The 57,671-nt window shown below is 37.1% G+C and carries 55 protein-coding genes and 1 pseudogene (1 of these 56 only partly in view); 30 read left to right on the top strand and 26 right to left on the bottom strand.

From position 1 onward, the window contains the following. Positions 1-511 carry the 3' portion of a hypothetical protein gene (locus ABMA79_RS03585; RefSeq protein WP_392856265.1) on the top strand. The gene continues 473 nt to the left of window position 1, outside the view, so 511 of the gene's 984 nt are visible here — the last part of the coding sequence; its start codon lies off the left edge, out of view; the stop codon is at positions 509-511. Between the two features lie 50 nt (positions 512-561). Here the strand turns inward: ABMA79_RS03585 and ABMA79_RS03580 are convergent, their stop codons facing one another. Beyond that, positions 562-1,893, bottom strand: a complete 1,332-nt coding sequence (locus ABMA79_RS03580) for a S8 family peptidase (RefSeq protein WP_393090349.1) — start codon at positions 1,891-1,893, stop codon at positions 562-564. A 223-nt stretch (positions 1,894-2,116) separates the two neighbouring features. Here ABMA79_RS03580 and hemC point away from each other — a divergent pair, with 223 nt between their 5' ends. The 6 genes from hemC to ABMA79_RS03550 all read left to right on the top strand — a co-directional run bounded on the left by hemC (position 2,117) and on the right by ABMA79_RS03550 (position 8,926). Then, the gene (gene hemC / locus ABMA79_RS03575; RefSeq protein ID WP_393090346.1) at positions 2,117-3,646 is read left to right on the top strand and encodes a hydroxymethylbilane synthase; all 1,530 of its coding nucleotides are present in this window, start codon (positions 2,117-2,119) and stop codon (positions 3,644-3,646) included. A 24-nt stretch (positions 3,647-3,670) separates the two neighbouring features. Continuing rightward, positions 3,671-4,942: a glutamate-1-semialdehyde 2,1-aminomutase gene (locus ABMA79_RS03570; protein ID WP_392856270.1), complete on the top strand. Its 1,272-nt coding sequence runs from the start codon at positions 3,671-3,673 to the stop codon at positions 4,940-4,942. A gap of 92 nt (positions 4,943-5,034) precedes the next feature. Beyond that, positions 5,035-5,847: a sensor histidine kinase gene (locus tag ABMA79_RS03565; RefSeq protein ID WP_393090343.1), complete on the top strand. Its 813-nt coding sequence runs from the start codon at positions 5,035-5,037 to the stop codon at positions 5,845-5,847. Continuing rightward, entirely contained in the window at positions 5,840-6,538 is a 699-nt protein-coding gene (locus ABMA79_RS03560; protein ID WP_392856274.1) for a response regulator transcription factor, read from the top strand. The genes ABMA79_RS03565 and ABMA79_RS03560 overlap by 8 nt, the downstream gene beginning before the upstream one ends. Positions 6,539-6,540: 2 nt before the next feature. Beyond that, positions 6,541-7,578 (top strand): uroporphyrinogen decarboxylase family protein, encoded by a 1,038-nt coding sequence (locus tag ABMA79_RS03555; RefSeq protein WP_392856276.1) that lies wholly within the window; start codon positions 6,541-6,543, stop codon positions 7,576-7,578. Positions 7,579-7,726: 148 nt separating this feature from the next. Continuing rightward, entirely contained in the window at positions 7,727-8,926 is a 1,200-nt protein-coding gene (locus tag ABMA79_RS03550) for a M20/M25/M40 family metallo-hydrolase (protein ID WP_392856278.1), read from the top strand. A gap of 55 nt (positions 8,927-8,981) precedes the next feature. Here the strand turns inward: ABMA79_RS03550 and ABMA79_RS03545 are convergent, their stop codons facing one another. Genes ABMA79_RS03545 through ABMA79_RS03530 form a run of 4 tightly spaced genes read right to left on the bottom strand, consistent with a single transcriptional unit; the run spans position 8,982 to position 12,179 of the window. After that, positions 8,982-9,758 (bottom strand): exodeoxyribonuclease III, encoded by a 777-nt coding sequence (locus ABMA79_RS03545; RefSeq protein ID WP_392856280.1) that lies wholly within the window; start codon positions 9,756-9,758, stop codon positions 8,982-8,984. A 2-nt stretch (positions 9,759-9,760) separates the two neighbouring features. Then, entirely contained in the window at positions 9,761-10,528 is a 768-nt protein-coding gene (locus ABMA79_RS03540; protein ID WP_392856281.1) for an enoyl-ACP reductase, read from the bottom strand. Between the two features lie 21 nt (positions 10,529-10,549). Beyond that, positions 10,550-11,227 carry a response regulator transcription factor gene (locus tag ABMA79_RS03535; protein ID WP_393090341.1) on the bottom strand — a complete coding sequence of 226 codons (678 nt, stop codon included), beginning with the start codon at positions 11,225-11,227 and terminating at the stop codon, positions 10,550-10,552. Between the two features lies 1 nt (position 11,228). Further along, positions 11,229-12,179, bottom strand: a complete 951-nt coding sequence (locus ABMA79_RS03530) for a sensor histidine kinase (RefSeq protein WP_392856283.1) — start codon at positions 12,177-12,179, stop codon at positions 11,229-11,231. A gap of 83 nt (positions 12,180-12,262) precedes the next feature. On the opposite strand from ABMA79_RS03530, the gene deoC reads away from it, so the two are divergent. The 3 genes from deoC to ABMA79_RS03515 all read left to right on the top strand — a co-directional run bounded on the left by deoC (position 12,263) and on the right by ABMA79_RS03515 (position 13,652). Then, the gene (deoC, locus tag ABMA79_RS03525; protein WP_393090338.1) at positions 12,263-12,931 is read left to right on the top strand and encodes a deoxyribose-phosphate aldolase; all 669 of its coding nucleotides are present in this window, start codon (positions 12,263-12,265) and stop codon (positions 12,929-12,931) included. A 73-nt stretch (positions 12,932-13,004) separates the two neighbouring features. After that, on the top strand, positions 13,005-13,292 hold the full coding sequence (locus ABMA79_RS03520) for a hypothetical protein (RefSeq protein WP_103216828.1): 288 nt from the start codon (positions 13,005-13,007) through the stop codon (positions 13,290-13,292). A gap of 90 nt (positions 13,293-13,382) precedes the next feature. After that, positions 13,383-13,652, top strand: coding sequence for a flagellar protein (locus ABMA79_RS03515; protein WP_392856286.1), 270 nt, complete (start codon positions 13,383-13,385; stop codon positions 13,650-13,652). Here ABMA79_RS03515 and ABMA79_RS03510 read toward each other — a convergent pair. Further along, complete coding sequence (locus ABMA79_RS03510; RefSeq protein ID WP_392990036.1) at positions 13,647-14,678, bottom strand: CpaF family protein; 1,032 nt, start codon at positions 14,676-14,678, stop codon at positions 13,647-13,649. The two genes, ABMA79_RS03515 and ABMA79_RS03510, sit on opposite strands and share 6 nt — an antisense overlap. Before the next feature lie 22 nt (positions 14,679-14,700). After that, positions 14,701-15,378 (bottom strand): hypothetical protein, encoded by a 678-nt coding sequence (locus ABMA79_RS03505; RefSeq protein ID WP_392856291.1) that lies wholly within the window; start codon positions 15,376-15,378, stop codon positions 14,701-14,703. A 73-nt stretch (positions 15,379-15,451) separates the two neighbouring features. Here ABMA79_RS03505 and ABMA79_RS03500 point away from each other — a divergent pair, with 73 nt between their 5' ends. The 4 genes from ABMA79_RS03500 to ABMA79_RS03485 all read left to right on the top strand — a co-directional run bounded on the left by ABMA79_RS03500 (position 15,452) and on the right by ABMA79_RS03485 (position 17,541). After that, entirely contained in the window at positions 15,452-15,952 is a 501-nt protein-coding gene (locus tag ABMA79_RS03500; protein WP_392856293.1) for a hypothetical protein, read from the top strand. Beyond that, positions 15,939-16,286, top strand: a complete 348-nt coding sequence (locus tag ABMA79_RS03495) for a hypothetical protein (protein WP_392856295.1) — start codon at positions 15,939-15,941, stop codon at positions 16,284-16,286. Before ABMA79_RS03500 ends, ABMA79_RS03495 begins: the two co-directional genes overlap by 14 nt. Positions 16,287-16,295: 9 nt before the next feature. Further along, positions 16,296-16,799 carry a YtfJ family protein gene (locus tag ABMA79_RS03490; protein WP_392856296.1) on the top strand — a complete coding sequence of 168 codons (504 nt, stop codon included), beginning with the start codon at positions 16,296-16,298 and terminating at the stop codon, positions 16,797-16,799. A gap of 133 nt (positions 16,800-16,932) precedes the next feature. Further along, entirely contained in the window at positions 16,933-17,541 is a 609-nt protein-coding gene (locus ABMA79_RS03485) for a transposase (RefSeq protein ID WP_393090335.1), read from the top strand. A gap of 28 nt (positions 17,542-17,569) precedes the next feature. Here the strand turns inward: ABMA79_RS03485 and ABMA79_RS03480 are convergent, their stop codons facing one another. Both ABMA79_RS03480 and ABMA79_RS03475 read right to left on the bottom strand, forming a co-directional pair. Beyond that, complete coding sequence (locus ABMA79_RS03480) at positions 17,570-19,240, bottom strand: CRTAC1 family protein (RefSeq protein WP_393090332.1); 1,671 nt, start codon at positions 19,238-19,240, stop codon at positions 17,570-17,572. A gap of 74 nt (positions 19,241-19,314) precedes the next feature. Next, the gene (locus ABMA79_RS03475) at positions 19,315-21,081 is read right to left on the bottom strand and encodes an acyl-CoA dehydrogenase family protein (RefSeq protein WP_392856301.1); all 1,767 of its coding nucleotides are present in this window, start codon (positions 21,079-21,081) and stop codon (positions 19,315-19,317) included. Positions 21,082-21,324: 243 nt separating this feature from the next. Between ABMA79_RS03475 and ABMA79_RS03470 the strand changes: the two genes are divergently transcribed. The 13 genes from ABMA79_RS03470 to ABMA79_RS03410 are packed head-to-tail and all read left to right on the top strand — an operon-like array spanning position 21,325 to position 36,357. Further along, the gene (locus tag ABMA79_RS03470) at positions 21,325-22,809 is read left to right on the top strand and encodes a hypothetical protein (RefSeq protein WP_393090330.1); all 1,485 of its coding nucleotides are present in this window, start codon (positions 21,325-21,327) and stop codon (positions 22,807-22,809) included. Between the two features lie 15 nt (positions 22,810-22,824). Beyond that, complete coding sequence (gene gspD / locus ABMA79_RS03465; RefSeq protein ID WP_393056158.1) at positions 22,825-25,194, top strand: type II secretion system secretin GspD; 2,370 nt, start codon at positions 22,825-22,827, stop codon at positions 25,192-25,194. Between the two features lie 20 nt (positions 25,195-25,214). Beyond that, on the top strand, positions 25,215-26,948 hold the full coding sequence (locus tag ABMA79_RS03460) for a GspE/PulE family protein (RefSeq protein WP_393090327.1): 1,734 nt from the start codon (positions 25,215-25,217) through the stop codon (positions 26,946-26,948). Between the two features lie 16 nt (positions 26,949-26,964). Continuing rightward, positions 26,965-28,173, top strand: a complete 1,209-nt coding sequence (gene gspF, locus ABMA79_RS03455) for a type II secretion system inner membrane protein GspF (RefSeq protein WP_392856309.1) — start codon at positions 26,965-26,967, stop codon at positions 28,171-28,173. Positions 28,174-28,220: 47 nt separating this feature from the next. Next, positions 28,221-28,676 (top strand): type II secretion system major pseudopilin GspG, encoded by a 456-nt coding sequence (gspG, locus tag ABMA79_RS03450; protein WP_392856311.1) that lies wholly within the window; start codon positions 28,221-28,223, stop codon positions 28,674-28,676. Between the two features lie 24 nt (positions 28,677-28,700). Next, a complete protein-coding gene (locus tag ABMA79_RS03445) occupies positions 28,701-29,366 on the top strand; it encodes a Tfp pilus assembly protein FimT/FimU (RefSeq protein ID WP_393090324.1) in 666 nt (221 codons plus the stop codon). Continuing rightward, positions 29,351-29,863, top strand: a complete 513-nt coding sequence (locus ABMA79_RS03440; RefSeq protein WP_392856314.1) for a prepilin-type N-terminal cleavage/methylation domain-containing protein — start codon at positions 29,351-29,353, stop codon at positions 29,861-29,863. Before ABMA79_RS03445 ends, ABMA79_RS03440 begins: the two co-directional genes overlap by 16 nt. 7 nt (positions 29,864-29,870) lie before the next feature. Further along, positions 29,871-30,785: a type II secretion system protein J gene (locus ABMA79_RS03435; protein WP_393090321.1), complete on the top strand. Its 915-nt coding sequence runs from the start codon at positions 29,871-29,873 to the stop codon at positions 30,783-30,785. Continuing rightward, positions 30,769-32,136, top strand: a complete 1,368-nt coding sequence (locus tag ABMA79_RS03430) for a hypothetical protein (RefSeq protein WP_393056165.1) — start codon at positions 30,769-30,771, stop codon at positions 32,134-32,136. Before ABMA79_RS03435 ends, ABMA79_RS03430 begins: the two co-directional genes overlap by 17 nt. A 60-nt stretch (positions 32,137-32,196) precedes the next feature. Next, positions 32,197-33,774 (top strand): pilus assembly protein PilM, encoded by a 1,578-nt coding sequence (pilM, locus tag ABMA79_RS03425; protein WP_392856321.1) that lies wholly within the window; start codon positions 32,197-32,199, stop codon positions 33,772-33,774. Then, entirely contained in the window at positions 33,774-34,391 is a 618-nt protein-coding gene (locus tag ABMA79_RS03420) for a hypothetical protein (protein WP_392856323.1), read from the top strand. Before pilM ends, ABMA79_RS03420 begins: the two co-directional genes overlap by 1 nt. Further along, complete coding sequence (gene gspN, locus ABMA79_RS03415) at positions 34,391-35,350, top strand: type II secretion system protein GspN (protein ID WP_392856325.1); 960 nt, start codon at positions 34,391-34,393, stop codon at positions 35,348-35,350. The genes ABMA79_RS03420 and gspN overlap by 1 nt, the downstream gene beginning before the upstream one ends. Before the next feature lie 35 nt (positions 35,351-35,385). Continuing rightward, entirely contained in the window at positions 35,386-36,357 is a 972-nt protein-coding gene (locus ABMA79_RS03410; protein ID WP_393056168.1) for a polyprenyl synthetase family protein, read from the top strand. On the opposite strand, the gene ABMA79_RS03405 is transcribed toward ABMA79_RS03410, so the two are convergent. The 4 genes from ABMA79_RS03405 to ABMA79_RS03390 all read right to left on the bottom strand — a co-directional run bounded on the left by ABMA79_RS03405 (position 36,316) and on the right by ABMA79_RS03390 (position 41,137). Continuing rightward, positions 36,316-36,750, bottom strand: a complete 435-nt coding sequence (locus ABMA79_RS03405) for a MerR family transcriptional regulator (protein ID WP_393090318.1) — start codon at positions 36,748-36,750, stop codon at positions 36,316-36,318. The genes ABMA79_RS03410 and ABMA79_RS03405 overlap by 42 nt on opposite strands. Then, positions 36,751-37,155: an integration host factor subunit alpha gene (locus ABMA79_RS03400; protein WP_392858006.1), complete on the bottom strand. Its 405-nt coding sequence runs from the start codon at positions 37,153-37,155 to the stop codon at positions 36,751-36,753. Positions 37,156-37,456: 301 nt separating this feature from the next. Continuing rightward, positions 37,457-38,923, bottom strand: coding sequence for a DNA gyrase subunit A (locus ABMA79_RS03395; RefSeq protein WP_393090315.1), 1,467 nt, complete (start codon positions 38,921-38,923; stop codon positions 37,457-37,459). 24 nt (positions 38,924-38,947) lie between these two features. Beyond that, complete coding sequence (locus tag ABMA79_RS03390) at positions 38,948-41,137, bottom strand: toprim domain-containing protein (protein WP_392856332.1); 2,190 nt, start codon at positions 41,135-41,137, stop codon at positions 38,948-38,950. A 121-nt stretch (positions 41,138-41,258) separates the two neighbouring features. Here ABMA79_RS03390 and ABMA79_RS03385 point away from each other — a divergent pair, with 121 nt between their 5' ends. Next, positions 41,259-41,819, top strand: coding sequence for a hypothetical protein (locus ABMA79_RS03385; protein ID WP_392856335.1), 561 nt, complete (start codon positions 41,259-41,261; stop codon positions 41,817-41,819). Here ABMA79_RS03385 and ABMA79_RS03380 read toward each other — a convergent pair. Further along, positions 41,793-43,550, bottom strand: coding sequence for a DEAD/DEAH box helicase family protein (locus tag ABMA79_RS03380; RefSeq protein ID WP_393090312.1), 1,758 nt, complete (start codon positions 43,548-43,550; stop codon positions 41,793-41,795). The genes ABMA79_RS03385 and ABMA79_RS03380 overlap by 27 nt on opposite strands. A gap of 207 nt (positions 43,551-43,757) precedes the next feature. On the opposite strand from ABMA79_RS03380, the gene ABMA79_RS03375 reads away from it, so the two are divergent. Continuing rightward, on the top strand, positions 43,758-44,363 hold the full coding sequence (locus tag ABMA79_RS03375) for an iron-containing redox enzyme family protein (protein WP_392856338.1): 606 nt from the start codon (positions 43,758-43,760) through the stop codon (positions 44,361-44,363). A 12-nt stretch (positions 44,364-44,375) separates the two neighbouring features. Then, positions 44,376-45,122, top strand: a complete 747-nt coding sequence (locus ABMA79_RS03370; RefSeq protein ID WP_393090309.1) for a hypothetical protein — start codon at positions 44,376-44,378, stop codon at positions 45,120-45,122. On the opposite strand, the gene ABMA79_RS03365 is transcribed toward ABMA79_RS03370, so the two are convergent. From ABMA79_RS03365 to ABMA79_RS03310, 12 genes and pseudogenes are all read right to left on the bottom strand, one after another. After that, on the bottom strand, positions 45,106-46,449 hold the full coding sequence (locus ABMA79_RS03365) for a sensor histidine kinase (RefSeq protein WP_393090307.1): 1,344 nt from the start codon (positions 46,447-46,449) through the stop codon (positions 45,106-45,108). The genes ABMA79_RS03370 and ABMA79_RS03365 overlap by 17 nt on opposite strands. 215 nt (positions 46,450-46,664) lie before the next feature. Then, positions 46,665-47,510: a hypothetical protein gene (locus tag ABMA79_RS03360; RefSeq protein ID WP_393090304.1), complete on the bottom strand. Its 846-nt coding sequence runs from the start codon at positions 47,508-47,510 to the stop codon at positions 46,665-46,667. 9 nt (positions 47,511-47,519) lie between these two features. Further along, on the bottom strand, positions 47,520-48,344 hold the full coding sequence (locus ABMA79_RS03355; RefSeq protein ID WP_393090302.1) for a ThiF family adenylyltransferase: 825 nt from the start codon (positions 48,342-48,344) through the stop codon (positions 47,520-47,522). Between the two features lie 139 nt (positions 48,345-48,483). Then, complete coding sequence (locus tag ABMA79_RS03350) at positions 48,484-49,893, bottom strand: sensor histidine kinase (protein WP_392856347.1); 1,410 nt, start codon at positions 49,891-49,893, stop codon at positions 48,484-48,486. A gap of 189 nt (positions 49,894-50,082) precedes the next feature. After that, a complete protein-coding gene (locus tag ABMA79_RS03345; RefSeq protein ID WP_393090299.1) occupies positions 50,083-50,937 on the bottom strand; it encodes a hypothetical protein in 855 nt (284 codons plus the stop codon). Positions 50,938-50,999: 62 nt separating this feature from the next. After that, a complete protein-coding gene (locus ABMA79_RS03340; protein WP_393090296.1) occupies positions 51,000-52,340 on the bottom strand; it encodes a sensor histidine kinase in 1,341 nt (446 codons plus the stop codon). Positions 52,341-52,691: 351 nt separating this feature from the next. Further along, the gene (nqrF, locus tag ABMA79_RS03335; RefSeq protein ID WP_392856352.1) at positions 52,692-53,918 is read right to left on the bottom strand and encodes an NADH:ubiquinone reductase (Na(+)-transporting) subunit F; all 1,227 of its coding nucleotides are present in this window, start codon (positions 53,916-53,918) and stop codon (positions 52,692-52,694) included. Between the two features lie 28 nt (positions 53,919-53,946). Continuing rightward, positions 53,947-54,558, bottom strand: a complete 612-nt coding sequence (gene nqrE, locus ABMA79_RS03330) for an NADH:ubiquinone reductase (Na(+)-transporting) subunit E (protein ID WP_021267064.1) — start codon at positions 54,556-54,558, stop codon at positions 53,947-53,949. A gap of 13 nt (positions 54,559-54,571) precedes the next feature. After that, positions 54,572-55,189, bottom strand: a complete 618-nt coding sequence (locus tag ABMA79_RS03325) for an NADH:ubiquinone reductase (Na(+)-transporting) subunit D (protein ID WP_392856353.1) — start codon at positions 55,187-55,189, stop codon at positions 54,572-54,574. Continuing rightward, positions 55,189-55,962 carry a Na(+)-translocating NADH-quinone reductase subunit C gene (locus ABMA79_RS03320; protein WP_392856354.1) on the bottom strand — a complete coding sequence of 258 codons (774 nt, stop codon included), beginning with the start codon at positions 55,960-55,962 and terminating at the stop codon, positions 55,189-55,191. Before ABMA79_RS03320 ends, ABMA79_RS03325 begins: the two co-directional genes overlap by 1 nt. 10 nt (positions 55,963-55,972) lie before the next feature. Then, positions 55,973-57,181, bottom strand: a complete 1,209-nt coding sequence (locus tag ABMA79_RS03315; protein WP_393090829.1) for an NADH:ubiquinone reductase (Na(+)-transporting) subunit B — start codon at positions 57,179-57,181, stop codon at positions 55,973-55,975. Beyond that, a pseudogene (locus ABMA79_RS03310) lies at positions 57,181-57,671 on the bottom strand (NADH:ubiquinone reductase (Na(+)-transporting) subunit A); the annotation flags it as partial. The gene ABMA79_RS03315 and the pseudogene ABMA79_RS03310, both read right to left, overlap by 1 nt.

Raw genomic sequence — 57,671 nt, 5'->3', positions numbered from 1 at the left:
CATCAATTACTCTATCGATCATAATAGTGGCCTTGATATCGTCACCAATGCGCAAATGCATCTTAGGACATTGGCCGATATTGCAAGCTGTGCCAGAACTTTAAAACTATTTACCAACGCAACGATTACGCAAGAAAGAGCCTTCTTTGAAATCATTTTAAACTCCCTAGAACATGGACAGTTAAAAATCGATAAGAATGAGCGACAAAAAGTAAAGGATAATGGTGACTATGAAAGTTACCTCGACATACTTTGCGATCGAAACAAAGAAGCGGTCATTGTAACTTATGAAAAGCTAGAGGATTCATACCGTATCTCTGTTATTGATGGTGGAGATGGTTTTAATTTTAAGAAATACCTAAGGCCTAACCTAAGTAACTCGATTAATGAGACAGAAAAAGGCATTGCAATAGCTAATAGTACGAAAGGAATAGAGTTAAATTATATTGGCCCTGGCAATATTGTTGAGATCAATATCCCACATCAAGAAAAATTTAAGCTTTGGCATTAGGACGAAATGATAAGAGATAAAAAAGGCCCTAGTTCTAGGGCCTCTATAAATTAAAGACTTTCTAAAGCAGAATAGAGGTCAACAACCCCACCTGTTAGGATGTCACCATCCATTGAGGACTTTGTTGTCACACTATTCATTAATACATTTTTTAATTCAACGGCAGTTAAATAAGGATGTCTTGAAAGAACTTCAGCAGCAACTCCTGTCGTATTAGGAGAGGCCATGGAAGTCCCTGACATATTTCCATAACGATTCCCTGGAGTCGTTGAATAAATAGAAGAACCTGGTGCTGCAACATCAACGTTTACAAAACCGTAATTTGAAAAATAAGAAAAGCGTCCATAGCGAGTTGAAGAAGCGACAACTAACATCCCCTCACTGTCATAAGAAGCAGGGTAAGTTAATTTTGTATCAATATTTTGAGAACTATTACCTGCACTCACAACAACCAGAGTGTTATAAGTTTTAGCGATATAGTCGATTGTCTCTTTTACTAATATTCCGCCTTCATTATGAGACTTACCAAAAGAGCAGTTAATTACTTTTGCTCCATTTCTTGCAGCATAGAGAAAACTTTCAGCGATATCAACATCTGTCTCATCACCATAGCTAGGAACTGAGCGAAGTCCCATGATGCGAACATTGGAAGCAACACCAGCAATACCAACTCCATTATTTTGAGTTGCTGCAATTGTTCCAGAAACGTGAGTTCCATGCGAATGGCCATCCATCATATCCCCTGTCGCATTTCCATCACTGTCACGCTCTAGAGTATTGATACCGTGAATATCATCAATATAACCATTGCCGTCATCATCAATTCCATTGCCTGGAATTTCATTTACGTTTGTCCACATAACATCTTTTAAGTCTTCGTGGTTGTAATCAACTCCAGTATCGACAACTGCAACGATCACTGGTTCGTTAGACGAGGCCAGTCCACTTTGTTCATAGGCTCTGTTAACACTCATTCCGTGCTTACTTGCATCTTTAAATGCCCATAGCTTTGAAAGTTTAGGATCATTTAAAACAGAGCTGTAAATCTCATCACCTTCCTCAACTGATTCTGATTCAATCGCTTCAACAGGTGTTGGAAGTGGCTCACGTTTTGAGAATGTATCAAACTGAGCATCTTGAATATCTTGGTGAGACCTTAATTTATCAAGAAGGGTTTCATCACCATTTGTGTAGAGAACATATGTAGTTTCAAAAAAGTAAACTGATTTTTTTATTCCGTTTATCGATGGTATTTCTTTACCATTCTTTAACTTTACAATAATTCGTTTTGGGTTGATGCTAAGAGACGATGCCTTAGCTGTGATATTTAGGAAAAAACCTAATAAAATTAGGACTGTCCCTATTAAGATCGATCGATTCATTTGCAATTCCTTTTGCTAATAAAATTTCAATGACTTAAGTGTATATATAAAAAAACGATATAGAAAATGTCTTTTTCTTACATTTTCACTCGGAGATGGGACCACTTCAGTTAAAAATCAAACAATAGACTCGTCGCGCATACTTGGTTTTAATGACAATTTCATGACAAAAAAGTAAGTTATCTAATGTATTTTACGTTCACACCATAAACAAGGATTTATTTTGAAATACATCATCGGAACACGTGGCTCTTTATTGGCCCTGACTCAATGTAATCAAGTAAAAGATCAACTCGAAGAACTAACTGGTGACGAGTTTGAATTAAAAGTAATTAAAACTCAAGGTGATCAAATTGTTGATAAGCCACTTTGGCAACTTGAGGGAAAAGATTTTTTTACAAAAGAATTAGATGCGGCCCTGCTTCAGGGAGAGATCGACTTAGTCGTACATTCATACAAGGACCTAGGAAGTGATAGGCCAGAAGGTATTAAGTTAGCTGCAATCTCAAAAAGAGCATACGCTTACGATATTCTTTTAATTAAAGAAGAAACGGTTAGTAAGCTTATGGCCAAAGAACTGACAGAATTTGTTGTTGGAACATCGTCTCCACGTCGAATTGTAAATATTGAAAGTTCTCTTTCTGAATTTCTACCTTACGGAGATAACGTAAAGGTATCGACTAAAATGCTTCGCGGAAACGTAAATTCACGTATTCAAAAGCTTAGAGAAGATAATTACGATGCCATTGTACTTGCTATGCCAGGTATTGAAAGACTTGCCATCACAGAGAGTTCAAGAAAAGAGCTAGAAGTACTACTGGCAGGAATGACTTATGCAGTTCTTCCGCATAGCCAATTTCCAGCAGCAGCTTCTCAAGGAGCTCTTGGAATCGAATGCCTAGAGAATCGTGATGACAATGGGGCGCTAGAAGAAAAGCTTCAAAAACTTCAAGATAAAGATACTGTAAGTGAAGTAAGCCGTGAGCGTAAAGCATTTGCAAGCTACGGAGGTGGTTGTCACCTAGCAGTTGGTATCAACGTTACGAAAAAGGGCGACTACTATATTCATACTCACAAAGGAAAAGTTGACGACAAGGTCATCTATGAAAGACACCTTGAAGGAAGCTTTCCATCACCTGCTTCAAAAGCGAAAGCCTTTATTGGTCTTCCACACGCAGACCACAGAGAACAAGAATATATCTATTGTGAGTTAATTCACAAAGAAGCGCTAAAGAATGCACGCGTGCCAAATAACGACATTCTTCTTTCTGCACGCTATGGTGTAAGCCTTCTAAAGAATCACGGAAAATCTGTTTATACAGCAGGTACTTCTACTTGGAAGCTCTTGGCACAAAACGGCCAGTGGGTTCATGGATCATGTGACGGACTTGGTGAAGATGTACTAGATAAGATTCGTGATTCAAAGGCCATTGAAGTACTGAATGGGCCAAAAGAAGAGCTAACTATTTTAACTCATAAAGACTCTTACTCTGACTATGGCCAAGTATTTGAATCATACGAAAAAAGCGACAAAGAAGTACGTGAGAACTTTTTCGATGAGCTTAGACAGTGCGATGTATTCTTTTGGACAAGCTACTCTCAGTACAAAACTTATATTGAACACCTACCAGAGCTTAAAGATAAGTTTCATGCATGTGGACTTGGTAAGACATTTGAACAACTTTCAAAAGAAGATATCACAGTACGTCCATTTGCCAGCATGGAAGAGTTTAAAATTTGGCTAAAAAAATAAGATTATTAAATTAAAGGAATATATATGAGTAATATGCACACAGAAATTTTTGAAAAGAGTAAGAAGATGGTTCCAGGTGGAGTTCACTCACCTGTTCGTTCATTCAAAGGAATGACTTCAACTCCTAAATTCTTTAAGAGCGCTAAGGGTGCTTACTTTACTGACATTGAAGGTAAAGATTATATCGACTTTTGCATGAGCTTTGGGCCACTTGTTCTTGGTCACCAAAACGATACTGTAAAAGAAAAACTAACTGAGGCCCTAGGTCGTGGTTGGAGCTACGGAGCATGTGAGCCATACTCGGTAGATTTAGCAGAATACTTACTTTCACGTCTATCACACGTTGATCAAATTAGATTTGTAAACTCAGGAACAGAAGCAGTTATGACAGCTCTTCGTCTTGCTCGTGGTGTGACTGGAAAGAATAAAATTATCAAGTTCAATGGTTGTTACCACGGACACGTTGATGCCATGTTAATTAAAGCAGGTTCAGGTCTTGCAGGAGCAGCTGAATCTTCTTCACTTGGTGTTCCTAAAGGTGTCGCTGATGACACACTTATTCTAGAGCTTGAAGACCTAGACGGTGTAAAGAAGTGTTTTGAAGATCACAAAGGTGAGATCGCAGCAATTATCATCGAGCCTCTACCAGCTAATAATGGTCTCCTTATTCAAGACCAAGCATTCCTTGAAGGCTTAAGAGAAATCACAAAAGCAAACGATGCTCTTTTAATTTTTGACGAGGTTATCTCTGGTTTCCGTGTTGCATTTGGTGGTATGGCAGAGCTTACAGGAATCACACCTGATATCGTAACTTACGGTAAGGTAATTGGAGGCGGTCTTCCGGTTGGTGCAATTGCCGCTAAGAAAGAAATCATGGAACACCTTGCTCCAGTTGGTGGTGTTTATCAAGCTGGTACACTAAGTGCAAACCCACTTGCGATGGTTGGTGGACTTGAAACACTTAAGCAGATGACAAAAGAAAGCTACAAAGAGCTTGAAGATAACACTCTTAGAATTGTGAATATCTTTAAGAAGTGGCTTGCAGAATATAATGATGGCCAATTTTCGAATTACAATATCATTCACCACTCTTCTCTATTCTGGATCGTTCCAGGAGATAAGATTAAGTCAGTTGGAAATATTCCAGGTAATATCGGTGAAGACTTTGTTCCATTATTTGAATTACTTCTTGAAAAAGGAATCTACCTATCTCCAAATGCATATGAAGTAGGATTTGGTTCACTTGCACATAATGAAGAAGTTGCTAAGGATTTAGAGAACAGACTTTGGAACTAAAGAAATCTTCTTCTCCATTCTTTCTGATCTCGACAATAACGACGGGATTAATCGGGCTCTTTGGCCTGTGGTGGCTCTTTTTAATTTTTAAAATGAGTGATCGCTTGGCAAAACTAAATAGTACAGAGGGCCCAGATATTGGCTCACTTATAAAATGGGAAGGAATTACATTCTTAGTTCTGATACTCATTCTAGTGAGTTCACACACTCTCCTCTTTATTAGAGATCAGAGAAAAAATCGCTCAATTGCAGCTTTCTTTGCTGGTCTTACTCATGAACTCAAGACCCCACTGGCAAGTATCAAGCTTCAATCAGAAGTGATTAAAGATGAAGTTGAAAAAGACTCTAATCAAAGACTACAGAGACTTACGACTCGTCTAATTGACGACACGATTCGCCTTGAGAATCAAATGGATAAAATCCTGCAACTTTCTCGAATTGAGCGTGGCGGGAATTTAAACTCGACAGATATTGAAATTAATCACTTCCTTGAAAAAATCATTCAAGGTGGCTACCAAGATAAGTTACAGGTTACGATAAATAAAGACGCCGAAAATATAAGCCTACAAGCAGATGAGTTTGCTTTAAGTATTATTTTTAAGAACCTTTTAGAAAATACAATTTCCCATACAGATTCAAATGAAGTGGAGATTCACATTAGCACAAAAGGCGAAGCCGTTCATATCAGATACCACGATCGTGGCAGCTTCAGTGGAGATGTCAAAAAGCTTGGAAAACTTTTCTACAAGCATCAATCGACGAAAGGTTCTGGGATTGGCCTCTACCTATCCAAGAAGCTTATTGAAACGATGAAAGGACATTTTGATATTACTTTAGATAAAGGCCTTATCTTCAATATTCAGTTACCAATGTCTGAACAAAGTGACGGAGGAAAGGATGAGTAATTTTGGTAAAATTCTTGTCGTTGAAGATGATAACAATCTTGGTGATACTCTAAGTGAGTACTTAGGCGATATTGGCCATGAATGCCGATTAGCAAAGAATGTTAAAGATGCTCGCTATTATTTTGAGGACTTTAAACCAAATATTATCCTAATGGATATTGGGCTTCCTGATGGAAATGGGATTGATCTTGCTAAAGACTTTAGAAAGATTAGAAAAGATTTTATTCTCCTTTTCCTATCTGCCCTAAATGACCCTCAAACAAAAGTTGAAGGATTTGAAGCAGGTGGTGAAGACTATATTACAAAGCCATTTGCTCTTAAAGAGCTAACGATTAGGCTTGATCGACTCTTAAGCTTTAAGACTAATATTGACTCACTGGAAGAAGAGATTCTAATTGGTGATTTGAAGATTTGGCCAAAGCGTTTTGAAGTGCAAGATGGCGATGGAAAGATTCTAAACCTGACACAAAAAGAATGCGCCATTTTAGAGATCTTACTTAAGAAGAAGAATGAAGCAGTAGAAAGAGATTTTATTATTGATGAGGTATGGGGTGAGGATAAATTTCCATCACAACGTACTGTAGATAACTATATTGTTAAACTTAGAAAATGGGCCGAAAGCGACTCTAAGAACTCACTAGAGATCCAAAGTGTTCGTGGAATTGGCTACAAGCTTATTATAAAGGAATAAAAATGGGATTATTTAACGATCGCAAAAATGAAAATGGAAAAGAATTTGTACCTGTATGGTTCATGAGACAAGCTGGGCGCTACCATGACCACTACCAAGGTATGAAGAAAGAAAATACATTCATGGAGCTTTGTAAGAAGCCTGAGCTTGCCTGTGAAGTAACAATGGGGCCAATCAATGATTTTAAATTTGATGCTGCTATTCTTTTCTCAGATCTACTTTTCCCACTAGAACAAATGGGAATGGGTCTAGAGTACGCACCAGGACCAAAGCTTGAAATGAAGCTTGAAACAGTTGCAGATGTAAAGGGCCTTAAATTTCTAGACTCAGCAGAGAATTTCTATAAGTTCCAAGGTGAAGCATGTACTCTACTAAAAGATGCTCTTCCAAGTAACAAAACTCTTCTAGGATTTGTTGGAGCTCCATTTACTCTATATACATATGCTGTTGAAGGTTCACACGCTGGAGCACTTTATAGCTCAAAAATTGGACTATACGATGGACGTTGGGATGCATTTGTTGACCTACTTATCCCTGAGCTACTTGGAGAAATGAGAGCACAGGCAGTTGGTGGTGCAGACGCAATGTGTCTTTTTGATACAGCCGCTGGAGAACTTAACTTTGAAGATTACACACAAAAAGTTCTTCCTGTTCTAAAGAAAGTAACAGCTGAATTCAAAAAAGAATTCCCAAATAAAAAAGTAATCTACTACTCAAAAATGACTCACCTGAGATACCTACAAGCTATCGAAGATGACAATATTGATGTTCTAGGAATTGATTGGCGTCATGACCTTGGTCATGTTTTAAATACTCTAGGAAATGACTACTATATTCAGGGGAACCTTGAGCCAGCATACCTAGGACTTCCTTGGGAGACTCTAGAGAAGAAATGGATGGATCTATACGAGTCAGTACAAAATGCCAATGCACCGATGAATAAATGGATTTGCGGACTTGGCCACGGTTGTCTTCAGTGGATCGACCAAGAAAATGTACGCAAGAGTGTCGAGTTAATTCAAACAAGATTCCAATATTAATTATTTGGGCGCAAAGCGCCCAAACTCCCTTCCTATAAGCCTTCTCCACCATCTATGTAAGAAGATAATAGAATCTATCTCTATTTTAATTAACTGATTGCCCCTAAAATAATTTAGTTACAGTTATATAATAACCAAGGAAGGTTAGATGAAAATTACACGCAAGATTTGTTTTCAGTTACTAGCAGGACTCTCACTACTAACATTTAACTCTTATGCATTTGAGCACAACTACATTGTGACAGGAAAGGACTTATTCCAATCGACACAAAGTCTACACTCAAATCTACAAATCGATATTATCAAGGTTGAAAAAGACCTTGTTATTGCAAAAACAAAAATAATGAGCGAGCAGGCCGAAATCTCTCACCTTGCTCACGAAGAGCACCAAAGATGTGGTGGTTTCTTTGCATTCCAAACAAAAGAAGAAGCACTTCAATTTGTTAAAGAGCAAAAAGAAAACTCTAACATTAATGCATTCTTAGCTGATTATACAATCAATCAAGAAGACCTTGTTAGATCGGCCATTGCAAATACAAAAGAAAGCTCAATTAGAAGTGTTATTGAGAAGCTTTCAAGTTTCAATAATAGATACTACAAGTCTCAAACGGGTGTTGACTCTCAACAGTGGCTTAAAGACCATTGGACAAGCCTAACATCACACCGTTCTGATATCAGTGTTGATTTCTTCAACCACTCTTCATATCCACAGCCATCAGTTATCGCGACAATCAAAGGAAAGTCTGACGATGTTATCGTAATCGGTGGTCATGGTGACTCAATCGCAGGTTGGTGGGGACGCACAAACGCTCACGCACCAGGTGCCGATGATAACGCTTCAGGTGTAGCAACTGTTACAGAAGTACTAAAGACTCTTGCTCAAAGTGGATACCAACCAGAAAAGACAATTATGTTCATGTCTTATGCAGCTGAAGAAGTTGGCCTTCTTGGTTCAAAAGAGATTGCACAAACTTTTAAAAGACAAGGTAAGAACGTTGTTGGTGTTATGCAACTTGATATGACAAACTTCAACGGTTCAAATGATGACATCACAATCATTACTGATTATACAAATGAAGCACAAAACAATTTCCTAGGTTCTTTATTAGATAAGTATCTTCCAGAATTATCTTGGGGACGTGATACTTGTGGTTACGCTTGTTCAGATCATGCTTCATGGACTGCTCAAGGCTTCCCTGCTTCAACACCATTTGAAACTCGCAAACGTGAAATGAATGGAAAAATCCACTCTTCTCGTGACACTCTAGATAATATGGGTGGAACTGCTGATCACGCTCTGAAGTTTGCGAAACTTGCACTAGCATTCACAATCGAACTTGATAGATAGGATATCTCTCGACTTTGATCAGATAAAAAAAGCCAGCTTAATGCTGGCTTTTTTATTACTTAAATTCAATTGAAAGTGGACAGTGATCACTACCCATCACATCCGGCTGATGCCAGCAGTTCTTTACTCGAGAAACGAAATCATCCGTTGACCAGAAGTAATCAATACGCCAGCCAACATTTCTTGCTCGACAGTCTCCACGATAAGTCCACCAAGTGTAGTGGCCATTTTCTTCTGGAGAAGTGAATTCGCGGAAGAGATCAGTAAAGCCTTGGGCCTTAAACTCATCCATCCATTCACGCTCTAAAGGTAAGAACCCCGTTGTCTTCTTATTTGTCTTTGGATTTGCAAGATCATTTTCAGTGTGAGCAGTGTTATAGTCACCACAAATCACGACCTCTTTCTTTGTCTTCTTCTTAAGTGCTAAGGCCTTATCAGCAACCGCACGACAGAAGTCCATTTTATATGGAACACGTCCGTGATCTCTTTGCCCATTAGGGAAGTAGCAATTAAAAAGAATATAATCGTCAAATTCAGAAATAATCGTTCGTCCTTCACAGTCAAACTCTTCAATCCCAAGTCCAATCGTGTGCTTAACATTAACACCCTTTCGAACCCAAGTTGCTACTCCTGAATACCCTTTTCTCTCGGCCGGTGCGATAAGCACTTCGTGATGATCAGGGTTATTTAAGCGATCACTTAATTGTTCAGGTAATGCCTTTGTTTCCTGTAGGCAGATTACATCTGAATTATCTTCTAAATACCAATCGTAAAAACCTTTCTTTTCGCAGGCCCTAAGACCTGCGACGTTCCAACTAGAAATTTTAGCCAAAACTAAGCTCCTAAGATCGAAATACCAGAGTCAACGTAAAGCACTTGTCCAGTTACACCATTTGCAAGGCGTGAACCTAAGAACACAGCTGCTCCACCAACATCTTCTTGAGTTACGTTACGACGAAGTGGCGACTTCTCTTCAACATCATTTAAGAAACCTTTAAGCCCTGGAACACCAGAAGCTGCAAGAGTTCTAATAGGACCTGCAGAAATACAGTTTACACGAATTCCCTCTGGACCTAGATCGTCAGCGAGGTATCTCATTGTTGATTCTAAAGATGCCTTAGCAACACCCATTACATTGTATCCGTTAAGAACCTTTACTGATCCATGATAAGTAAGAGCGATTACAGAACAGTCTTTTGCCATAAGTGGCTTAAGCACATTACATACACCTAGTAGAGAGTATGCTGAAATATCTTGTGCCATCTTGAAACCTTCACGGCTTGTTTTATGGAAACGATCCTTAAGATCTGTTTTATCTGCGAATGCTAGAGAGTGAACAATAACATCAACTTCACCCCATTTCTCTTTTACGATCTCTGCCATTTGAGTCATGTGATCTTCATTTTGAACATCTAATTCAAATGTAAACTCTCCACCAATCTCTTCACTTAGTGGTTCAACTCTTTTTTGAAGAGCTTCGTTTAGGTATGAAAATGCAAGACGTGCACCTTGTTCTTTCATTTGCTTTGAAATTCCCCATGCAATTGATTTGTCATTTGCAAGGCCTAGGACTAGAACTTTCTTTCCTTCTAAAATTCCCATTTATTACTCCATTTTCTTTTATTATTTAATAAATTTGTAGCCGACAGAGCGGATACTAATTATGTGTTTTGGTTCTTTTGGGTTTTCTTCAAAGTATTTTCTAAAACGTACGATGAAGTTGTCAATGGTACGAGTATTTGAATCCTTTTTGTAGCCTAATAATTCAAGTAACTCACCGCGCGTCACCACTTCACCCTCATTTTGAGTTAAAAGTGTCAAAATCTTCACTTCCTGCTCTGTGAGAGTATACTCCTCCCCTTGTGAGCTGGCCTTAAAGTCCGAAAAGTTAATTTCATTCGCACCAAATTGATAAACGGACACTTCCTTCTTCGTCCAACTTGAGCGCTTTAAAAGACGCTTTACGCGCAAAATGAACTCATCCAGATTAAAGGGTTTTGATAGGTAATCATCTGTTCCCAAATTAAAGCAGCGCACTTTTGACTTTGAGCTATCCTTAGCAGAAAGGACAAGAATAGGTGTTTTCTCATTAATCTCACGAATTTGTACGAGAATATCCTCACCACTTAAAACAGGTAACATAAGATCAAGAACAACGAGATCAAAATCTTGCTCCCGATAAAAGTTAATCCCCAGGTCTCCGCGACTTGCATGAATGACTTCGTAACCTTCGAGTTCAAGATTTAAGATAATTCCTTTTGCAATATTTTGCTCATCTTCAATAAGTAAAATACGACTCATACTAACTAACCTTATTTTTAAATAATAGTTTTAAAGTTGTTCCATGGCCTACGCCTTCACTATCTGCACTAATGCGGCCACCGTGTATTCTCATAATCTGCATCGCCATATAAAGGCCAACGCCACTTCCCTTTGAAGACTTACCTGCTTGATAGAATTTTTTAAAGATATTCTTGATATCCTTATCATCAATCCCATCCCCATTATCGACAAAGAATAACTCACTAAAGCGTTTGCCTTTTTGGAAGATAATCTCCATTGTCTTAACTTCTTTGCTATTGTAGCGAATGGCATTTGTCAGAATATTCATTAAAAGAATATCAAATAGCTTGCGATCAAACTCGATTGACTCCTCATCATCGAGATGGACAAAAGAAACTTCTAGTTCCGAGAAATTATGACGATTACGATGAACAAACTCTTCAATTGTTTGGCGAATATTAATCTGCCTTAGATCTGGCTCAACCTTCTTTTCTTCAAGTCGTCCTAATTGGAGGATTTGCTCAATATTATCTCCCAATCGCTCAGTATCATGCCTCATGATATCCAGGTATTCTAACTGCTTTTCTCTTTCAAAATTGTGGCGCTTTAGCGTATCGATAAAGATAGAGATCGAAGCAACGGGAGTCTTTAGCTCGTGGGTAAAGCCATTAATAAAGTTCTGCTGCATACGATAGAGCTGGCGAAGCTTCTGGTAGTAATAGAAAACCATACTGAAGCCCACGATTATCAATGACACAAGGATCGATAAAATGAGAATCATAACCCATGTCTCAGTCTGCTGAAACTGAACAAGAGGGATATTAGATTTCTTCACAAAGTCCGTTAACTTTGCGTTTACCTCTAAATAAGAAGAAATATAGAGATATAAAGAAATCCCTAAGGCCACTAAACTCGATATAAAGATAAAGAGTGGATGGATAAAAAATGGTCCGCGTTTAATAAGTGCCATATTGCAAATATTAGCAATTATTGGCACTATAAGTTAAGGAAATAATCTCAATAATATACCAAAGAATTTAAATCGAGGAATTTATGCAAGACATCGCTCAATTTATTGACCACACTTTACTAAAGCCTGAAGCAAGTAGCCTACAAATTAAGAAGCTATGCCAAGAAGCAAATGAGTACGGCTTTAAATCAGTATGCATAAATCCTAGCAATATCCTTGAAGCAAAGAAACACATTGATCCAAGTAAGTCTCTAATTTGTACAGTGATTGGATTCCCTCTTGGGGCCATGACAACGGAGACAAAAGTTTTTGAAACAAAAGATGCCATTGAAAAAGGTGCTGATGAAATCGACATGGTTTTAAATATTGGAAGATTAAAAGAAGGCAATCTTGAATATGTTGAGCAAGATATTGCAGCAGTCGTTAAGGCCGCCAACGGAAAAGTTGTAAAAGTTATTTTTGAGACATGTCTTTTAAATGAAAAAGAAATTCGTTTAGCGGCCAAAGCATCCATAAGTGCTGGAGCTAGCTTCATTAAAACTTCCACTGGATTTTCAAGCGAAGGGGCCAATCCTGAAGTGGTTTCAATAATGATTGATGAGGCTCAAGGAAAGTGCGAAGTCAAGGCCTCTGGCGGTGTTAGAAGCCTAGAGGACGCACGTAAATATCTAGAAATGGGTGTAAAAAGACTGGGAACAAGTTCTGGCGTCGCGATCATGGAAGGTGAAAAAAATATCACAACTTCTTACTAATGTGTAAGTTTGCATCTTAGTGTGCTATTGATAGAACGTGGATGAGAGAGAGGGACTCGCACAAGGAGTTTTCATGAAGTCTATTTTGCTATCAGCAACTGTTACTTTAGTTTCAATCAAGGCGTACGCCAGCCTGCCATGTGAGCAGCTCGACCAAAATCTCGCTTATGAAAATACTCGTGAATTCATAAGCATCAAAAAGAAAATCACAGAAAATTCTCAAGTAAATGATGACATTCGAAATCGAATTAAATCACTTATTAAGAACACAAGAAATTACTACTTCAAATCAGGGTGTCAAAACCTAAGACATCAACAGCTCGGTATTTTATTAGAGCTTAATGAGCTGAAGAAGTTATAAGATTTTCTTTACCCTTGCCTACCTACTATTGCGTCCAGCAAAGTGCCACAATGACTTGAGAGTCATTTGGGCCAAGGCCAGGAAGGTTATATGGAGAGAGTCACACACCAATTAACAATTTCAAAACATGCAAAGAAGAGACTGCTAGAGCGCCAAATTCACTTTAGCGAAATTGATTACTCTCGCTTAAATGAAGCTGCTCATAAATTGAAGTTAAAAGGTTCAAAAGAGTCCTTAGTTATCACTGACGAAGCCGCCTTTATTCTGGATATCGACCGCTACTGTCTGATTACGGCAGTAAATAAAGATGAACTTAGTGATAATATCTTTACTAAGATTGATGCAACAATGATCTTATAGACTATTCCAGTAATTAGTTGGAAGCTCACCTTTTTTCGCTAATTCATTTGCAAGACTTGGTACCGCTCCACCAAAAACGAGTTCACCGTTTTCGATTTCAAGAACAGAAGTCGTAAGAATATTATTTCCTTCCATACTATTCACTTCCATCACCTGAGTGACCTTTCTTCGGCCATCATCCGTTCTTCCAAGCTGAATAATAAAATCAACAGCAGTTGAAATATATTTTCTTACAACATGGTATGGAAGATCAAAACCGGCCATTAAAAATAATGCTTCAACTCTTTGTAAACACTCCACTGGAGAATTAGCATGAATCGAAGTCATGCTTCCATCGTGTCCAGTATTCATGGCCTGAATCATATCAAAAACTTCGGCCCCTCTTACCTCTCCGATAAAGATTCGATCGGGCCTCATTCGAAGAGTATTCTTAACAAGCTGACTCATTGAGAGCCCTTCTTTTCCACTCGTTAGGCCGGCCTCAAGCCTTACACAATTTGTATTACCCACGACAAGCTCTAGCGTATCTTCAATTGTGATAATTCTTTCGTCTGGAGATACTTCCTTTAGAAGCATATTCATAAAAGTTGTTTTCCCAGAACCTGTACCACCAGAAATGAGAATATTCTTTTTGGCCTTAATAAGTGACTTAAAGAAAGGAACGTATTTTTCACTAATACCAAATAGCTGAGAATGCTTATCTAATTCGAAATTATTAGAAAGGTATTTTCTAATTGTAATTGAAGTACCTTGAGAAGCGTATGGTTCACTAATAATATTAATACGTGAGCCATCGGGAAGTCTCCCATCTAAGATTGGGTTTTCATTGGAAAACTTCTTCTTATTAAATAGTGCGACTTCATTTGAAAATTCAAGAATATCTTTCTTATTAAGAGGAACATTAAGTCCAATAAACTCTCCGCCTCTTTCAACAAAAACATTCTTTGATCCGTTTATCACGATTTCAGAAATTCCCTTCTTCGTCGAAAGGTCTTCTAACATTTTCCACACACTATTTTCTGCCATATACTTCCTTCTTCACACTAACTTAAACTGTTTTTGACGCAATCAAGTCAGTGTCTCCAATACTTAAGGCGTAATTGATTATATTTTTTTGTAATTGATATTTTTGATCAGTGCTTAACATTGACTCAATTGTATCAAAACTCTGTTTCGCTCTAATTAATCCAAAAAGCTTTTCTTCACCTAAGTATTTTAAAAAGTGAACAAGCATTAGTATCAAGATATCAATACGAATATTTCTATTTTTTGATTGAGCTAATAATTGATCAATTCTACGATCAGGGAAATAAGGGTGGTCCTCAATATTTTCAAGATCAGATTCATAACAAGAAACTTTGAGGTACATCCCAAGTGAAATTAAACGAGAGTAGCCACTTACCGTTTTATCGCGAAATCGTGATTCAATTTTTTTAATATCCTCAACCTCTTCTGTCACAACAGCATGAGGGTGATTACTATTATAGAGAAAGTTCATATAGTAGGCCAAGAGACGATCACGAATTCCATGCCAACCATACTTCTTCACAAGAGAAGTTAAATCAGTCTCCTCCCCGCCATTTAAAATACGATAAAGAATCCTGGCCATCGCAGGTGATTCAAAGAGATATCTTTGTAAATCGACAGATGTGTTACTAGAGCTTGAAACATCACTCAAAAGTAACTGACAAAATCTCTCGGGAAGTTCTACATAATCTAATTCCATAAAACTATGATAAATGAGATTTAGGTGAGATTCCAGCTTTATATTAATAAGCTGCTGCTGTTATAATAGATCTATGAAAACACCCATTTTAGAAGAATTTAAACTCAAGGCCATTGATAAAGAAGAAATTAAATTGGCGATGAAAACTTACCGTGTTGGTCATCAGCCACTTTATCTAGATGCATCGAAACTCCAAAGAGATCGACTCATTAAATTACTGGGACTCTTATCTAATGTTTTAGAGGAAGAAAATCTTTCTCCAAAGTTTCCTTACCCTTTCTACATCATCTCAGATATCGAAGATATTTGGACTCGTTTTCCTATTTTTAAGTCACTTGAGGATCTTCCCAAGTACTACCAATTTGAAGCGGCCAGGCCTACAAACAAGGAACAGAAGATATTGGACTTCATTGATATCTCAGCTTCTAATATAAGAAATGAAGATGTACAGTTATGTCTTGATGAATTCGGACGCACGATCTCTTCACAAAGAATCATTAAAGCACTTGCCAAAGAAGGTGCAAAACTTGAAAAATTAATTTCAATCATGGAAGACGAAAATGTCAGAAGATAACGGTAATGACGAGCTTAAAAAAATTGATCAACATATAAAGAAGGTTCTAGGAGATGAGTTTGCCCCACCTCCTAAGAAGCAGTCTGCCGGCAGTGAAGAACATAAGCTGACAAATTTTCTCGATATTGAAAAGAATCGCATCAAGCAGCTAAAAGACTTCTTTCAAACGAGAGTGCCAAATGTTATTGAATTAAACCAATTTGATGAACTGATGCAAGAGCTAGTTGAGTATAATGACCAACTTCGTGCAAAAGTGTTAAAGAAGACAGTTCAAAAAGACTCTAAATTTAGTCTAAACTTAAAACAAATATTTAATAAAACTTTTATCGAATAGGAGAAGTGAATGAAGAAGATTTTTATGATGGCACTATTATGTGTATCGACTTTAGCAATGAAGCCTGCAACAGTTGAAATCTCAGGTGAAAATGGTGGTCGCCTAAATGGGAAGGCCTGGTCTTCATCAGAACTAAAAGATAAAGTTCACGTTCTATTCTACGTTGACCCTGACGAGAAAGACTTAAATAATCATGCCTCAGAGGCCCTGGCACGTGAAAAGTTTGACCTTACAAAGTATGCTTCTGTTGCAGTTATTAATATGGACGCAACTTGGCTTCCAAACTCAATTCTTGAGGGTGCTCTAGAAGACAAGCAAAAGAAATATCCTAATACTCTTTATGTAAAAGACCTTGAAAAAGTAATCGTTAAAAAGTGGAAAGGAATCGTTAAAGATGATGACTCGAATATCCTAGTTTTCAATAAGAAAGGTAGCCTTGTTTACAAGATCAATGGAAAAGCAAGCGATGCCCAAGTGAAAGAAATGATCTCAATTATTAAAAAGAATATGTAGGTGCCATGCACCTTTGGTTTCGCACCTGCTAACAAGCGGGTGCATACTCTCCCCTGTTTTCACATACGAAATATTCAACAAAATAATCCCTTTTTTTATTTTATTCATTCTTAAACTCAGTTATCAGTGCTGAATGCCAAGAAAACCAATCATTAGAACAAATCTTTGTCCATACCACATTTATATCAGAACAAATAATAAAGAATGGTTTGACATTCCCATGCCTACCGTTTGGAGCTATTGTTTAAAGTCAATTAAGTATGCACAAAATTACCACCCAGTAGAGATACAAGCATTTGTCTTAATGACAAACCACTATCACCTCTTAATTTGGACACCAAATTGTGATATCGATCGCTTTATGTTCTTTATGAATTCACACCTAAGTAAGCTGATTAGAAGAGAAACAGGTCGAATAAATCGTATCTTTGGAGATCGCTATAAGTGGTCAATTGTTAAGGACCAAAAGTATTATCAAACTGTATTACGCTATATTTATCAAAACCCCAATCGCAAAGGGATTACACAACTGTGTCAGGATTATGAATTTTCGACTCTATCTTATGTTATTAATAACGAAGATTTAGGATTTAAATTAAAAGAACCAATAATTGGTGATCCTATAACTTTCCTAGAGTGGGTAAACCAAGAAGACGAAAAATTTTCATCAAATAAAATTAGAGATGGTTTAACAAGGCCTGAATTTAAAATTAAGAATAATAGAACTTCCCGGCGTATTTAGCAGGTGCGAAACCAAAGGAGCATGGCACCTACTCTTTTATGATTGTCGTTGAGTTCATCAAGACAGGATAAGTTTTTCTAAGCTTCTTCCCATTTTCTAATAAATAAGGCCATTCAACGACAACTTCATTAACCTTCTCATCTCCAAGACCAATGTGAATATAAGATGAATTTTGAGGTTGGAATTGGCCAAAAGATGGATAGTGCTGGCGAGTAAGAGTATTGCCCTTATCAGTATCTGCGATTACCTTCGCACCATAGGCTTCTTTATTAGACTTTTTCCCAATGAGCTTAAGCTTGATAAAGTTCTTTTGCGGAAGCTGATTTTCGAATAAGTAAACTCTTGGCGTAATTCTAAAATCACGAGTATTCGTTTGAATCGTTAGAATATCCATTCTTCCGTCATCGTTAAAGTCTAGGACGACAGTAGAGCTTGGATTGACAATATCAATTCCAAGATCTGGCGCACGGTTAACTAACTCATGATCATTTTCCTGTACAAATGAGACAAGTCTTGAGTGAGGAGGAAAGCCAGAGTTATCAACGATTAAATCAATAAGTCCATCGTTATTTAAGTCACTCCAAAGTCCTCTCATGTCACCTTGGTTCCAATTGGCCTTCGCCTCATCGTTTGTATATTCAGTACGAATGAATGATATCTTTTTAACACCTTTGTTCGTCAAAATACTTGAACGGTCACGAGAAGCTAGATCAAGAGAGTGAGAGATTTCTCCCATGGCGATATCGTAGTAGCCATCATTATTATAATCACCGCAAATTGCAAAAGTAGAGTTTCCGCCGTTATAGCGGCCACCACTAGTGATTGTATCCATGCTGTAACCAGAACTCTGGCCAGCATCAGTGTAGACAATATTTTTCCCACGTTTTGTTGAAAGCCAAAGCTTATTTGGATGGCCTGCAGAGTTACTCGTTAAGATATCAGGAATGCCGTCATTATTGATATCACAAATACTTGAAGAAAAAGTGGGTGCAATATTTATATATGTGCTACCACGTTGATCAAGCTCAGTTGTAAGCGCCCCTGAGATTTCAAAGACCTTGCCCTTCTTATAAGTAAAGAGGCGATTCTCAATTGCCTCCCCTTCTTTATTACGATCAAACCAATTAGCGACAAAGAAGTCTAAGAGTCCGTCATTATCGTAATCAAAGAGGTTAACGTTTGAAATAGGAGCAATGAAGTCAAAGCTTGTCTCACCAAATTTCCTGAAGACGATACCATTATTGCGGGAAGGGCTTCCCTTATATGAAACAAGTGGTTTTTTTGTTAAGGCCGACTTCTGGTTATGAATCCCAGTAACAACATCGACGATTCCATCCTTATCAAGGTCTGCAAACTGTAAGAATGTCACCTGAACATCATCTTCAAAGTAGATATTCTTTGCTTTAACAAAACCTTCATCTGTGGCCAAATAAAACTGAGGCACAGAATAATTTCCATTTAAGAAAACAAGGTCTTCTCTTCCATCGCCGTTGATATCATAGACGTAAACACGCGATGCCTTAATACCACTTAGTCCAAGCTTTTTCGTCACATCGACAAATTTCGAAGATGACTTTGTTGGCCCATAATTGAGCTTTACTTGTTTAGCTTTTGATTTCTTTTCTTTCTTTTTAAAAACCTTACTAGAACAAGAAGTTACGAGTATGGCCGAAGAAAGTAGCAGGAGAGAATATTTCATATCAATATTCTAATAGGCCCCAGCATTTTTTACTAGGGCCTAAGAGATTATTTTTTAAATTGTCTTGAAAATAATTAGAAGTTGATGATATCTAGGCCGTAACCATCATTTGCACAAACTTGATCAGAAGTTTCTTTAACAACTTTATCATCATGTGAAGTCATTGCCTTAAGATTTGTTACAACAACAGCTCTTGCATCTTTTAGTGCGACACGAGCAAGGTTAAGAGCATAGTCTTTCTTGTCTTGTTCGATCTTGTCACTATTAAGGATTGAAGTTGTACGAGAAATTACAGCAAGCATTACGTAAAGGTTCATCGCCATTTCAGCAATTCTCTTTTGTGGAAGCTCATTTCCAATAATATTCTTACCATACTTCATTAGTGTATTTTCAACTTGAATCGCAAATTGACCAAGAAGAGAGTTAAACTTCCCTGCTTCTTTATCAAGCTTAGCATGATGCTTAGTGATTAGACGTTGCCCAATCATCTTTGATAGACGACCTTTTGCGAAGTTTGTTAAAACACCGACTGACTTAATCGGATCTTGAAGAGCTTTAGAAACGTCTGCCGCCTTACCAAGAGCTTTCATGCTTTCAGACGGGTTTCTGATACCAGAAAGAGCAAGGAAAATTCTTAGAATTTCGTTTGTTCCTTCAAAGATCATATTAATACGAGAGTCTCTCATAATTCTTTCGTATGGATACTCTTTCATATAACCATTACCGGCCGCAATCTGCATCCCTTGGTCAACAACTTCCCAAAGAGACTCAGAACCATAAATTTTACAAACAGCAGTTTCTAGGTAGTAGTCGTTTAGACCTTTACACATATTACCAGTTGTCATGTAAACAATTGATTCTGTTGCATAGATTCTTGCTGCCATTAGAGCAAGCTTATCTTGAATAAGACCAAATTCAGCAATTGGCGCACCAAATTGTTTACGTCCTTTAGCGTGCTCAGTTGCAAGCTTAAGAATTGTCTTCATTCCACCAACACATCCTGCACCAAGTGAAAGACGTCCAGAGTTAAGAACGTTCATGGCAATCTTGAAACCTTTTCCAAGCTCACCAAGAATATTTTCTTTAGGAACAATTACTTTATCAAAGTAAACCGCACGTGTTTCTGATGCACGGATTCCCATTTTGTTTTCTTTTTCACCAAATGAAAGACCTTCCATTCCCTTTTCAATAACAAAACAAGAGATCTTCTCTTTTGTTTCACCATCTACTTCGTGATCTGTCTTACAAAATACTGAGTAAAATTCAGCTGTACCAGCATTTGTGATCCAAAGCTTCTGTCCAGTGATTGTATAAGTACCGTCACCATTATCAACGGCCTTTGTCTTAATCGAATATGCATCAGAACCTGATCCTGGCTCAGTTAAACAAAATGCTGCTAACTTTTCACCTGAAGCAAGTTGTGGAAGCCACTTTGCCTTCTGCTCTTCAGTTCCTTCATTAAGTAGTGCACGGTAACCAATCGACTGGTGAGCACCAATCATTGTCGCAACGGCACCATCAAAAGAAGCAACTTCTGCAAAAACGCGACTATAAAGAGTATAGTCAAGGCCAAGACCACCTAGGTCTTCATGAACACCCATCCCAAAAAGCCCAAGCTCAGCTAGACCTTGCATTACTTCTGGTGGGATCACACCTTCATGATCCATTTTCTCACCGTCTAAAGTCCCCTCACAGAACTTATTTACAGCGTTCACCATCTCGCGCCCAAAGTCTTGCTGCTCATCAGTAAAACCAGGGTATGGAAATACATTGTCTTCTTTAACTTCACCAAAGAATAGATCTCCAACAATGGAGTCCATCATTTGCTTTTCTTCACTCATCATTAAGTCCTTTTTTAAATCCATCTATGTGGGTAGAAATTTGATTGACTAGAATTCCCTGACATTTTAGCACGACATACGTCAAATAATCAAAGCAAACACTTACTAAAGTTTGTCCGACAAAAACACTCGGTCACAAATAAAGAAAATTCTTACCGAATATATCAATGGTTGATGCTTTGGGTAAACAACCTTAAAATACTATAAGGTATTAAAATATAAAAACTTTCAAGAAGAAACTTAATGACGAAAAAGAAAGGATTCTTTTCAAAAATTAAATCGAAGTTATCCAAGGAACAGGATGACAGTGAATTTATTGAGCATGAAGAAACTCTTCACGATGGCGAAGAGTATGAGGAAGAGTACGAAGGCGACGAAGGCGAAGTCTACGAAGAAGATGTCGACATCCCTCTTCCACCCCCTCCAACTGCTCAACTAGATAATCATCAAGAGGAAGATCAAGACGAACATCAAGAAGATGACAACGTGTTGGAAGACCCAACTCTAGAAGTCTACATTGATGACCTTGAGGCACACTCTGAAGAAGACGCAGGCTTCTTATCAAAGCTAAAGAGTAAGCTCTCTAATAAATCAAAAGATGACACTGAAGATGAAGACTCTGAGGAATTTTCAGATGATGAAGAAGACGAGCTAGAGGCTGAATCAGGCAATAAGTACAATGTCATGCAACGTATGCTTGATAAGATTAAATCTAAAACTGAAGACTTTGATTTATCAAAAGTTGGCGCTGGAAAAAGAGGAAAAGGCCACCAATCAGGTGCCCAATACTTCCTGCCTAACCTTCTAAGTAATGAGTCTCGTCCAAAGATTCATCACTACTTCTTAATTCTCTTAACTTGTGCCTTCTTATATCAGATTGGAAAGTTTGCCGCTCTTTTTCTAAGTGGAAAAGATAGCAGTGCAAAATTTCAAACAAACTTTAGTCGCCCTACTACATACGACCACAATCCATCGATTGCTAATATTAGAAATTACAACCCTTTCAATATTCAAGAAGATGAGAATGAAAAAGCTGAAACAAAAGTTAAGCGTCCAAAGAATGTTGTTAAGGTTTGTCTTTCGGCCGATCAAGAATCAAGACTTGGCTTTAAGCTGCTAAATACGATCGTTCTACAAAATACAAAGAAGTCAGTTGCTAGTGTTTCTAACCGTGGAAAAGTTGAAAATGTTCGTGTTGGTGGAAAGATTAATAATATTGCAGAAATTGGAAGTATCACTCGCCAAAAAGTTATCTTTAAAAACTTAAGAACTGGTGAATGTGAATTCATTGCAAATGTTGACGAGAAAGCGAAACGCTTTGCACGCAAGGCCAATACAAAGATTCTTCCTCCAAGTAGAGCGAAAGAAGTTATGCCGGAATTCAATAAAGATATTAAAGTTGAAGGAAATAACTTTAAAATCAAGAAAGAACTTCGTGACTCTCTTCTAAGTAATATTGGAGACGTTCTTACGCAGGCCAAGGCCATTACAATTAAGAATCCAGATGGATCACTTTGCTTCAAAATGACTGAAGTTAAACCTGGTTCAATCTATTCATACTTAAATGTTCAAAATGATGACATAATTTGTGAAATTAACGGCGCAAAAATCGAGAATATGAATCAAATTATGGGAATGTTTGGAAAAATTAAGTCTACGGACTATTACGAACTCGGTATTAAGAGAAACGGAGTTCAGCAAAGCTACAACTACAATTTTGTCGAATAATTATAGGGATCATGGATGAAGAAACTATTTTTAAATCTCTCAGCACTATCTTTACTATGTCTGGCCGCAGATCCGGCGCAGGCCCAGTTTAGACAATTTAAATCAAAAACGAAGGTTAATCGTGATGCGACTCCTTCCGCTGCCAACCTACTCAATAGTGGGAATGCAGAGTCAGGAAGTGATGCATTTGGTAGAACAGCGACTCAACCAAAGAAGTCTGACGATGCTTACGTTAACTTAAACCCAGAAACTGCTTTTGGGCCAGAGATTGTCACAAGCTTTGATTTTGAAGACACTTCCCTACAAGACCTGACAAAGCATATGCAAAAGCTTACAGGGCTTAACCTTATTATCGACAAGGACCTCAAAGGAAAGATTTCAATTTCAGCACCAACTCCAATTACAGTTGGTGATGCATGGAAAGCTTATTTAGCAGCGCTTAATATGAATGGTTTAACAATGGTTAAATCTGGTGCTTTCTACAAGATTGTACAAGCAAGAGATATTCGCTACATCCCTACAAAGATCTACACAGGTAACTATGTTCCAGAAACAGAAAATTACCTAATGAAGATTATTGCTCTTAAGAATATTGATTCAACAGAAGTTTCTCGTTCATTTAGACCTTTCATGTCTCGTTACGGGCGTATTATTGAAATCAAGCAAACAAATACAATTATCATTCAGGATACTGGTTCTAACATCAATCGTTTAATGAGTTTAATTAAATTCATCGATGTTCCTGGACACGAAGAAACTCTTCAAATTATTCCTGTTAAAAATACTTCCGCTTCTGAAATTGCTAAGCTTCTAGATAAGATTCTAAAAGATGATACATCAAAGAAGACTTCTTCAAGAAGAAGTTCAGATGGAGGTGGGCAAATTATTTCTAAGCTTACTGCTGAGCCACGTACGAACTCTATTATTGCCATGGCCAATTCAAGTGGGGCAAAGAGACTTAAAGAGCTTATTAATAAGCTTGATGTTGAGTTAGTTGCTTCAAATAACGAACAAATCCACGTTTACTACCTTTATCACGGTGATGCAGAAGATATGTCAAAGACATTATCTGAGCTAGTTAGTGGATCAAAGTCGAGATCATCATCGAGCACGAGAAGGACTTCTCGTTTTTCTAGAACTTCAAATGATGACAATAATGAACTATTCAATGCAGAAGTAAGAATTACTGCAGATAAATCAAATAACGCTCTTGTTGTTACGGCCTCACCTACTGACTGGCTTACACTTGAAAAAGTTATTAAGAAGCTAGACCAACCAAAAGACCAAGTATTTATCGAAGGTCTTGTGATGGAAACAAATATCTCAAAGTCTCGTGACCTTGGTGTTTCTATTGTTGGGGCCTACGGTTCTGGTGCAGCTGATAGAGCTGGTTCAATTAACGGAACTTCAGGTTCAATCCTTACTCAGCTAATTTCTGGAACATGGACATCAATTGGTGGTCTATTTGCAGGTGTTGGTCTTGGTAACGAAATTGAAACAGAGATTAATGGTCAAACTGTTAAGATCGACTCTGTTAATGCTCTAATTTCAGCAATTGCAAGTAATGGGGATACAAACGTTCTCTCAACTCCACAACTACTCGTTCAAGATAATACTGAAGGTATATTTGAAGTTGGTGAAAAGATCCCTGTACCGAAGGAAACTCAAGCATCAAATGGTTCGACAACGACATCACTTGAGACACAAAACGTTACGTTAAAAATGAAGATAACTCCTCAAATTAACAAGGTAACGAGATATATCAAACTAAAAATTGACCAAAACTTTGAAGATTTCTCAAGTAGAGCACTCCCATCTGGTGTACAAGCAGTAGGTGTTGGTACTGTTGTAAGAAGTGCCGTAACAACTGTAACTGTTCGTGACCGCGACACAATTGCAATGGGTGGTATGATGAGAGATAAGACAACTGATTCAGTAAGTAAGGTTCCCCTACTTGGTGATATCCCAGTTCTTGGTTGGCTATTTAAGAACACGACGACTCAAACAGAAAAACTTAATATGCTAATGTTCTTAACACCAAAGATTCTTGATAACTATCAAGAAGACGTTGCAAGTACTGTTAAAGAGAGCTTAAACCGTCGTGCTTCTCACCTTAAAGAGTTCCATGGTGAAAAAGATCCATTTAAGTCAACAGCTAAGGGTCTTTATAATAAAGCTCAAAAACAAGAGCAAGGTCCTCTTTATGATGAGCAACGTAATAAGTATTACAAGCAACAAAATCAGGATAGCGTAATGAACGAATCAGTAATTGAGCCAAGCTACAATGACGTCGTTCAAAAAGTAAACGCTAAGAAATCTGCAACGAAGAAGGCCCCTGCTGTAAAAGTAAAGTCTGCAAATAAAGAAGTTGTGATTAAGAAGTAATTTAAAAAGGCTTGATGTTAATGAGAAACCAAATGCTAGAAACATTTGAACACGGTAAAGAAAAGATTGGTGAGCTTTTAATTAAGCACACCTCTCTTACACGTGAGCAATTAGATGAGGCGCTAGAGATTCAACAAGAATCTGGCATGCTTATCGGTGAAATCTTACTTAAGAAGAACTATATTCACCCTCACGATATTACAAAAGTAATTTGTCACCAAATTGAAATTCCATATGAGTCTGAAATTGACGTGGACTCAATTGACCCGGAACTTATTACAAATATTCCAATCAATTATGCAAAGACTCAGGAGCTTATTCCAGTGATGGAAACTCCCCGCTTTGTTTCAGTGATTATCACTGACCCTTTCAATTTTGATGCTATTAACGATTTAAGAGAGATCTTTAAAAAAGATATTCATATCTCTGTTGCCCAGCCTCTAAAAGTTAATGATGCCATTAACCGTGTTTACGAGAAGGCCAATAAGAATATGGTTCAGTCTCTTGAAGATGAATTCGATGAGTCTCTTGATCTCGATGGGCCAATTGATATCTTAGATGCAGGAGCTGATGAGGCCCCTGTTATTCGCTTCGTAAACTCAATTATCTTTAGAGCAGTAAAAGAGCGCGCGACCGATATTCACATCGAGCCTTATGAAAAAGAGTCGATTTATCGTTTTCGTATTAACCGAGTTATGACGGAAGTTTTAAGACAGCCTCTTAAGACTCACTCAGCTGTTGCCTCACGTATTAAGGTTATGGCAAAGCTAGATATTGCAGAAAAACGTCTTCCACAAGATGGGCGTATTCCTATTAAGATGGCCGGTAAGGATATTGATATTCGTCTTTCGACGGTACCTGTTCAAAATGGTGAGCGTATCGTTATGAGGATTCTTGAAAAAGATAATAATATCCTTCAGCTAGACCACCTTGGTTTCCATGGAAAGGTTCTTGATGATCTCGATGCCCTCTCGCAAAGAAAAGATGGAATTGTTTATGTATCAGGTCCAACTGGTCACGGTAAGTCGACAACTCTATTTGCAATGTTAAGTCGAATTAATACACCAGATAGAATGATTATTACAGTTGAAGATCCGGTGGAATATGAAGTACCAGGAATTTCACAGATTCAGGTAAATCATAAGATTGAACTTTCATTTGCCAAAGCACTTCGTGCCATTCTTCGTCAAAACCCTGATGTTATCATGGTTGGGGAAACAAGGGACTACGAAACTGCAGAAATGGCAATTCAGGCCTCAATTACAGGTCACTTTGTTCTCTCGACAATTCACACCAATGACGCTTCATCTGTACCGAACCGTCTGATTGATATGGGTGTTCAGCCATTCATGATTGCCTCTTCTCTTTCAGGTGCACTAGCGCAAAGACTTATTCGAACTCTTTGTAAAGAGTGTAAGAGGCCAAAAGATATTACAGATTTCGATCTCGAAGTTTTAGGGATTGATAAGATACCAGAAGGTTCAACAGTATACGAATCAGCAGGTTGTCCAAGTTGTGACAATAAAGGCTACTCGGGGATGACTGTTGTTGCAGAACTTCTAATGATAAACGATGAAATTCGCTCGCTGATTATTAACTCTGCCCCATCTGGACAAATTAAAAAAGTTGCCCAGAAGTACGGAATGAAAACTCTTAGAGACGATGCTATTGAAAAGGTTCTTATGGGAATTACTTCAATTGCAGAAATGAACCGTGCTATTAATATTGAAGGCGAAGACGAAAGTCAGGAATAACAAAGAGTAAAAAGAAATGGCCATATTTGATTACAAAGGTATTGATCGCACCGGAACTGAAAAGAAAGGTAATATCACAGCAGAGAACGAACAGGCAGCAAAGGCCAAGATTCGTGCTCAAGGTATTATGCTTACAGCGATTAAAGAACATAAGTCTTCTAGCAAGACTTCTTTTGAACTAAATTTCGGTAGTACCGTTTCAATCAACGATCTCTCTCTTATGACAAGACAGCTGGCCACTCTTGTCAAAGCAAGGATTCAAATTGTCGAGGCCTTTAACGCCCTCATTGAACAGTGTGAGAACCCGAAGCTTAAAGTTGTCCTTTCAGAGATACGCCAAAAAGTTAATGAAGGTAGCTCCCTTGCATCAGCATTCTCTGACTACCCTAAAATCTTTGATCATATCTATGTCAACATGGTTGAAGCTGGTGAACAGTCAGGAACATTAGACATCGTTCTTCTTCGTCTTGCAGAATTCACAGAAGCGCAAGTTAAGTTAAAAAATAAAGTAAAAGGTGCCATGATGTATCCAATCATCATGCTTCTTGTTGGTGCCCTTGTTATGGGTGTCATTCTTGTCCTGGTAATTCCAAAGATTACAAAAATCTTTGTTTCCATGAAAAAAGAATTACCACTACCGACAAAAATTTCAATTTGGTTATCTGGTTTTTTACAACAATATTGGTGGGCCGTAATTATTGGAGCTTTCGGGCTTTACTGGCTATTTAATCGCTATATTAATACTAAGAATGGTCGTGCTAAGTGGGACTACGTTACTCTGAAACTTCCAGTCTTTGGTTCACTTATCACAATGGTGAACGTATCGCGCTTTGCCTCAACTCTAGCAACACTTTTAAATTCAGGTGTTCCAATTCTTGCTTCCATGAAAATTGTGAAAAACCTAATTGGCAACGTTCATATGCAAGATGCCATTGAAAGTGCTCGTGTTAATATATCGGAAGGTTCTTCCATGGCGGCGCCCCTTGCACAATCAGGATACTTCCCTATCATGGTTACCCATATGATTAGTTTAGGTGAGAAATCAGGTGAACTAGAACCAATGCTTAACATCATTGCAGAAAACTACGAAGATCAGGTAGAATCTAAATTGAGTGGGTTAACATCTGTTCTCGAACCTATTATGATGGTCGGTATGGGTGGAGCTGTTGCCTTCATTGTTATGTCAGTTGTCGTACCGATGATGGAACTAAACTCAATCAACTAAGCTTTTTTAGAGGATATAAAGAAAGAAGACATTTAAGGAGATTTTAAATGAAGAACAATTTTTTTAAGCGCCAAGTAATGAAGAGTCAGGCCGGGATGACATTAATTGAAATCCTAATTGCCCTTACTCTAATTTCATTAATGGGGACATTTATTGCAGGTAAGGTTTTCGACTCACTAGAAGAAGGTCGTGTAAAATCAGCAAACATTCAAATGAAGTCACTAGAGTCACTTCTTAAAGACTTTAGAAGAAAATGTAACTTCTACCCAACGACAGAGATGGGATTAGATTCACTTATCTCAAAGCCGTCTGGAGGACGCGAGTGTAAGAACTATCCACCAAATGGATTTATCGATGCAGATGAAATTCCATTAGATCCATGGGATATGGAGTATGTTTATACTTCAGATGGAAAGACTTACAATATCATGTCTTATGGTAATGATAACGAAGAAGGCGGAGAAGGTTTCGCTGCTGATATCTACCTAAGAGATAAGAAGTAATTTAAATTAAAAGTCAGGGAAGTTATGCATAAGGCACATGGACAATCAGGTTTTACATTAATTGAAATTCTGGTATCTATGGCCTTAGCCTCCCTACTTCTCTACATGGTTGCAGGATCAACCTTTTCCTCTCGCCGCAACCTCGATGACACGATTGAAAATATAGAACGTATTATTCGCTTCTCAAGTGATGAAGCTAGTCTAACAAATAAGTTCTTACGAGTTGGTTTTGATATTGAAGATATCGACCAAAAACTTTCCCTAGAAATGGCCCAAAGTAATGACTTTGTTATCGATATGGACTCGACAAAGAATTATGATGACCTGACAGCGGAAGAACAAAAAGAAGCAAATAAGCAAGGAAGATTTATGCCACTTCCAGACTTTGATGCGAACGAGTTTCGTCCAACTGGTGGAGTTCGTATTGTTGCCATAGGCAGCACCCTGACACAAAAATTACACACAACTGGCAAACCATATGTCTACTTTTACCCCACAGGTGAGAAAGATTCTGTTATAATTATTCTTGCAACTGAAGATGAAATGGTCGCACTATCAACTGAGCCCTATACTCAAGTAATCAATCGTGAATACGTGGGCCTGGAAGATGTGAACTTTTCTAGTGACGACTATATTGAAAAACTAACAACTAAAGCAGAAGAACTTTATAACGAATGGTTAAGCAATTAAAAAATAATTCAGGTTTTACCCTCATTGAGGTTCTTATTGCGCTCGCAATATTCGCAGTCTTTATCACTTCATACATTACTGCCCAAGGCTTAAATATTACTGACTCAATGGAAATGCGCACAGAGATTACTCTACGTGAGTATGGCATTGAGAAAATGAATGAAATCTTAGCCTATCCACCAGAGCTAAAAGATAGCATCACGCTCAAGCCAGAGTCTGGAAAATTTGAAAGCAATGACAATATTAGCTATAGCGTCGAATGGAAGAATTTTACTGTTCCAGATTTTGAAAAGATCTCAGGGTCTGAAACACCTGACGATGGTGATGATAGTAATAATGCTATTCAAAAGCAGATTTTTGGTGTTGTAAAAAAGAATCTTGAAAAGCTTCTTTGGCAAGTTAGTGTCACAGTTAAAGATGATACAACTGATGAAACATATACAATTAGTACATGGTTATCAAATGATAAGTACAAGGTGCAGATAAACGGACTCTAGGTTTTTAATGGAAAGCATTGAAAAAAATCATATTCACAAAAATGAAGATGGCTTTACATTAATTGAAGTTCTCATCGCTATTGCTATACTCTCTGTTCTTATGACGGCCATCTACACAATTGTCGATAGTAGTGTAAATACGAATGATCGTGTCACAAAAGAAGATCGTGAAAGACTTCAGTTAGAAATTGGTATGATGCGAATAGAAAGGGATATCGAATTAATCAACTCTCCCCTTTACTATGAATCATCTAAGGCCGATGACAATAAGGCCTTTGCTAAGGCGTATAACACATCACAGTCCCAATCTCAGTCAAGATCAAGACTTGGTGGTTCAAGTCAACAGCAGCAACAACAGCAGCAATCAAAAAAATATGTCATGACGACTCATCTTTATAAGAATAAGAATTTTGATAACCTTTCAGCTGGTAATGTTCCTATTCCAATTCTTTTAAATGAAGAAAAAGGCTCTCTTGTTTTTCTATCATCTGCCAACCGCAGGCTTGTAAAAAACATGAAGCAGTCTAATTTAATGTGGGTACGTTACCGTGTTGTGACTACTTCGACAGAGGGCCAAGACGAAGAAGAAAAGAATACAGAGGCTCCTTACTCACTTACCAGAACAGTCATCCCTGTTGATATTTACAATAAAGAACTCGACTGGGGTAAGGCCAAAGAATATCCAGTGATTGAAAATCTTAGAGATTTCTCCTTTGAGTTCTACAGCCCTGAAAAAGAAAAATTTGTTTCATCTCTTAGAGAGTTAAATAAGCTAAGAAATACCCCACGCCTAATTCGTATGAATATTGATTATGTTTCGAAAAATGGTGATGAGCTTCAACTTAACCGAACAATACGTGTTATGTGGCCAGAATTTAATTCTAGCGAAGACTTAAAGGAAAAGTATGACTTTAAAAAATAAGAAGACAATACTTAGAAATGAGTCAGGAATTGCCATTATCATGGTAACGACCGCTGTTGCTATTTTAACAGTACTACTTGCACAGTTCACTTACGAAACAAAACTTAATAAGATTAGAATTCAAGGACAAGTTGATAAAGTACAAGCGAAACTAAACGCTGAAGCAGGACTTCACTACGCTCTTTCTGTGCTAAAAGTTTACCGCGAAGCATGGAATAAACTTGAAGATAATACTTCTCTTCAATCGACTATTTCAAAAAGTGATATTGAAGCGATTGCCACTCAGCCTTTTATTGTTCCTATTCCAGTATCAACAGAGCTCAATGCACTACAAAAGAATGCCATTGCAGAATTTGAAAAAGAATCTCTCATTCAAGGGTCAATTTCAGTGAGCCTAAAGCCAATCACAGGCTTTCTCAATCCAAATACATTAAGAGTTATTAAGCCTGTCAACGGAAGCTCTTCTCAGTCATCTTCAAGTCAAAGTGGTCAAGATGGTTCAACAATTACGCCACACCAATTTATGGAGAAAACGTTTACAGATATGCTTGAGAGAACTTTTAGAAATGAGATTGAAAATAATGAAGACTTTGCCCTTCACTATTCAAACTTAGACCCAAAGCTACTTGTTAAAGAATTAAAATACTATGTTTCAGGTAAAGAAGATTACGATGAACCTGAAAAGGCCGATATCGAAAGAACTTACCAAAACCTTGGTGTGGAAGCAAAGCATGCGGCCTTTGAAACTGCTGATGAACTCTACTCTCTTGCTGGTTGGGATGATGAAATCGTGAACTTAATCAAGGATCGAATTTCTATTCACAATGTCTCGGTAATTAATGTAAACGAAATTACAATTAATCAGCTTAAAGTTCTTTTTCCAGAGATGTCAGACGTTGCCCTTGAAGAGTTCTTTAAATACCGCGACGGTGATGAAGAAAATGGAACTTCACCAAGTTCATTTAAAAGTGATAAGGATTTTAAAGAGCTAATCACAAATCGAATTGGTGCAGTTGAATCTTCTGACTTTGATAAGAGAATCAAGGAATTTGCCGATGCCGATATCATTATTGGAACAGGTGGAAAGTTATTTAAACTAGAATCAATTGGTAGCTATGCTGATACGATCTATAAGTTGACTGCTTTTATCGACTTACCAATTAAGCCCCAAGCTCCATCGACGACATCCCAAGGCCAGAGTGGACAGCAGGCCGGCGGCTCCCAAAATCCAGATGAAGATGATGACGGTGGTAACGGACAACAACAGTCGGGATCTGCTTCTCAAGGACAAAAGCCCACAGGAAAGAGCTATCTCTTACGCCCAAGGGTTGTTGAAATTCGCACTTATTAATGGCAAATTTTTCATTCAAAAAAAAACAGCAAAGTTATTGAAATTTGGTAAAATAAATTTATGAGTATTTTAGTAATAGACTGTGGTGCCTACAGTATTAAATTTGTTGAAGGCCGAGTACACAAAAAAAGATTCATTATTGATGATATTGAAGAAGTTCTACTCGAGGATGTTCGTGGCCCTAGTGACCAAGAAGTCTCTGTACACGAGCTTCAACAAAGAATCATCTCTGGTTTTCTAAAAGACCAACACTATAACGGTCGAATTATTACTCAATTACCTAACGAGTTTTTAACGAATCGCTACCTTGATCTTCCAGCAAAGAGTAAGAAGGATGCGGAACTAATGATCCCTTTCCAACTGGAAGAAGATCTACCATTTAATATTGCTGATACTCACTATATTGTTAATCTTTATAAGAAAATTAATAGCCAATTTTCTGCTATTGTTCAAATTGCAGAAAAGAGTGTTTTTGCAACTTATCGAAACTTTCTACAGGCCTATCATACTGTACCTTCAAACTTAACTTCGGAACTTAGTATTTACCAAAGCTTTGTCGAAGAAAAGAAGTTAGAATCAAATGTTTGTATTCTAGATATCGGTCATCAAACAACGAAGGCCTATTTAGTTTATAACGGTATTATCTATACTCACCATATTTCATATGTCGCTGGTGCGGCCATTGATGAGGCAATTTCTAAAACTTATAATATCGGTCCGGCCGAAGCTAGAATTTTCAAACACGAAAATAGCTTCTTCTTAACAAAGTCACAACTGGACAGCGTAACAAAAGAGCAACAAGACTTTGCTCTGATGATGCACCATACTTTTAAAGACCTACTCTCTCAAATTGATCGCTGGTTATTAGGTCATCGAGTTAAAACTGGTCAAAGCATTGAACATATCTACTTAACAGGTGGCTGTGCCAATATTAAGAATATCGATAATTATATTACAGAAAGACTACATGTTAGTGTTTCACAATTTATGACTCCAGGTCTTGAGAGAATGGTTTCTCCTCAGGAGTACAACTCTCTTACACTCGCCTACACAATGGGTGCTTCAAATACATATAGAGAGCCTGCAAAAAACTTTTTCACAAAAGAGTTTGCATCGGCATTAAAAGATGGAATTAAGTTAGAAAATACAATTTTTACTTTCTATCGTCTTGCTCTTGTCTGCCTAATTCTTTGTGCTGGTTTTTTAGTAGAATCACTTTATTTCGTAAACCGCGACATTAAGTCCACAGATAGAGAGATTAAAAAGCTTATCAAATCAAGTGATCTTAATATTACAAAAAAACAGGAAAGATATCTTAGAAAATCACCTGATAAATTAACAAAGATCATTAAACAAAAAAATAAAGCAATCGAAGTTGATTTAAAAGTATTAGCAGGTGTGCCGAAGTCGAGTGCTCTTGCAAATCTACATACTGTTACAAGTGCAATTAAAAGAAATGAAGAAGTTTCTCTGACAAAATACAAAGGTGATCTTAACTCTGGTTTTGCACAATTCCAAAGTAAGAGTGATCGCGATACAAAGCAATTACTTAAAGTTCTTAAAGGCCTTAATGTAAACGACGCTAATATTGACGACTCAAATAAAGATAAGATTACAATTAGCTTTAAAGGTAAATAATGACACAGAAAAGCGTATTTAAAGAAATTGATGTCGCTATCGATAAGCAAATTGAAGAAGCTAGAAACTCTGGTGTTTTTCAATCATTTGCTGATCAACTCCGCTCTTTTTCAGAAACAGAGCAGAAAATTATTAATCAGGCCCTTTCTGGTCTTGTCATTATTATTCCAATTATCGCTCTTATTGGTGTTTTTATCTTTAGAACCATCAAAGTAAATGATCTAAATACAAGAAAAGAATTAGAGCAAACAATCATTAGCTTTAAAGAAGGTAATATTAAGCTTAAGGCCCAAGAAGGCCCTATCGTAATCAATGAAGCAATTTATGAAAAATCTGATTTTATCAGTAAATTAAATAACGCAACTTCAAGGCTTAATATTAAAGGAAATCAACTTAATGTTGACGGCTTTCAAAAAGAAAACCTTGGTGGTTCAATTAACCGCATTGAAACAAGTATCATGATTGAGAAGTTCACAAATAAGGCGTTTGTTGGCCTCTTAAATGAACTTCATCGCAAGTTTAAGATCATCATCACAGAGATCGACCTAGAAAAAACAGCAGATGGAAAATTCGTTTCAGGAAAGTTCCTTGTTGAATTTTACGCAAAGGTTAATTAATGCAGGAAAATTTAGGTAATCAAAAGAATAATATGAGTGAAGCAGCAGAACAAACAGATGTTTATAAGATCAATAAGAAGACAATCTTTCTAATTTCTATTTTCGCCTTCTTGTCATTGTTTTTTGGTTTTATCTTTAACTTCTCTGTCGAAGACAAGATTATGAATCTCGTTTACGATGGCCTACGAAAGAATCGTAGCTGCCCTATCTACTATCAAAGTGCTAGTTTAAGCTACTTTTTGCCAGGGATTAATTTAAAAGAGATTGATATTTCATCTCGCTGTTTAAACTCACGCTCTGGACTTTTAGTTTCAGAAGCAGATATTTCTCTAGGACTTCCAAGTATTGCTCCAATGGGACTTACTTTCAATACTGAAATTAATAAGATCGCAGGACTTGATAATCAAATCAACGTTAAATCAATTCATAATTTTTCAACTCAATACGTGAAGGTTGAAAATACAGTTATTAGCTTTGATGCTCTTGCTCCACTAATGAATAACTTTAAACTTGATGGAACAATCAATCTAAATGCTCTTGTTAGCACAGACCTTAAGGCCATTAAAGACCTTGATATCTATCTAACGTCGAAAGACTTTACGATTCCAACACAAGTTATCCAAAGCTTTGAGCTACCTACTCTTGCAATTAATAATCTTTCTTTCAAGGCCCACTCTGAAGACGGCGGAGCAGTTGAAATTCAAGAGCTTATTATTGGGGACAGTAACTCACCTATTCGTGCCAATGCCAGTGGTACTATCACTCTTGATAAAAGAAATATCAGAAACTCTCGTCTAGATATCGAAGCACAGGTAAAGTTCACGCCAGAGTTTATTGAAAGTTTCGCTATTATCAATCTTCTTCTAGGCAATGGTACTCCTGATGAGCAAGGTTTCTATCACATGAAAATTGATGGTACTCTTGGACGTCCAAACACACCGAAAATGATTAAGCGCTAGTTGACTAAAGGCCAACTTTAAAGCATCTTAATTCAATGCAAAATCAATCTGTATTAGAGCTTAAAGAAGCAAGGCAGCAAATTGAAGCTGACCTAAAATTATTTATCGATCAGAATAATTATCAAAATTTCTTTAGTGAGATTTATGATTATTCCCTCTTACCAGCTGGAAAGTTATTTCGCCCTATGCTCGCTTATGCAACAGCTAAAGACTTTGGTATAGACTTTAGTGATGAGAGGCTTAGAAAGTCAGTTAAGAGCTTCTCATGTGCATTAGAAATTCATCATACATATACACTAATTCACGATGATATGCCTTGTATGGATGACGATGAATATCGCCGTGGACGACTTTCAACTCATGCAAAGTTTGGCCAATGGCAAGCACTCCTTGCAGGAGATGCACTTCAATCTCTTAGCTTTAATTTAATTAATAAGATTAACGTAAAGAATAAATATGAGATTCTAAATTATGCTCATTGGTGCTTAGGAGCAAAAGGTCTCATCCTTGGGCAAGCCTTAGATCTTGGTCACCACATGACAGAGAGCTTTAAGAATCTAATCCTCACTCATAAATTAAAAACTGCACGTCTTATCCAACTTTCAATTGTTGGCCCTTATCTTTTCAACGATGATGCAAATTTAGAGACGGCCAAAGCACTACACCGCTTAGGTCACCATATGGGAATTGCCTTTCAACTTCTTGATGATCTTTGTGAACTTGAAGATGAAGTATTAAGTGAGCACGAAGAGGCCATTAACCCATGGAAAACAAGAGGACAGGATTGTTTTGCAGAACTACAATCTAATCTTGAATATATGAAAGTATTTTTTGAAAAGTATGCGTGCGAAAATATCCGTTTAGTATACGGAGAATATCTTGGAAAGATACTTAGTATTATTGAACCTAATAAAGAAACTATAACTGGTCATTTAAATGTAGAGACAGGCGCTAGGCCCGCCTCTTTAGATCCAATTATTTCTTTGTTGAATACTTTGACTCTTTAGGTTCAATTGATTAAGGATGCTCTTTGCTTGCTCAAGTTTATCTAAATCAATATTGTAATTTGCAACTTTTGATTTAGAAGACTTTGCAGGCTTTGTATTTAATTTCTTCTTAGGAGCTCCACTAGTGTCTTTAGAAAGATCAAGTTGACCTCTTAAAACTAGCTTAGCTTTCTCAATAGTCATTTTCTCTTCAAACAGAAGGCCTTTAATTTTTGCCAACATTTGAATATCTTTTTGTTCAAAAAGTTTTTGACCAGTTGAAGAAACGAGAGGTGAAATTTCATCAAATTCACTTTCCCAAAATCTTAATACGTATGGCTTTACACCAACGATTGAGCAAACTTCATCAAGTTTAAATAACGATTTCTGTGGAATCGATAATGTTTCTAGCATTTAAAATCCGTTTTCGCTCTCATAGTCATCATCAGTATCATTTCTGAATGATGTTAGTGCTTTTGGAGTTCCTTCCTTAGGTGCAATTGAAGTGTCTTCCTTACCTTTATCGTCGATACGGTGTACGTAGCGTCCAGTAATATCTTCCTTTAAAACCTGTGATGGTTTAAAAGTAAGAACACGTCTTGCAGAAATTTCCATCGCCTCACCTGTTTGTGGGTTACGGCCAACTCTTGATGCTTTATCGCGAATTGAGAAGTTTCCAAAACCAGAAATTTTTACTTTTTCCCCGCGGGCCAAAGTATCTTTAATTACCTTAAAAACTAAGTCAACAAGATCAGAAGCTTCCTTTTTAGAAAACCCTGCTTCCTTATAAACTCGTTCGACAATATCAGCTTTAGTCAAGCTCATTGCATTCCTCCATGAATCAAAAGAACCTTTATATATTAATAGGTTAGCAGAATTATGAATATTTCACAAAAAAAATTTTGTGGGAAATATATTTCATTTTAATAACTTAGCCTTTTTTGGCGTTAACTCGTCAATTAAGCCAGTTTTAAGAAAAGCTTAAGTTGAGCAACTAAATAAATACCATGTACTATGTTTATATCAACTTCTTCTTGTCAAATTGGCGTATTGACATGAACAATCCCCAGCACAAGTTCTTACTTCTGCTGGGGATTTTTTTTATATATTTCCGACTTTTTTACTTAGATTTTTTCTTTACGGCCTTCTTCTTGGCCTTTTTCTTACCAAGCTTTTCCTGGTCCTTGGCAATCTTCTTTAGAAGCTTGTGCTTTTCAGCATCTTTCTTCTTAAGCCAATCAGTTAATTTTGTATCAACTTCATTTAGCTCTTCCACAAGTTTCTTAGCAACAAGCTTTGGAGACTTTGCAATTTTAGTGTATTCATTTAGTCTCTTAGTCTCGTCTTTAACAAGTAACTTGCGCTTCTCCACTTCATCCTTTGTCATACGATAAATTGGCATATCTGCTAGATAGTCAGAATAGACATATTTTTTCTTATCTAGGTATTCAACAAATGACTTTCTGTTCTTAGACTTTGTCGCTTTTTCATATTCTTTATTTTTAATGAACTTAATGATTTCATTATTCTTCGTAATCGAGTCCTTAAGGTCAAGACATAGAAGTTCATAGCGACGAGTAACGACCTTAAGCCTTTCACCTGTGAAGATCTCAATAATCTCTTCGGCCTGATCAAAAATCTTAACTCCTCGCTCAGAAATTAGCGTGTAGTTTGGTGATAAAGACGAAGTTGCTCCAACTGTATCCTGAACTTCTTTAAGAGTAACTTCTTGTCCTTTCTTAAAAAGAAGCTCAATATTGATTTCGTTATCAACTGATGCATCAACGAAATCCTTAATGAATCCACTATCAATGAATTTTGTCAGGTGACGATAGATTTTCTTAGCATCATATCCACGTGGAAGTTCTGTAATAAAAAACTTTCCATCTATTTCTTCGATACTCATTTCAAAAGTTAGCTTACCGCTCTTCTTATCAACATGAATAGGAAGTGAGTAATTATGAACATATGGCTTAAGCTTTTTAACTTTTCCCGTTTCAATAAAAGAGATCATCGACTTGATTAGATCTTTATGATGAAAACTTGGAATCGTCGAAGAGAAACCTGTCCCAATCCCCTCTGCACCGTTAAGTAACATCAGAGGAAGTTTAGGAAGAAGTCCTACAGGCTCCATTGAACGTTCATCATAATTTGGAACCATTTCAACTTGGTTCATATCATCAAATAATAAGAGATCTGATACCTTACCCAATTTACACTCAATATACCTACCGGCCGCTGGATCTGTTTCCATTCGCTCACCGAAGTACCCTTTCTTATCAATAAGTGGATAATTATTTGAGAAGGTATAGTCTTGGGCCATATTAACAATCGCCGATTCGATTGAAGCTGGACCGTGTGGGTGTAGAGTTAGAACTAAACCAGTTGCCGCAGAAACTTTTAAAAGTCCCTTCGACTGATTCTTCCATAGAGTATAGAGAATACGTCTTTGACCTGGCTTAAGGCCATCTTGAAGATATGGGATCGCTCGATCCATAAGAGTATAGATCTGATATGTGCGATACTCATCTCTTACGATATCTTCTAAGTTTACTGATTCAAGTGAATGAAGATAAGTTTCTTGCATTATTTATTTCCTTCCTAATACTTTTTAATCAAGGTAATCAATCATGTCCGCTAGGCCACCAGTGGCCGCTTTTTTAGCGACGGCCTTTTTGGCCTTTTTCTTTGCAGCTTTTTTGGCCGTTTTTTTTGCGGCTTTCTTTGCAGTTTTTTTGGCAGTTTTCTTTGCTGTTTTCTTTGCCGCTTTCTTTGCTACTTTCTTGGCGGCCTTAGGCTTTGTTACAACCTTATCTTCAGAAATCGCTTCAGACATTATTTCAGATTGATCTTCATCAAGAAGTAGATCTTTTCTTAGATTTGTATCCTTACCAAAACAGATATTAAGCATCTCCTTGGCCTTAGACTTCTGGTCTATTACAATCTTAGTGTACTCATCCTTAGATAAAACATACTTCCAGGCCTCTGGTGACATCTCACCAAGTCCCTTATTTCGATGAATTTCTTTAATCTTTACTTCACCAGCATCTCTAAATTCTTCAAGTTCCTTATCTGACTCAAAATATAGAGTCTTCTTATCTGTCACGACTTCAAAAAGAGGAGCCTTAGCAATTTGAATTGCACCCATCTCAAATAATTCAGGCCAGAACTGGTAGAAGAAATTAGTTAAAAGTGTATTAATGTGTCCACCATCAACATCCGAGTCGGCAAGGAAGACAATATTTGAATAACGAAGCTTCTTTTCATCAACTTCTTGTCCTAGAACAAGACCAATTGATGCCATGATGTCAGAGAATTCCTGATTATTTAGAATATCTTTGATACCAGCTTGAGCAACGTTCATCGGCTTACCGCGAAGAGCGATTCCACCTTGATATAATTTATTACGAGCTGACCTTAGACCACCGATGGCCGAGTCCCCCTCACAAATAAATAGTGTACACAGCTCACGCTTCTTTCTTTCGTTAGCATCAAGAAGCTTTTCAACTCTTTGTCTTTTTTGCTTACGGCCTTTTGAAGCTGCTTCTTTTAGAACCTGATACTTATGGCGAGACTTCCCTCTTTCAATAACGACTTCAAGATAGTCCTTATTTTTTCTCATGAACTTATCCATCGACTTGCTCATTAGTTCTTCAAGGGCCTTCTCAAGATGTACATCACGAACGAGCTTACGTTTCGTTTGTGACTCAAATCTTGGGTTTGGCATTGTCACACCAAGAACGAAAGTTAGGCCAGAAAGAACATCATTATCAACTAACTTGATTTTCTCTTTCTTTGCCTGACGCTCTAACTTGTCTTTTACAGCATTGATAAAGATTCTTCTTACACGATCATGGTGGAAACCACCGTCATATGTAGGAGTTGAGTTAACAAAAGAAATAAACTTTTCTCTTTCCTCGCTTCCTTTATCAATTGTTAGAGAAAGAGACATATCAATCTTTCCCTTAACTTTTTTCTTTTTCGTATTTATTGTCTCGTAGATATAAGCTGTTTCACCAAAGTCGTGAGCATTTTCCTCATCAATTCTTTGAGCTAGCTCATAGAGCCCTTTTTGATAGTGATACTTTTCACCATTAAAGTAGAAAGCAAGACCAGGGTTATTATAGGCAAGGTCAATAATACGCTTTCTTAAAAGGTTTTCATCGATCTTATTGTCTTTGTATACCTCTTTGGCCAGTGTTACTTGGATTGAAACACCTGAAGCACCCTTAAAGGTCTTCGGCTTAGTTTGTGAAACCTTAAGAGCACCATCGATGAACTTCGTTGTTTGCTCTTTTTTAGAGTTATAGTGCTTAATCGTAACAAAAAACTCATCGGCCGTAAGACAAGTTGCAGCGGCCCCTAGACCGTTTTGTCCAAGAGTTCGATGGAGAAAGCCCTTCTCATCAGTTTCTTCATCTTTAAATTTAGAACCAGTTCTAAACTCAGAGTAAACTTGTTTCACTTTATTTAGTGGAAAACCAATTCCGTTATCAGCAACAGTAACTGTTTTCCCGTCTTCACTTAGTGAAGTATGAATTTCTGTAACGTGTCCACGATAATATTCATCAATACAGTTATCTAAAAGCTCTTCAATGGCCTTTGACTTTGCTTGGTGAAATTTTACCGTTTTAAAATCGACTGACTTATCTTCGTAGACATATGTCTCTAAATCTTCAATATCATTAGAACCAAAGACGAGCGTAATACGGTTTCGACAGTGCCATCTTTGATCTTTACTCTCAATGACAGCGTCTTTCGTCTTACCTTTACGATTCACTTTTTCAATGCTGCGTCCCATGCTTAAATTTTCCCCTATCTTAGCTTCGTGCTATAATGAATTTACTATAAAGAATAAGGGAAACTTAAAGGCCTTGAAAGTTACAACGCGTCAACCATTGATAATTACAGTAGTTTTTTACTTGATTTTGCTATTTTCAAATCTCGCAATCGCCTCTGATTTCAAGGGGATTGATGCAGACATCAAAGAAATTTTAGTTGATAAAAAAAGAATTTACCGAAAGGCCATCGTTAAGACCGAAGAAAACAAACAAAGTTTAGATTACCAAATATATGGAATTCATCCAAATAAATGTAAAGTCGCGTTAAGGAAATTGTCGCGCTACGAAAAATTCAATGAATATATCGACCTAGTAAAACTATCAGGTTACTCAGAAAAGAAGAAAGAAATTTATCTCTATCTCGATCACACTTTGATGCCATTTCCCATGTCTCTAAATTTTAGAATCCCACGCATCACTAAACCTGGAACTTATCCGTTCACATTTGATAAGGGATTTTTAAAAGGACTAAAAGGTGAAATAAATGTTCGACAACTTTCAGACGGAAAGTGCCTCTTCTTTTCTAAGAGTTACTGGAAGGGAGAGAAATCTTCTATCCCAGACACACTCTTTGAAATGTTTTCTGAAACACTGGGAGAGCTTGCGATGGAAAAGCTATTTCGTGTATCTCGCCGACTTTAGTTCTTCGATAAAAATTTTCTCTCTTATTTGCCAGAAACGCTGCTTCTTACGAGCAATCACAAATTTCGGTTCTCTAAAGTATTTGCGATCTTTCAAAATTTTATCGAGATCATCAATATAGTACTTAAGCTCTGGGGTTTTTAAGTGTTTTTTTACAAAGGCGTGATAGAAGGCCATCTGTTGCGACTTATTATTTAATTGAAAGTATTCCTTGAGAGACTCTCCATTTACATCAAAGTAACTCACCTCAAGCGAGCGCCCCTTCTTACCTTGATATTCGCTAAAGATCATCTCCTCGACGCGCATGATGTGAGCATCTTTAAGCTGCATCGCCTCTTTTAATTTCTTATCAGCATCTCGTAGCTCATGCTCACAATGAGCACAAACGTGTGCACTAATATCGTTACTTTGACCGCAATTATCACAACTTTTAAAGCGAAAGAGAAAACCACATTCCTCGACACTCATATCACTTTCATCAATATGAATCCCTTGGCACTTTCGGCCGTAGTGTTCAGTGATTCCACCCTCACTATCAACCTTTCCCCAGAAGATATTGGCGTGGCCACAATCAGGACACATCACTTGTACCTCTTGAGTTTCACCATGAGGTCGAACCTCACCTACTTCCGGCTTGAATATATCGTGATCAAGTCCAGTGTAGTCGAGAATCAAACAGTCTTCTTTTCCTTCATAAAGCCTAAGTCCTCGGCCAACAATTTGTTGATAAAGACTAATGGACTCAGTGGGGCGAAGGATAGCGATCAAGTCCACATGAGGAGCATCAAAACCTGTTGTTAGAACAGAGACATTTACTAAGAATTTAATTTTTTGATTCTTAAAGTCTTCGATTATTTGATCGCGAATTTTTTGATCAGTTTCACCTGTTACAATTGCACTCTCCCCTTCAGGAAGAAGACTCAAGACTTCATTGGCATGCTTTACAGTTGATGTAAAAAGCATGACTCCATTTCGCTCTTTTGCCTCTTGGACGATATGCTTTACAATCCCTGGTGTAACGCGTGCACTATCATTTAAAATCTTTTCAATCTCTTCAGTTAAAAACTTTCCAGAATTCTCATTTACTTCAAGTTTTGAAAAGTCATAACAAGCAACAGGAGAATCTATCTTAATGGGCCTCGTTAGATGGCCATTCTTAATCATATAGCTTAAAGGTAGCTCATAGATACAGTGCTTAAAAAAGCGCTCTTCTTTTGTTCTTAGAATTTCATGGTAATGGTAATTATAAATCCACCCCATTCCCAGACGATATGGCGTGGCCGTAAGGCCAAGAAAGAAAACCTTTTGGTTCATTTCTTTGAGCTTATCAAATACTTGCTGATATTGAGACTCTTCTTCTAGAGAAATTCTGTGACATTCGTCGATGATAATAAGGGAAAAGTCTTTGAAGAAGTCCTCGGGTGCACGTGCAATCGATTGAATAGAACCAAAAATAACTTTATCGTCCTTATCTTTTCGGTTCATGGAAGCTGAAAATATCCCGGCCTTTAGGTCATAGGACTCATACTTTGCATGGTTTTGTTCGACTAGCTCTTTTACATGGGCCATCACAAGAACTCGACCTCGAGCAATGCGTGCAAGCTCAGCAATTACTAAACTTTTTCCAGCACCTGTTGGGAGAACAATAAGAGAAGGATCACCACATTTTCTAAAGTGAGACACAACCTTGTCTACAGCTTCAACTTGATAATCCCTGAGTTTAAACTTCATCTCTAAAGACTAGCAAAAGAGAGCTAATCAATGAAGAAAAATAAGCTAATAAATACAGATAGTTGCTGTGCTATCACCCTAAAAATTTGGCATTTAAATCAAAAACAAAAAACATTTACACACTACTTTCACGCATTTAATACAATAAATAAAGCCGACAATAAATTTCAGTTACCATGTATCAACTAACTTAACGAAGGACGTAGGATGACAAGTAAGTTTGATATTTATGAAAAAGTTAAAAATTATCCATGGGAGAATGAGTGTTTTGTAGCAGAGTATCTGGCACAGACATACTTTTACGTATCCCATTCAGAGAAGTTACTCTGTTTAGCAATGGCACGACTTGATGATGACAAAATATTTCGTCGTTTTAAAGAGCATTTAAATGAAGAAAGTGCTCACGATAAATTGGCCATAAGAGATCTACAAAGATTTGGGTCTAATATTGAAAGTCATCAGGAGCACTCTTTAACGAAAGCATTTTATCAAGGCCAATACTATCAAATTGAGTATAAGCACCCTCTTGCTTTAATGGGCTATATATTTTTCTTGGAAGACTTAGTTGCAAAAGCTGGCCCATACGTCCACGAGAAAATAAGTGCTTCAAGTGGCAAGATTTCTAGTTTTATTAAACTACATTACGAGGAAGATGAAGATCATGTTGAAGAAGCGAGAAAATTAATCGAATCCCTACCTAAAAATATACAAAACTTTATTGCTGAAAACAGAAGATACTCACAGGAGATATTCTTCAATATCCTAGATGCAATTGAAGCAAATATCGAAAAACAAGATAAAACTGCAGCATAAGTAGGAGTAAAAATGAAGAGTATCGATATAAATGACTTAGAACTTATTATCCTATCACCAAAAAATACTGATTTGAATGACCCTCTCTATTGTTACTATGAGCAATTTTATAATGAGTGGAAGCATACGTGGACTAGTGCATATAAGAAGCTAGGACTTAGGGAGGGAGATATTGAGCTTTATTCAGATGAGCTCTACAAACAAGATGAACTAGTAGCAATTTACTACAAGGGAGAATTTGTTGGAGGAGGGGCCAATACAGTATTTAACCTTGAAAGTAATATCGATCAAAACTCATCATATTTTAAAAATTGGAATGATCTTATCAAAAAACAAGTACTGAATAAGATTGAAGGAAATCATATTCTAGCATGCGGTAACTTTACCATTACTTCAAAATTTAATACCAAGAGTGATGAATTCCCATGGAAGGCATTAGTACTTGTCACACTAATGGAGAGATCATTAATGCAAAATAATGGGCCAATCATTTCCTGTACAAATTCCAATAAGAAGGTATCCCAAGCAAGTATATCAGTTGGAGCAAAAGTATTAGTGGAAAATCAGCTATTTAAATTTTCAAATGGAGCTCAAGACTACGTTGATATTCTCTCAACAGATGCAAGTATAATGAGTAAACTTCGCTATGCACATCCTCTTTTTAAAATAACAGAGCAATTATTTAAAAAATTCAAATCAAATAGTGATCTGGAATTAAACTTGAATTCAATTTATGAGGAGCTTAATGCAGCAGCGTAGAGTGTACTATTTGATCATCAGACTTTAGACCATTAATTAATTGAGATGCGACTGTTGGTATTTTAATATCAATAGTCGTTCCTTTATTCTTTCGTGACGTGAATTCAATTTCACCTTTGACACGGTCAACGACGAAACAAACAATTCCAAGCCCCATACCAGTACCCATTTCGTGATTAGTCCCAGTACTAGAAGTAACTTTACTATAAGTTTTGACCTCATTTACAATGTGCTCAGGGATCCCCTTCCCCGAATCAATGACTTGTATATGCATCATATCCATACACACATCTATACTTAAATGAACCTGAGCGCCTTGTGGCGAAAACTTTAGTGCATTTGAGAGTAAGTTACCGAGAATTGTTTTAATTAAAACTTCTTCGCTTATAGGAATATTAATGTCATCACTCTCATTCTTTATTGATTTTACGAGCTGAATTCCTTTTAATCGATAGAGATCCAAGAAGTTATTTTCAATTCGCGAAAGAATATTAATCATACTAACTTTATGACTGATACCCTTATCACTTTGATACTGTTTTCTTATCTCCGTTTTAAACCTTATTAACTCATTTAATCTTTCATTGGCCTTTTCAACGAAAGAGATATCATCTCTTTTAATTGCTCGACTTAAGCTAAAGGACAAATAATTCAAATCATTAGATGTATCGTGAATCAAAGTTTTATAAAGAGTATTGGTAAGCTTCAACTCATCTTTTAACTCAGCATCAAGAATAACTTTCTTATCTAGAATCATCAGAAAAAAGCAGTACATGATTAAGATATAGTTTAAGACGGCAGCACTCCATCCCCATAGCTCAGTCCCAGGAACAAAGCGAAATACAGAAAATGAAATAAAGTTCAATGCACCAAGTGACATAACAAAGACATAGAAGAAATTTGTAAGCGAGCTTTTTCTTTTTAGAATATAGTATATCGCTGCAAAGCCAGGTGAATATGCACTCAAGACCAAGGGAAGACTAAAAGCTGTAAAGTTTTGTGTCCAAAAAGAAAGAGCGAAACTAATGCTGATCCCAGTTAAGTGCAAAAGACCAAAGTAGCGAAGGCTTAATCTCTTTTGTCCCGCTAATATATAATTACTTAAGAAAAATATTGGAAAGAACTGAAGGCAGAAAGAGCCAGCGGCCAAATGAGGTGTCACACCGACAGTGAAATTAATAAAGTACGCCAAAATGACTGTGACCAGAAATTTCTTAAAATCAAGATAGTCTTGATATCGATCAACGGCAGATACGAGAAATACACTCGCAGTACATAGTACTAGGAAGCCTAATAAAATGGCGTATAAAATTATAATTGAATCCACGAGTGTTCAGTACCATAAACAAACAGAAACAAATATACTTTATTAAGACAGTGAATCTTTTTCAGCCTATAAATACCTGATTTTACTGGCTTCCTAAGGCGTGGTTAATTTAATTTAAGAATAATTATCATTTGAACACATTATTTATTTATATCGACTTTTTTAAATAATGGCCCAAGTGTAATTCTCATACCTCAGGCCTAATTTTTAAGTTACTAAGCTATCTTTTCGATCTCTGTGTGCTCATTTAGTTTTCTCTCTTGGCCATAGTATTTTGGTGGCTTTTTAAAGTGTAGAAAAAGACTTGTAAGTAGGTAAGTCTTTAAAAATTCAAGATATCCAGATTTTGAAACTTGTACTAAATCTTCTTCATTTTCATAGTCAATGATACTATGGCAAAAGTTTTGATATTCAATATTATTTGCTCGACTCATCTGAAACATATTCGTTTTAAATCCCATCTTCTTACATGGAGACTTAAGAACAAAGCGATAAGGGTCAATACTGCACTCTTTTGGGTCCTGAAACCACTTCTTAATGTAAAACTCTTCGAGGAGTTTAACAACGTTGATATAGTCCTTTGGAGGCTTCTTAATTTGACTCTTTGGAGATGGCCAAACTTTGTGACTTATCTTATCGAATGCTTCAATTGCAGCAGGTGTAGCAGATATATTTGTCGTATAAAAACTCTTATGTTTTTTGAAATATTCTAACTTATTGAAACATGCCAACATGGCCATTGCATCATTACCTGTATATGAATTTGCAACCATAATTCCAACATGAAGAATATTAACAGAACCATCTTCAATTATATAATTCATCAAAAATGAAATATCCTTACCACGTGTATGAACAACTGAAACAATAATATGACTCAGAAAGCTTTTAATTTCATCCATATCCTCTAATTGAAGATATCTAATATTTACTTTTTTCTTAGAAGTATTATTAATTTCTACAATTGAACGGTACAAGCGCTTTAAGTTAAAATCATCCAAGTGAAGACCTGGCCTAAAATATGTTCTAAAGGAGTAACTCCCCCATTTAATCTCGTTCATAAATGCTCCCTAGGCAGCTTTCTTTACTTGTTTTCCTTTCTTACTCTTTGTCCCCGCTTTCATTAGCTGAAACTCATATTGGTCAAAGAACACACCTAAGTGGTCAGTGTGGGGAAGTCCACAGATAACTTTATAGGCTTCATTTGCCATTAATACACCAGAGAGCCAAACAACAGGCGTAAAGCTTGGTCTAGTAGCTTCTTTAGTTACAATTTTATCAACGAGATCCTTAGATATATATTTATAGGGAGAAAAGTGACTAAAGGTAAAATCGACCTCTTCCCTAACGGCTTGGTTACACAAGTCAGGAGTTAAGTCTTCAATAGCAACGTCTCTAGTACATAAATTAAGATAATCTTCCCAGTGGGGAGAATCAGGAGTCATTACAAATACCGACGCAAACGGAGTAATCCAGGCATCAACAATTGTAATACTTTTTCGGCGGGCAGCTCTCTCCAAAATCAATGAATAAAACATTTCGTCCATACCATTGATAACAATATCAACATCATCTAGGAGTGCTTCAATATTATCTTTTGTAACACCTTCGTTAAATGATTCAATTTTAAGATCGGGGTTTATACTTCTGAACTCCTCTTCTAAAACATCGACTTTGTATCGATCATAGTTCTTTGCATTACAGTGAATTTGGCGATTTGAATTGTGCGCTTCATAACGATCAAAGTCCGCTATTTTAATTTTTCCGATTCCCATACGAACAAGAACTTCACTAGCGACACCTCCCATACCGCCAACACCACAAACTAAAACTGATGCTCCTTGCAACTTATCTTGATCTTCTTGAGTAATTAATCCAATATTTCTTGAAAACATCTCTACCCTCCAGTTAACGTGAGAGTATAAATTAAAATATTTTTTTTGGAGAATTTGGGGAGTTACAACCGGGCCTTTTCAAGACCTCAGCAAAAATACTTGGCACACTCTTGTAATACTTGATACTTACGAGGAAAAATTAAGACTTAGAACTTTGACTATCGAGGTAGAGTACATTGTTAAAATCAGTTTCTTCTTGAGAAATATTCTTCAATAACTCAATTGAGGTTCCATTACCTAGGCTCGAAGAAATATTGACTTTGAATCCAAGTGCATTAGCAGTATCCATGATGATACTCATCCCATGACCTGATCCCTTCTCACCATTAGTTCCTTTTGTCGAACCAATTAGACCAACATTCTTTTTAATTAACTTAAGCTTCTCTTCTGGGATACCAACACCAAAGTCAACGATTCGTAAGCATAGATTCTCATCACACACAGACGCCGAGAAAACGATACTATCATTCATGTGTGAGAACTTAATCGCGTTATACATAATATTAGAGATTAAATTATTTTGGAGTGCGATTTTATTTGTATAGATAGTTAAGTTTTGATCAATTTTAAAATCATGAATAATACGAACACCTTTTTGAATAGCAATATCGTCATATTCAGTTACTGCCTCAATTAAAAGGTCGTATAAATTAATTTCTTCAAGTTCAAAAAGTTCACCATCAATATGAGTTGTAACAATTGAGTTTTGAATGATTCCTTTAACAGAGTTTGAAAATTGATTAATCTTATTAACCGCTTGTTCATACTCTCCATTTTCAATTCTTTTCTTAGCGACTTCAAGACTAAGAAGCTTATTGGCAACATCATGATGAAGTGTACGATTACTCAGATTTAACTCTGTATTTAGTAACTCTAAGCTTTTTCGATACTCTTCAAGCTCTAGATTCTGCTTTTCTAGAAGATTTGAATATTCCACATTCTTCAAAATAACTTCGTGAAGTTTTTTCTTTGTGAAGAAGAAATTATATAAGAGATTTGGGATACTAACTTTTGCAAAGGCTGCATTTCTTACAGAAAACACCACTCTATCTTCAACAATCAAATATTTCACTTTCGAGTATGTACGACAGCCGATGAAATTTACAGGAATCGTTTTAAAAAGTTCAACATACATATTGATGAACTCATGAAAGATATGTGCTGGGTCTGAAAATTCAAAAATAATTTGAAAAGAATCTGAGCTTAACTTCTTTGTATCAATCTTGATATTTGTATAAAGCATTTTGAAAGATAATTTCAAAAAGAATTCATAAAGTAAGCTATAACTAATGAAGTAAGTAACGATGTCAAAAAATGGTTTAATAACCCTATTTGAAACACCAGTATTACTGATAATCTCAGTGTAGTTTGGATACTTCTCAGAAAAGAAGATAGTAATGTCTTTAAACTCTTGCCACGTGATGCGTGACTTTACATCTAAGAGGTTTTTATCTTTAACAGGAAGTTCAGATATAAAGTCTTCAACGGAATCCCCCATTGAGCTTACACCATCGAAATATGCGACTAATGCCTTATTACTTACTTCCAATTAAATACACCTTACCAAACAATAAATACTGATTATCACTATAAGATTTAAAATGGCAACTTAAGTTATTTCTTTAACTTTACACCACAATATATATTGTAACCTTTGGCCAAGATTCTTAATAGCGATGCAGAACTTGCCGACAATCCAACCAAAAAAGAAAGTATTTCTATTTAGAAAAGACCAGGGTCAGATATCCTCAAAGCACTTTTGTAACAAATCACCATACTGTCTTCTTGCAACCTCTAACAAATCTTGAGATGAAGAAGGTGCATGGTAATTTTCAACAAAATGCTGATAGACTTCATTTCGAAAAGATTCTGGAAAATTCTTACCTTTGATATTGATATCCTTCCCCTTCACAAAGATAGTATTTGGAGTAAATTCCTTTGCAAAACTTGGAATATTTAATGTGTCTTTAAATTGAATATCACCATCAGGAAAAAGGCGTTTCTTTATTCGCTCTAATCCCCTTCTTCCAAAACAGGTATTTTTGTAACTATTAATCCCATGTGCAAGATAGAGATCCTGAAGCTTACTTTTAATTCCTAAAATTAAATCAGAGGCCGTATAGCCAAAGAATTCATGGGCAGCGATATGAGCATTAACTCCAGGAATATTTTGTGAGAACCAGTGTTGAGTATTTTTTAGAGCGATGTCTGAACGTGTACGGCTCCCCTTTATTAGCACATCAAAGTCTGCATGCATTAACTCATGAAAGATCGTTGAAGCAAGGATTGAAAATTGATACTCCTGCCCTTTAGGAAAGTCTGATAAACTTACAATCCGACGACCACGCCAATTCTTTTCACGTAGAACGATGGTGTTTGTCTTATCATTATATGTCGCTTCTGCCCCACTCTTATTCATGAGCCACTTTTCAAAAACATTAGGCTTCCTAACTCTAACTTTTTGTACCACATCATCCAAACGCGATAATTTTAGACCTAACTCATCTTCTAATGAATTTGAAAATTCAGATATTGTCACAGGCGAAGATGCCAAGACATAAGTTGAAAGTAATAATATAAGTATCGATTTCATATCCATAATTAGAACTAATAAACCTTCATAAGACTAGCTTTGTAAGAAAAAGATAAGATTCTTTACATGTGTGATATGACGTTATTACCGCGACTATCACGTTTATTATTCAACGATTCAGATAGTTGAGTTGAGAAAGGAATTTTAACGATTACCTTAGTCCCTCTTTTCATGCTCATGAAGTTAATTTCACCGTCAATTCGTTTGATGATGTAGCAGAGTATGCTGAGGCCCATTCCACTGCCTAATTCGTTACTAGTACCACTACTCGACCTCACTTTTGAGAAATTCGTTACTGATGAAATAATATCGTCAGGGATACCACCACCCGAATCAATAACACTAAAGTACACATGAGTTTTATCGTGAATCATTGAGAGATAGACTTTTGAACGTGGCTCAGAGAACTTCAAGGCATTAGAAACAAGATTACCTAGTATCGAGTTAACTAAACTTTCCTTACTAATTGGTAGCGATGCCTCGATACTTTGATGAGGATAAGTGACAACCAATTGAACTCGCTTCTTGTTAAAGTCGTCTTGGTAGTGAGAGACAACAGACTTCAGTATAGTCGTAAGCTCCACATCATATGAAAGGTTTTCCTTATTAAATTGTTTACGAATCTCTGCTTTAAATTTGATAAGCTCACTTAATCGATCATATGCCAATTTTACATAGGTCAAGTTCTCATCTTTTAACGCCCTTGAAAGACTCAACGACAAAAAATTTAAGTCATTTGAAGTATCATGAATAACGGCCTTATAAATTGCATTAATAAGCTTTAGCTCTTCTTGCAATTTATAATCCCCATCAACTTTCTTTACTAAAATCTTTATCAGAAGCCCCAACATGATTGCAATATAAGTGACTACCCCCGCACTCCAGCCCCAAATCCCAGAGCCTTTAATTGTAAAAGTAAATGGATAAGAAAATGTGACCATTGCTGCGATTGCAAAAATAGTAAAATAGAAGAAATTCACAACATACTTTATTCGCTTACCAAAGTAGGCCAATGCATAGATCCCCGGAGTGAAACTTCCGACGGCCACGGCAAAAGAATAATATTCAAAATTAAACCCAGCTAAATACAATGAAAGGCCAGCGATTCCACTCAAAACAAAAAGACTCATCAACTCAACTCGATACTGATTTAAGCGATTATTTAGAAAGAAATTACATATCAAATATAGTGGAATGAATTTTAAACCAAAGAATATGACGTCGAGTTCCCCCCATTGAACAAAATAAAAACGTGTAGCATAGAGAAAGAAATTAAGTATTAACGCTATCTTAAATTGCTGGTAGTCACTTTCTTTATCCACCATTGCAACAACATAAGTACTGACAACACACAGAAGTAGAAATGATAAGAGTACGATATAAAGGGTTGTCATATTATCCATACATCAAAACTAACATAGTGGAATACATGAACAATTGAAGAAAGGATAACTTAGCTTAACTTAAATTTTCTTCATATGTGACATACCGTCCGTCCTGGACATGCGTCCGCTCTCGGCTCCTGCCTCCGCGGACATACCGTCCATCCTGGACATGCGTCCGCTCTCGGCTCCTGCCTCCGCGGACATACCGTCCGTCCTGGACATAAAAGCCAAAGATTGAGGCAATCAACCGGGATAAACCTCAAAAATTTGCTTTTAAAAAGGAAGGCCCCCGCTAACCGACGGGAGCATACTATTGTATGTGACCGAGGTTTGCGGGGGCCTGACGCATTTAAAACGAATTTATGAGGTTTATCCCCCGAAGTCGTCGAGCATGATATCGTCTCTCTCAACCCCTAGGTCAAGAAGCATATCGATAACACACTTGTTCATGATAGGAGGACCACATAGGTAGTACTCACAATCTTCTGGAGCTGGGTGCTTAGCAAGATACTCATCGTGAAGTACTTGGTGAATGAACCCAGTGTAACCTGTCCAATTATCTTCCGGTAGTGCATCTGAAAGTGCAACGTGCCATGTGAAGTTATCATTTTCAGACTGTAGTCCGTCGAAGTCTTCAACATAGAACATTTCTCTAACTGAACGAGCACCGTACCAGAAAGTCATCTTACGTTTAGAGTGAAGTCTCTTAAGTTGGTCGAAGATGTGTGAACGCATTGGCGCCATACCAGCTCCACCACCAACAAATACCATTTCTTTATCAGTTTCACGTGCAAAGAATTCACCGAATGGACCAGAGATCGTAACTTTATCACCTGGCTTACAGCTAAAGATATAAGAAGACATTTTCCCTGGAGGAGTTCCTTTTGGAGCTCTTGGAGGAGGAGAAGCAATACGCACGTTAAGCATAATGATTCCCTTCTCTTCAGGGTAGTTTGCCATTGAGTAAGCTCTGATTGTTTCTTCGTTTACTGTAGAGTTGTATTGCCAAAGATTGAAATGATCCCAGTCTCCTCTATACTCTTCTTCAATATCGAAGTCTTTATAATCGATTGAAAGTCCAGCAGGTCTTTCAATTTGAATATAACCACCAGCTCTAAATGGAACTGACTCACCTTCAGGTAGCTCAAGAACAAATTCTTTAATGAAAGTAGCAACGTTGTGGTTAGATCTAACCGTACATTCCCATTTCTTTACACCAAAGACAGACTCTTCAACTTCAACTTCCATATCAGTTTTAATACCAACCTGACATGCAAGTCTTAAGCCTTCACGAGCTTCTTTCTTTGAGATATGTGACATTTCAGTTTCTAGGATTTCACCGCCACCAGAGTGTACGTGAACTAGACACTGACCACATGTTCCCCCACCACCACAGGCAGAAGATACGAATAATTTTTGATCAGCAAGAGCATTTAGTAGCTTTCCACCAGCTGGGATGTGAACTACTTTCTCACCGTTAATTGTTAGCTTAACGTCACCACTTGATACTAGCTTTGATTTAGCAAAAAGAATTACTAAAACTAGTGCTAGAACCACAACGGTAAACATTAAAACACCAAGAATAATTGCATTCATAATATTTCCTTTTTATTACTTACCGTTACTAAAGTTGGATTCCTGAAAAACTTAGGAAACCAAGTGCCATTAGACCTACAGTGATAAAAGTAATACCAAGACCTTTTAGACCATCTGGTACATCACTGTACTTCATTTTTTCTCTAATACCTGCAAGAGCTGCAATCGCTAGGGCCCAACCAAAACCAGAACCTAGACCGAAAACAACAGACTCTCCAAAAGTATAATCTCTTTCAACCATAAATAGTGAACCACCCATGATGGCACAGTTTACAGTGATTAGAGGAAGGAAAATCCCAAGAGCGTTATAAAGAGCCGGCATATACTTATCTAGGAACATCTCTAGGATTTGTACCATCGCCGCGATAACACCGATGTAACAAATTAGACCTAGGAATGAAAGATCTGTACCTGGAATACCTGCCCACACAAGAGCGTTCTCTTTTAGTAAGTAGTTATAAAGTAGGTTGTTGATAGGGATTGTAATTGTTTGTACAACAACAACCGCAACACCAAGACCTAGAGAAGTCTTAACCTTTTTTGAAACCGCTAGGAATGTACACATACCTAGGAAGAATGCTAAGGCCAAGTTCTCAATGAATACTGCTTTAATAAATAAACTTAAATAATGTTCTAACATATTTCACCTACCCTTACATTTCTTCTACTTGATCTTTCTTCCAAGTACGTAGTCCCCAGATGAAAAAACCAATTAAGAAGAATGCAGATGGTGCAAGAAGTGCCATACCATTAGTTTGGTACCAACCACCTTCTCCAGTTGTTGCTAAAATAGACATTCCAAAAAGTTTTCCTGATCCAAGAAGCTCTCTGAAAAATCCAACAAATACTAGTACAAGTGAATAACCGATTCCGTTACCAATACCATCAAAGAATGACATGATTGGAGGGTTCTTCATCGCATATGCTTCAGCACGTCCCATAACGATACAGTTTGTAATGATTAGACCAATATAAACTGACATCGATTTTGCAACGTCATAAACGTAAGCTTTTAAAACTTGATCTGTCACGATTACAAGTGAAGCAATAATTGTCATCATAACGATGATACGAATTGCACTTGGAACGTGGTTTCTAATTAAAGAAACGAATAAGTTAGAAAATGCACATACAACAGTTACGGCAAGACACATAACTGCTACCGATTCCATTTTTGTTGTAACCGCTAGAGCAGAACAAATACCAAGGATTTGAAGTGCAATTGGGTTATTTTCAAATAATGGAGAAACTACTGTTTCTTTAAAGTTCATTATTCACCCCCACCTTGTGTGAATTTATCAATGAAAGGTCCAAATGCATCGTCACCCATCCAATAGCGAACAGTTCCTGTTACACCATTAGCAGTAAGAGTTGCACCTGAAAGTCCATCAATATCAAAGCTGCTTGCTTTGCTAGCTTCGCCTTTAATTACTTGAATTTGTGGTTTACCTGCATCACCAAAGATTTTCTTCCCTGGCCATACCGATCTCCAGTGTGGGTTATCAATTTCACCACCTAGACCTGGAGTTTCTCCGTGAGAATAGAAACCAATACCTTTAACAGTATTAAGATCTGTCTCAAGAACTAAGAAACCATACATTGTTGACCAAAGACCTTTACCGTGGATTGGGAAAACAACAGACTTGATTTCTTCACCAGCTTTAACAAAGTAAACTTTAGAATACTTTGCACGGAACTTGATCTTCCCTTTGTCTTCAGACGCAGGAATTGCATAGTTCATTTTTGAATCTTTAGCAGCTTTTACAGCATCGAATTTTGTCACATCAATATCAGTAACATAGTCACCAGTTTTAAGATCAACTAGTTTTTCTTCGATTTGCTTATATGCTTCTAAGATTTCTTTCTTTTGAGCTGTAGCTTTTACAAGACCAGCAGTCATCAGAAGATTTTTCTTAACATCTAAAACTTTATTCTCATCTTGAAGTGGCTTCAGTGAAACCGCTGACCAAGATACGACAACTGAACAAACAACACATAGGATTGTTGCTACGATCAGAGTTTTTGCAGTACTATCATTACTCATCACTGCCCCCTTAAACCGTTTTGTATCCATTTGCACGTTTCTTGATATTTCCTTGAATTACAAAGTAGTCAATTAAAGGTGCAAAACAGTTTCCAAAAAGGATTGCAAGCATAGTACCTTCTGGGAAAGCTGGGTTAATAACACGAACAAGGATAACCATGAAACCGATTAAAGCACCATAGAACCAGTGTCCTTTGTGTGTCATAGAAGCTGATACTGGATCAGTTGCCATAAACACTGTACCGAAAGCAAAACCACCAATAACTAAGTGCCAAAGTGGAGTTACTGAGAACATCATATTTGTATCAGAACCGATAGCATTTAAGATTCCAGAAGTAACAACTGCTCCAAGAACCATTGAAAGCATAATTCTCCAAGAACCGATACCTGAAATGATTAGAACCGCTGCTCCGATTAAACAAGCAAGAGCTGAAGTCTCACCCATTGAACCTGGCATAAATCCTAAGAATGCATCTTGCATTGAAGTCGTGATTGCTCCAACACCACCAAGTGCCGCTTGAGAAAGAGCTGTTGCACCAGTGAAACCGTCTACTGCTGTCCAAACTGCATCCCCTGAAATTTGTGCAGGGTAAGCAAAGAAAAGGAAAGCACGAGCAGTAAGTGCAGGGTTAAGGAAGTTTTTCCCTGTACCACCGAAAACCTCTTTACCGATAAGAACACCGAAAGAGATCCCTACAGCTACTTGCCATAGAGGAATTGTCGGAGGAAGAGTTAGTGGGAAAAGCATCCCAGTAACAAGGAAACCTTCATTAATTTCGTGACCACGTACGATCGCGAAAAGAGCTTCCCAGAAACCACCAGCAATTTGTGTTACTAGAAAGATTGGGAAGAAATAAAGGAACCCGTGTAGAAGGTTTGCTACAAGGCTATCTGGAGAGAAGCCTGCACCAAGTGCTAAGATGATATCAGCACGCCAACCTTCAGGAGTCATACCAGCTGCTGCTGTTAAAGCAGAGTTGGCCTGAAAACCAGTATTGTACATTGCCATAAACATTGCTGGAATAAGAGCAATAGCAACTGTGATCATTAATCTTTTTAAGTCAAGTGCATCTCTAACATGAACTGAACCTCTCGCTACTCCACCTGGAGTATAAAGGAAAGTATCGATCATTTCATAAACAGCATAAAACTTTTCGAACTTCCCGCCTTTGGCGAAATTATCATGTTGAGAATCTAGAAGTTTGCGCAACATTGTAATTATCCTTCTTTCTCAATAGTAGTTAAACTTTCTCTTAGAGCTGGACCGAAATCAACTTTACCAGGACTTACGAAAGTACAAAGCGCTAAATCTTCTTCATCTAGCTCTAGACAACCTAGTTCGATTGCATAGTCATCATCTTTCGTTACAAGTGCTCTTAAAAGTTGAGTTGGTAGCATATCAAGAGGCATTACTTTTTCGTATGACCCAACTGGAACCATAGCTCTATCAGAACCGTGAGTAGCAGTTGTGAAATCAAAAATCTGCCCTGGCTTTAACCAGTGTAGGAAAGTACGCTTAACAGAGAATTTATTAAGACCTGGCTTGTGCCATCCTAAGAACTCTCTTTCACGTCCTTCAGTAAGTAGAGAAATTTGGTTATGGAAACGTCCAAGGTAAGAAAAAGTTCCAACCATTGCACGTCCACTGAAAACAGAACCAGAAACAACTCTCACCTCACCTTGTCCAACTTTACCAGAAGTAACTTCAC

This window comes from Halobacteriovorax sp. HFRX-2_2 (assembly GCF_043196705.1).
Lineage (GTDB): Bacteria > Bdellovibrionota > Bacteriovoracia > Bacteriovoracales > Bacteriovoracaceae > Halobacteriovorax_A.
Note: the sequence above shows the minus strand (reverse complement) of the source record. Positions and strands in the feature narration are given on the sequence as shown.

Bases quoted from the DNA above. Each gene is read 5' to 3' on its own strand.
- ABMA79_RS03510 (WP_392990036.1), bottom strand. From the start codon at position 14,678: ATGGCAGAAAATAGTGTGTGGAAAATGTTAGAAGACCTTTCGACGAAG.
- gspD (WP_393056158.1), top strand. From the start codon at position 22,825: ATGAAGAAACTATTTTTAAATCTCTCAGCACTATCTTTACTATGTCTG.
- gspN (WP_392856325.1), top strand. From the start codon at position 34,391: ATGCAGGAAAATTTAGGTAATCAAAAGAATAATATGAGTGAAGCAGCA.
- ABMA79_RS03405 (WP_393090318.1), bottom strand. From the start codon at position 36,750: ATGCTAGAAACATTATCGATTCCACAGAAATCGTTATTTAAACTTGAT.
- ABMA79_RS03360 (WP_393090304.1), bottom strand. From the start codon at position 47,510: ATGAACGAGATTAAATGGGGGAGTTACTCCTTTAGAACATATTTTAGG.
- ABMA79_RS03375 (WP_392856338.1), top strand. From the start codon at position 43,758: ATGACAAGTAAGTTTGATATTTATGAAAAAGTTAAAAATTATCCATGG.
- deoC (WP_393090338.1), top strand. From the start codon at position 12,263: ATGCAAGACATCGCTCAATTTATTGACCACACTTTACTAAAGCCTGAA.
- ABMA79_RS03560 (WP_392856274.1), top strand. From the start codon at position 5,840: ATGAGTAATTTTGGTAAAATTCTTGTCGTTGAAGATGATAACAATCTT.
- nqrE (WP_021267064.1), bottom strand. From the start codon at position 54,558: ATGTTAGAACATTATTTAAGTTTATTTATTAAAGCAGTATTCATTGAG.
- ABMA79_RS03390 (WP_392856332.1), bottom strand. From the start codon at position 41,137: ATGGGACGCAGCATTGAAAAAGTGAATCGTAAAGGTAAGACGAAAGAC.
- ABMA79_RS03460 (WP_393090327.1), top strand. From the start codon at position 25,215: ATGAGAAACCAAATGCTAGAAACATTTGAACACGGTAAAGAAAAGATT.
- ABMA79_RS03515 (WP_392856286.1), top strand. From the start codon at position 13,383: ATGGAGAGAGTCACACACCAATTAACAATTTCAAAACATGCAAAGAAG.
- ABMA79_RS03445 (WP_393090324.1), top strand. From the start codon at position 28,701: ATGCATAAGGCACATGGACAATCAGGTTTTACATTAATTGAAATTCTG.
- ABMA79_RS03540 (WP_392856281.1), bottom strand. From the start codon at position 10,528: ATGGGAATTTTAGAAGGAAAGAAAGTTCTAGTCCTAGGCCTTGCAAAT.
- nqrF (WP_392856352.1), bottom strand. From the start codon at position 53,918: ATGAATGCAATTATTCTTGGTGTTTTAATGTTTACCGTTGTGGTTCTA.
- ABMA79_RS03505 (WP_392856291.1), bottom strand. From the start codon at position 15,378: ATGGAATTAGATTATGTAGAACTTCCCGAGAGATTTTGTCAGTTACTT.
- ABMA79_RS03475 (WP_392856301.1), bottom strand. From the start codon at position 21,081: ATGAGTGAAGAAAAGCAAATGATGGACTCCATTGTTGGAGATCTATTC.
- ABMA79_RS03420 (WP_392856323.1), top strand. From the start codon at position 33,774: ATGACACAGAAAAGCGTATTTAAAGAAATTGATGTCGCTATCGATAAG.
- ABMA79_RS03325 (WP_392856353.1), bottom strand. From the start codon at position 55,189: ATGAACTTTAAAGAAACAGTAGTTTCTCCATTATTTGAAAATAACCCA.
- ABMA79_RS03520 (WP_103216828.1), top strand. From the start codon at position 13,005: ATGAAGTCTATTTTGCTATCAGCAACTGTTACTTTAGTTTCAATCAAG.
- ABMA79_RS03355 (WP_393090302.1), bottom strand. From the start codon at position 48,344: ATGTTTTCAAGAAATATTGGATTAATTACTCAAGAAGATCAAGATAAG.
- ABMA79_RS03435 (WP_393090321.1), top strand. From the start codon at position 29,871: ATGGAAAGCATTGAAAAAAATCATATTCACAAAAATGAAGATGGCTTT.
- ABMA79_RS03580 (WP_393090349.1), bottom strand. From the start codon at position 1,893: ATGAATCGATCGATCTTAATAGGGACAGTCCTAATTTTATTAGGTTTT.
- ABMA79_RS03530 (WP_392856283.1), bottom strand. From the start codon at position 12,179: ATGGCACTTATTAAACGCGGACCATTTTTTATCCATCCACTCTTTATC.
- ABMA79_RS03480 (WP_393090332.1), bottom strand. From the start codon at position 19,240: ATGAAATATTCTCTCCTGCTACTTTCTTCGGCCATACTCGTAACTTCT.
- ABMA79_RS03495 (WP_392856295.1), top strand. From the start codon at position 15,939: ATGTCAGAAGATAACGGTAATGACGAGCTTAAAAAAATTGATCAACAT.
- ABMA79_RS03395 (WP_393090315.1), bottom strand. From the start codon at position 38,923: ATGCAAGAAACTTATCTTCATTCACTTGAATCAGTAAACTTAGAAGAT.
- ABMA79_RS03440 (WP_392856314.1), top strand. From the start codon at position 29,351: ATGGTTAAGCAATTAAAAAATAATTCAGGTTTTACCCTCATTGAGGTT.
- ABMA79_RS03345 (WP_393090299.1), bottom strand. From the start codon at position 50,937: ATGAAATCGATACTTATATTATTACTTTCAACTTATGTCTTGGCATCT.
- ABMA79_RS03430 (WP_393056165.1), top strand. From the start codon at position 30,769: ATGACTTTAAAAAATAAGAAGACAATACTTAGAAATGAGTCAGGAATT.
- ABMA79_RS03490 (WP_392856296.1), top strand. From the start codon at position 16,296: ATGAAGAAGATTTTTATGATGGCACTATTATGTGTATCGACTTTAGCA.
- ABMA79_RS03370 (WP_393090309.1), top strand. From the start codon at position 44,376: ATGAAGAGTATCGATATAAATGACTTAGAACTTATTATCCTATCACCA.
- ABMA79_RS03535 (WP_393090341.1), bottom strand. From the start codon at position 11,227: ATGAGTCGTATTTTACTTATTGAAGATGAGCAAAATATTGCAAAAGGA.
- ABMA79_RS03485 (WP_393090335.1), top strand. From the start codon at position 16,933: ATGCCAAGAAAACCAATCATTAGAACAAATCTTTGTCCATACCACATT.
- gspG (WP_392856311.1), top strand. From the start codon at position 28,221: ATGAAGAACAATTTTTTTAAGCGCCAAGTAATGAAGAGTCAGGCCGGG.
- ABMA79_RS03500 (WP_392856293.1), top strand. From the start codon at position 15,452: ATGAAAACACCCATTTTAGAAGAATTTAAACTCAAGGCCATTGATAAA.
- ABMA79_RS03565 (WP_393090343.1), top strand. From the start codon at position 5,035: ATGAGTGATCGCTTGGCAAAACTAAATAGTACAGAGGGCCCAGATATT.
- ABMA79_RS03555 (WP_392856276.1), top strand. From the start codon at position 6,541: ATGGGATTATTTAACGATCGCAAAAATGAAAATGGAAAAGAATTTGTA.
- gspF (WP_392856309.1), top strand. From the start codon at position 26,965: ATGGCCATATTTGATTACAAAGGTATTGATCGCACCGGAACTGAAAAG.
- ABMA79_RS03380 (WP_393090312.1), bottom strand. From the start codon at position 43,550: ATGAAGTTTAAACTCAGGGATTATCAAGTTGAAGCTGTAGACAAGGTT.
- ABMA79_RS03340 (WP_393090296.1), bottom strand. From the start codon at position 52,340: ATGGATAATATGACAACCCTTTATATCGTACTCTTATCATTTCTACTT.
- ABMA79_RS03550 (WP_392856278.1), top strand. From the start codon at position 7,727: ATGAAAATTACACGCAAGATTTGTTTTCAGTTACTAGCAGGACTCTCA.
- ABMA79_RS03470 (WP_393090330.1), top strand. From the start codon at position 21,325: ATGACGAAAAAGAAAGGATTCTTTTCAAAAATTAAATCGAAGTTATCC.
- ABMA79_RS03570 (WP_392856270.1), top strand. From the start codon at position 3,671: ATGAGTAATATGCACACAGAAATTTTTGAAAAGAGTAAGAAGATGGTT.
- pilM (WP_392856321.1), top strand. From the start codon at position 32,197: ATGAGTATTTTAGTAATAGACTGTGGTGCCTACAGTATTAAATTTGTT.
- ABMA79_RS03320 (WP_392856354.1), bottom strand. From the start codon at position 55,962: ATGAGTAATGATAGTACTGCAAAAACTCTGATCGTAGCAACAATCCTA.
- ABMA79_RS03410 (WP_393056168.1), top strand. From the start codon at position 35,386: ATGCAAAATCAATCTGTATTAGAGCTTAAAGAAGCAAGGCAGCAAATT.